Annotated in this window: 43 protein-coding genes and 3 tRNA genes; 30 read left to right on the top strand and 16 right to left on the bottom strand. The window is 33.5% G+C overall.

Annotated features, from left to right (window positions below):
* Positions 1–161: 161 nt before the first annotated feature.
* The 4 genes from Z053_RS0125255 to Z053_RS0125270 form a co-directional block, all read right to left on the bottom strand.
* On the bottom strand, positions 162–4,616 hold the full coding sequence (locus Z053_RS0125255) for a PKD domain-containing protein (protein WP_025667745.1): 4,455 nt from the start codon (positions 4,614–4,616) through the stop codon (positions 162–164).
* A 196-nt stretch (positions 4,617–4,812) separates the two neighbouring features.
* On the bottom strand, positions 4,813–5,085 hold the full coding sequence (locus Z053_RS29330; RefSeq protein WP_025667746.1) for a hypothetical protein: 273 nt from the start codon (positions 5,083–5,085) through the stop codon (positions 4,813–4,815).
* Positions 5,086–5,859: 774 nt separating this feature from the next.
* Positions 5,860–6,846 carry a 6-phosphofructokinase gene (pfkA, locus tag Z053_RS0125265; RefSeq protein ID WP_025667747.1) on the bottom strand — a complete coding sequence of 329 codons (987 nt, stop codon included), beginning with the start codon at positions 6,844–6,846 and terminating at the stop codon, positions 5,860–5,862.
* A gap of 59 nt (positions 6,847–6,905) precedes the next feature.
* Positions 6,906–11,312 (bottom strand): translocation/assembly module TamB domain-containing protein, encoded by a 4,407-nt coding sequence (locus Z053_RS0125270; RefSeq protein ID WP_035096861.1) that lies wholly within the window; start codon positions 11,310–11,312, stop codon positions 6,906–6,908.
* A 105-nt stretch (positions 11,313–11,417) separates the two neighbouring features.
* On the opposite strand from Z053_RS0125270, the gene tsaD reads away from it, so the two are divergent.
* Both tsaD and Z053_RS0125280 read left to right on the top strand, forming a co-directional pair.
* Positions 11,418–12,440 (top strand): tRNA (adenosine(37)-N6)-threonylcarbamoyltransferase complex transferase subunit TsaD, encoded by a 1,023-nt coding sequence (gene tsaD, locus Z053_RS0125275; protein ID WP_025667749.1) that lies wholly within the window; start codon positions 11,418–11,420, stop codon positions 12,438–12,440.
* Between the two features lie 51 nt (positions 12,441–12,491).
* Positions 12,492–13,196, top strand: coding sequence for a 16S rRNA (uracil(1498)-N(3))-methyltransferase (locus Z053_RS0125280; protein ID WP_025667750.1), 705 nt, complete (start codon positions 12,492–12,494; stop codon positions 13,194–13,196).
* 64 nt (positions 13,197–13,260) lie between these two features.
* Here Z053_RS0125280 and Z053_RS0125285 read toward each other — a convergent pair whose 3' ends face one another.
* Positions 13,261–14,940: a T9SS type A sorting domain-containing protein gene (locus tag Z053_RS0125285; RefSeq protein WP_025667751.1), complete on the bottom strand. Its 1,680-nt coding sequence runs from the start codon at positions 14,938–14,940 to the stop codon at positions 13,261–13,263.
* A 331-nt stretch (positions 14,941–15,271) separates the two neighbouring features.
* Between Z053_RS0125285 and Z053_RS0125290 the strand changes: the two genes are divergently transcribed.
* Positions 15,272–16,438: an esterase-like activity of phytase family protein gene (locus tag Z053_RS0125290; protein WP_025667752.1), complete on the top strand. Its 1,167-nt coding sequence runs from the start codon at positions 15,272–15,274 to the stop codon at positions 16,436–16,438.
* Between the two features lie 17 nt (positions 16,439–16,455).
* On the opposite strand, the gene Z053_RS0125295 is transcribed toward Z053_RS0125290, so the two are convergent.
* The 8 genes from Z053_RS0125295 to Z053_RS0125330 form a co-directional block, all read right to left on the bottom strand.
* Positions 16,456–16,941 (bottom strand): DinB family protein, encoded by a 486-nt coding sequence (locus Z053_RS0125295; protein ID WP_025667753.1) that lies wholly within the window; start codon positions 16,939–16,941, stop codon positions 16,456–16,458.
* A gap of 18 nt (positions 16,942–16,959) precedes the next feature.
* Positions 16,960–17,331, bottom strand: a complete 372-nt coding sequence (locus tag Z053_RS29335) for a DUF1801 domain-containing protein (RefSeq protein ID WP_035096838.1) — start codon at positions 17,329–17,331, stop codon at positions 16,960–16,962.
* A gap of 13 nt (positions 17,332–17,344) precedes the next feature.
* Positions 17,345–17,824 carry a membrane protein gene (locus tag Z053_RS0125305; RefSeq protein WP_025667754.1) on the bottom strand — a complete coding sequence of 160 codons (480 nt, stop codon included), beginning with the start codon at positions 17,822–17,824 and terminating at the stop codon, positions 17,345–17,347.
* An 11-nt stretch (positions 17,825–17,835) separates the two neighbouring features.
* Positions 17,836–18,294: a DinB family protein gene (locus Z053_RS0125310; protein WP_051476144.1), complete on the bottom strand. Its 459-nt coding sequence runs from the start codon at positions 18,292–18,294 to the stop codon at positions 17,836–17,838.
* A gap of 112 nt (positions 18,295–18,406) precedes the next feature.
* A complete protein-coding gene (locus Z053_RS0125315) occupies positions 18,407–19,315 on the bottom strand; it encodes a sterol desaturase family protein (protein WP_025667756.1) in 909 nt (302 codons plus the stop codon).
* A 49-nt stretch (positions 19,316–19,364) separates the two neighbouring features.
* The gene (locus Z053_RS0125320) at positions 19,365–19,946 is read right to left on the bottom strand and encodes a sigma-70 family RNA polymerase sigma factor (protein WP_025667757.1); all 582 of its coding nucleotides are present in this window, start codon (positions 19,944–19,946) and stop codon (positions 19,365–19,367) included.
* 4 nt (positions 19,947–19,950) lie between these two features.
* The gene (locus Z053_RS0125325) at positions 19,951–20,445 is read right to left on the bottom strand and encodes a DinB family protein (RefSeq protein WP_025667758.1); all 495 of its coding nucleotides are present in this window, start codon (positions 20,443–20,445) and stop codon (positions 19,951–19,953) included.
* Between the two features lie 127 nt (positions 20,446–20,572).
* The gene (locus Z053_RS0125330) at positions 20,573–21,298 is read right to left on the bottom strand and encodes a DUF1223 domain-containing protein (RefSeq protein WP_035096840.1); all 726 of its coding nucleotides are present in this window, start codon (positions 21,296–21,298) and stop codon (positions 20,573–20,575) included.
* A 44-nt stretch (positions 21,299–21,342) separates the two neighbouring features.
* Between Z053_RS0125330 and Z053_RS0125335 the strand changes: the two genes are divergently transcribed.
* From Z053_RS0125335 to Z053_RS0125350, 4 genes are all read left to right on the top strand, one after another.
* A complete protein-coding gene (locus Z053_RS0125335; protein WP_035096842.1) occupies positions 21,343–21,987 on the top strand; it encodes a DUF4159 domain-containing protein in 645 nt (214 codons plus the stop codon).
* Positions 21,987–22,508 (top strand): TrmH family RNA methyltransferase, encoded by a 522-nt coding sequence (locus tag Z053_RS0125340; RefSeq protein WP_025667761.1) that lies wholly within the window; start codon positions 21,987–21,989, stop codon positions 22,506–22,508. The genes Z053_RS0125335 and Z053_RS0125340 overlap by 1 nt, the downstream gene beginning before the upstream one ends.
* Before the next feature lie 69 nt (positions 22,509–22,577).
* Positions 22,578–23,666, top strand: a complete 1,089-nt coding sequence (locus tag Z053_RS0125345; RefSeq protein WP_025667762.1) for an AI-2E family transporter — start codon at positions 22,578–22,580, stop codon at positions 23,664–23,666.
* The gene (locus tag Z053_RS0125350) at positions 23,667–24,854 is read left to right on the top strand and encodes a THUMP-like domain-containing protein (protein ID WP_025667763.1); all 1,188 of its coding nucleotides are present in this window, start codon (positions 23,667–23,669) and stop codon (positions 24,852–24,854) included.
* Between the two features lie 17 nt (positions 24,855–24,871).
* Here Z053_RS0125350 and Z053_RS0125355 read toward each other — a convergent pair whose 3' ends face one another.
* Positions 24,872–25,342 carry a hypothetical protein gene (locus Z053_RS0125355; protein ID WP_025667764.1) on the bottom strand — a complete coding sequence of 157 codons (471 nt, stop codon included), beginning with the start codon at positions 25,340–25,342 and terminating at the stop codon, positions 24,872–24,874.
* A gap of 30 nt (positions 25,343–25,372) precedes the next feature.
* On the bottom strand, positions 25,373–26,971 hold the full coding sequence (locus tag Z053_RS0125360) for a hypothetical protein (protein WP_035096844.1): 1,599 nt from the start codon (positions 26,969–26,971) through the stop codon (positions 25,373–25,375).
* A 269-nt stretch (positions 26,972–27,240) separates the two neighbouring features.
* Between Z053_RS0125360 and Z053_RS0125365 the strand changes: the two genes are divergently transcribed.
* The 6 genes from Z053_RS0125365 to Z053_RS0125390 all read left to right on the top strand — a co-directional run bounded on the left by Z053_RS0125365 (position 27,241) and on the right by Z053_RS0125390 (position 29,254).
* Positions 27,241–27,324 (top strand) — tRNA-Ser (locus Z053_RS0125365).
* A 16-nt stretch (positions 27,325–27,340) separates the two neighbouring features.
* Positions 27,341–27,415: transfer RNA gene (locus Z053_RS0125370), tRNA-Pro, on the top strand.
* 23 nt (positions 27,416–27,438) lie between these two features.
* Positions 27,439–27,512 (top strand) — tRNA-Arg (locus Z053_RS0125375).
* 51 nt (positions 27,513–27,563) lie between these two features.
* The gene (locus Z053_RS0125380; protein ID WP_025667766.1) at positions 27,564–27,812 is read left to right on the top strand and encodes a GIY-YIG nuclease family protein; all 249 of its coding nucleotides are present in this window, start codon (positions 27,564–27,566) and stop codon (positions 27,810–27,812) included.
* Positions 27,813–28,042: 230 nt separating this feature from the next.
* Positions 28,043–28,669, top strand: a complete 627-nt coding sequence (locus Z053_RS0125385; protein ID WP_051476145.1) for an ATP-binding protein — start codon at positions 28,043–28,045, stop codon at positions 28,667–28,669.
* A gap of 60 nt (positions 28,670–28,729) precedes the next feature.
* Entirely contained in the window at positions 28,730–29,254 is a 525-nt protein-coding gene (locus Z053_RS0125390) for an NUDIX hydrolase (protein WP_025667768.1), read from the top strand.
* A gap of 150 nt (positions 29,255–29,404) precedes the next feature.
* Here Z053_RS0125390 and Z053_RS29340 read toward each other — a convergent pair whose 3' ends face one another.
* A complete protein-coding gene (locus tag Z053_RS29340) occupies positions 29,405–29,602 on the bottom strand; it encodes a hypothetical protein (protein WP_035096846.1) in 198 nt (65 codons plus the stop codon).
* 470 nt (positions 29,603–30,072) lie between these two features.
* Between Z053_RS29340 and Z053_RS0125400 the strand changes: the two genes are divergently transcribed.
* From Z053_RS0125400 to Z053_RS0125475, 17 genes are all read left to right on the top strand, one after another.
* Complete coding sequence (locus Z053_RS0125400) at positions 30,073–32,259, top strand: tetratricopeptide repeat protein (protein WP_025667769.1); 2,187 nt, start codon at positions 30,073–30,075, stop codon at positions 32,257–32,259.
* A 209-nt stretch (positions 32,260–32,468) separates the two neighbouring features.
* Entirely contained in the window at positions 32,469–32,678 is a 210-nt protein-coding gene (locus tag Z053_RS0125405) for a hypothetical protein (RefSeq protein ID WP_025667770.1), read from the top strand.
* A 50-nt stretch (positions 32,679–32,728) separates the two neighbouring features.
* Positions 32,729–33,298, top strand: coding sequence for a hypothetical protein (locus Z053_RS0125410; protein WP_025667771.1), 570 nt, complete (start codon positions 32,729–32,731; stop codon positions 33,296–33,298).
* Between the two features lie 33 nt (positions 33,299–33,331).
* Positions 33,332–34,768, top strand: a complete 1,437-nt coding sequence (locus Z053_RS0125415) for a DUF1566 domain-containing protein (protein WP_025667772.1) — start codon at positions 33,332–33,334, stop codon at positions 34,766–34,768.
* 182 nt (positions 34,769–34,950) lie between these two features.
* Entirely contained in the window at positions 34,951–36,156 is a 1,206-nt protein-coding gene (locus Z053_RS0125420) for a type III secretion system chaperone family protein (RefSeq protein ID WP_025667773.1), read from the top strand.
* A gap of 3 nt (positions 36,157–36,159) precedes the next feature.
* Complete coding sequence (locus Z053_RS0125425; protein WP_025667774.1) at positions 36,160–37,233, top strand: trypsin-like peptidase domain-containing protein; 1,074 nt, start codon at positions 36,160–36,162, stop codon at positions 37,231–37,233.
* A gap of 26 nt (positions 37,234–37,259) precedes the next feature.
* Positions 37,260–37,586 (top strand): hypothetical protein, encoded by a 327-nt coding sequence (locus Z053_RS0125430; protein WP_025667775.1) that lies wholly within the window; start codon positions 37,260–37,262, stop codon positions 37,584–37,586.
* A 5-nt stretch (positions 37,587–37,591) separates the two neighbouring features.
* Complete coding sequence (locus Z053_RS0125435; protein WP_025667776.1) at positions 37,592–38,101, top strand: hypothetical protein; 510 nt, start codon at positions 37,592–37,594, stop codon at positions 38,099–38,101.
* A 117-nt stretch (positions 38,102–38,218) separates the two neighbouring features.
* A complete protein-coding gene (locus Z053_RS0125440; protein ID WP_025667777.1) occupies positions 38,219–38,785 on the top strand; it encodes a LemA family protein in 567 nt (188 codons plus the stop codon).
* 20 nt (positions 38,786–38,805) lie between these two features.
* Positions 38,806–39,612 (top strand): DUF1266 domain-containing protein, encoded by an 807-nt coding sequence (locus tag Z053_RS0125445; RefSeq protein ID WP_160170148.1) that lies wholly within the window; start codon positions 38,806–38,808, stop codon positions 39,610–39,612.
* 3 nt (positions 39,613–39,615) lie between these two features.
* Complete coding sequence (locus tag Z053_RS0125450) at positions 39,616–40,695, top strand: DUF3137 domain-containing protein (protein ID WP_025667779.1); 1,080 nt, start codon at positions 39,616–39,618, stop codon at positions 40,693–40,695.
* A 186-nt stretch (positions 40,696–40,881) separates the two neighbouring features.
* Positions 40,882–41,013, top strand: coding sequence for a hypothetical protein (locus Z053_RS32095; RefSeq protein WP_255518911.1), 132 nt, complete (start codon positions 40,882–40,884; stop codon positions 41,011–41,013).
* Positions 41,014–41,109: 96 nt separating this feature from the next.
* Positions 41,110–41,298: a hypothetical protein gene (locus Z053_RS0125455; RefSeq protein WP_025667780.1), complete on the top strand. Its 189-nt coding sequence runs from the start codon at positions 41,110–41,112 to the stop codon at positions 41,296–41,298.
* Between the two features lie 437 nt (positions 41,299–41,735).
* On the top strand, positions 41,736–42,770 hold the full coding sequence (locus Z053_RS0125460; RefSeq protein ID WP_035096856.1) for a T9SS type B sorting domain-containing protein: 1,035 nt from the start codon (positions 41,736–41,738) through the stop codon (positions 42,768–42,770).
* A gap of 335 nt (positions 42,771–43,105) precedes the next feature.
* Positions 43,106–47,332 (top strand): Ig-like domain-containing protein, encoded by a 4,227-nt coding sequence (locus Z053_RS30525; RefSeq protein WP_051476146.1) that lies wholly within the window; start codon positions 43,106–43,108, stop codon positions 47,330–47,332.
* A gap of 94 nt (positions 47,333–47,426) precedes the next feature.
* Positions 47,427–50,441 (top strand): Ig-like domain-containing protein, encoded by a 3,015-nt coding sequence (locus Z053_RS0125470; protein WP_025667783.1) that lies wholly within the window; start codon positions 47,427–47,429, stop codon positions 50,439–50,441.
* Between the two features lie 4 nt (positions 50,442–50,445).
* The coding region (locus tag Z053_RS0125475; RefSeq protein WP_152538396.1) for a fibronectin type III domain-containing protein at positions 50,446–51,042 on the top strand (597 nt) is incomplete at its 3' end.

The raw sequence follows: 51,042 nt of genomic DNA on the forward strand, positions 1-51,042 counted from the left end.
ATTAGAGCAGTTTACATTCTCCATTTCTGCAATGGTCATTGCGGTTTGAGGAACTATCGTATGTACATAGTTCTTATCGGATAATACTACCTGGGCCTGAAGATTCAATCCCATTAGTATTAATAGTATATATATAATTTGTTTTTTCATGTCTTTCTTTTTTATTGTCTCCCTGGTCCATCTCCGTCACCACCACTACCAGAAGAGTGATTTACTACAACTTGAACTGATAATGGTATTTTTTGTCCGGTACGGCTATCGGTAACAGTAATACCAAATTCATAATTCCCATTGTCTTCAACTCCATGAGTATAAAAAGTGTGACTAGCTGCATTAGTGTTTAAAGTATGGTAGGAGGAGACACTTCCTGTTCTAGTCACGTCCCAGTTTGACCGGGTGTATTGCCCTGACCCTCCTATTGCATTTACTGTAAAAGTAGCATCAGTATTAGAACTGGTAAGGTAAAAATCATTGCGAGGAGATATTGTTGCTGTCATAGGATTGTATGAATATATGGTAACACTTTTTTCTTTGAAATGCCCCGAAACTGTGTTGTCTATAACACGAAATTTAATGGTATATTCACCTGCAGTTGGGAAATTATTAGAGTAACTAGTACCCGTAGCACTTTGTTTTACGTTGTTCAAATACCACTCGTATCTTCGAGAACCCGAGCCTCCTCCAATACCATGAGCACTAAAAGATATATTTGCGCCTTTTACAATATAGATTTTACTAGCATTTACTGAAGGAATATTTAAAGGATTATAGACATATAGTGGCTTTGCTTGACTATTTACAGATTTACCACTTCTGTTATCAATCACCTTACAATATACATTTTGTGTCCCTGACGTAGGACTAGTATAGGTAAATGTAGTTCCTGTACTGCCTTGTTTTACATTGTTTACATACCACTCATAACGCAAATCTCCTGTCCCGCCTCCTATACCTGAGGAAGTAAAACTTACATTGGTACCTGTAATTACATGTGCATGATTTGCACTTACTGTAGGTACATTGATCGGAGGATAGGCTACTACCACACTCATTGTCTTACTTACACTATGTTTGGTTTGCGTATTATACACTATTACAGATACAGTGTATGTGCCTTCACTGGTAAAGGTTTTGGTAAAACTTGTCGTGCTATCACATTGTTCTTGTATACCATCAACAGACCAGGTATAGAGATCGGCACCGCCACTTCCTGAGGTATTGGCGGTAAAAGTAACGGCCTGATTGGGTTGTATGGCACTTAAGCTTGGATTAATGGTTACATCACCCAAAGTAGCCGTTTGTTCTCCCTGGTAATTATAACGTACTTGTTGTGCAACATGCTGATCATTATCTAATCCATACATGAGTCTATTAAATTCATCATATCTATAATAGGTGGTATAACCTTTAGCATCGGTCATACTTGTTATCCCAACCAGAGGGTCATAAGTATAGCCTGTTATTTGAGCATCTGCAAAATAGGTATGTTCTCTAAGATCTTTAAACAAATTACGCATGGTTTCCTCTTCTGCAGCTGTATCTTCTGTATTCGATGCGGTTTGTAATTGGGTAATTATTGCTGTAGCCGTAGCAGGAATTCCTGTATAACTGGCATTAGCAATTTTTACAATAGGCTTAGTGTTTTTATATCCCCAGATATACATGATCCGACTTCCATCAGCCTGTGAAACTTCTAATGGATTTCCCCGAACATCATATTTATGATATATGATTCTATTTTCCAGTTGATTCGTGATGGCATTGTATGTCCCTTTTAAGGCCTGTATCTCTATTGGTAAAACAATTCCATTTCCCCAATCTTTATAGTTGGTTCGCTTTGTACTTAATAAAATGCCATCTTTGGCACTTTCTACTTGTATAGGTGGCATGATGCGATGTTGCTCCTTTAATTTATCTATCGATGATTTTTCTATAGGTGTTAAATCATCATTCCCTAAATCATTGGTATTGCTCACATCATTTGGGTAATAGGTCTTAGTACTTACAATTTCACCTTTACTGTTAGTTGTTTCTACTTTTGTGGTCTGTAAATGATTTATCCCATCATAATAATATTTTGTAGAAGTACTAAAAACAGCAGGGAAATATTCCTTGGATTCTGTCGCTATTAATTTTACCGTTTCTCCCATTGTAGGGTAGCTTCTATAATCTAATTTGAATGCTGAAAGATCCTCAGTATTTCCATAATTAGGGTTAAAAACATATAAACCGTTTAAACTGGTACTATTGTAATATTTGTAGGTGTTTTTCTCCTCTTTTATTAATGTTTTTTGATCTGCCCTATTTTGATAGTATTTTTTTTCTAGTAAATTACCTCTTCTCCAGTCTAATGATGTTGAGGGTTTAAAAGGAAAAGTTCGACTAATATTATCATCATAAAAAGAAAATAGATACTCGGTTGTTCCATTTGTATTTTTATCCAAAATGTATTCAGTTACTTTTTTATACCCTACATAACCCCCACCAATGCTTGACAATGAAGTAAAACTATTTGATTTACGAGTATATACCGGAACGGTCTCAAAATAAGTAGATGGTGGATTAGAACCGAAATGACATGAATATTGAGCTTGTCTAAGATTAGTATATACCGGTAGATTTAATGCTTCTCCATCTTCATACTCATAGTTCTTAACAATAGTACCGGTTGCATTATCATGAAGCTGTATCTGTTTTACCCTCTGGCTTCCTACAGTTACGATTTGATTTTGAGGGACGTCAACAGTATTAGCCATTAAAACCTGGGCAAAACCATAAGGGATATTCATTCCTTCTCCCGGAGGTCTGTATAGTTCAAGTTCTAATGTATGTTCTCCAGGACTTAATTCTATACAGGTAGCCTCTGGGCGATCTGTAGGCAAAATAGTTCCGTCTAATCTAAGGACATATAAACAATCATTTCGATCAACACAAGTATACTCGGATTTTATATAAATAGAAGGAAGGTTAATTGATAGATTACATGAATTTTCTTCTACTGTAAATTTCTTCTCGATTATCCAGGTATTAGGATCATCAACATTTAATTCACTACTTGATAATGTAGCCAGAATATTAGGCCGTATATTAGGTTTCTCATAATCGTTAAACCCAAACCTATCTGCATTATTGGCTATATTGTTTTCATATACATACTCGGTATACCCTCCTGTTGGATATACGATTTTATTGAGAATTCCTGCTTTTGATTTAACGATATCCACACGACGGTTTGCTCCACTCAAAGTAAGATAATCAGCTGCTCCCGGATTAGGCGCCCATACATTTTTTATATGTACTTCGGGAATAAGTGAATTATTCTGAGCTCCATTATAATATCCCCAATAATCCTGGGAAAAAGAAGTTCTCGCCGGAAGCTTTATTGGATTATAATAGAATTGATGTGGTGGGATTTTATGTGCTCCTTTTTGTTGCTGTACAGAGCTCAGAAAAAGTCGTTTACCTACTTCATTAGGATCTTGAGGGTTGATACAAGGAGATGGATATAACCTTGAACCCTGCAGATTAAAAGAATAGTAATAATTAAATACATAAGATGTAATTAATGTATTAGTAAGAGTATTATAAACCTCTATTTTGTGTAATGCTTTATCTTTTTCAAAATCTTCTCTGGTACTTGTTTCTGGCACAAAAACTATTTTGGTATCTATAGCATTAATTTCTTTGATTTTTGCATACAAGACATTATTGTTACTATATGAAGTAACCTTAGAAAAATTAGTGATAGGAAAATTGCAAGGAGCATTTTGACTGGCAATTCCATAACTATCTTGCTGCCCTCCCAGAGTGCAGACATCTTTTTCATACTGATCATAACTAAATTCTACGATGTTTCCATTGATGTCTTTTATACTTGAAATATACCAGGCTGTTTTATGAGAAGAAGTTGTACTTAATCCTCCTCTGCCTCCTTTGTCACTAAAATTTTGATTCAGTAAGCTAAAATCGTAAGCCTTGTTTTCACCAAAATGACATTGGATTCCGTTTGGTAATATAATTTTCCATTCCTTTATGTCTTTATATGCCGCCGGATCTTGGTAAATAGGAGCGATTTTGATATCGTCCTTACTGAAGAAAACGACATCCTTGGTTTCCTGATCAAAAATAAATTTCCCAGAATACCCCAGTATATTAAATTGAAAAATATCGGCCTCATAATCCAGATTTCCATCAGATGCCAATTGTAATAAATCTCTCCTTCTTTCTTGTGAAGCATTAGAAAAAGCCTTTACTTTTCTATCTCCGGTAACAGTTAAATAGCCTCCTGAGATATCATCGGGTAAACCTCTGGTAGATCTAAAAACGGCCCCTCCATAATTTAAACTCCAACCCGTACCTACCCAGGAAGCAATTTCGCTAACTTTGATACCAGCAGAATGGTAGGATATATTGATTGGTAATTTTATCCCTTTTTGTTGTAACTCCCATATCGGAATACTAATTTGAGGAATTCCTGTATAAGTTGCTGCAGGAATTTCTGTGTATTTCCCTAGAGAGGATGCCTCTGGGGATACAGGGATGATTTTTGGGAGTTCTTGAGCAAAAGAATTAATCCCAACTAATAGCGAAGCTATTAGTAGTATTTTTCGTATCATAATCGATTTGTTTTATAAAAGTAATGAGTGACTGCTTTTTATTTTTTAATCATATTCCCGATGCAATATTAAACTATCCCAGTTTCGTTTTTCGGGACTGAGAAAAAAAAAGTGAAAGTTTTTTTAGAAATAAATTTGAAGGGGGTTTTTGGTTACAGATTTTGGGTCTTGGATTTCGGGTTAACTACTCCCTTAATTACCCTATAAAAGGGTTGATTATATTCGTTTTTCTATCTTTTGTGTAGAACCCAAAAGTAAAATCAACAGGCTCGGCATACACAAAACTCTGTATCGTGATATCGTACTCGATAGGAGCATTTAAACTTTTCATTGTATTAATAATGCGATACAGTTTGGTTTTTGAAATTCCTAATTTAGAAGTCAGTTCATCTGGTGCTCCTGTTGCTTGCAATCGAATAAGTTGATCAATACGTTCTATAAGTTCGATTTGTTTGATAATACTATTCATGATGAGTTGCAGATTAAACCCAGATAGTGCACTAGAACTTTAATATAAGTGCTAAAAATGTAAGGAAAGATGTTTTCTAAACATCGACATAAACACAATATGCTATCTCTAAAAGCATACTGAAATGTCTATTTTGCTATACGCTTAACACAGCATACATTTCCTAATGCATTATCTAAGGTAAAGTAATGAGAATATTAGTCATTGTTTAATGCAATTATGGGGTAGTTTACATTAGGTACGTAATGGGCTAAAAAAGGTATTTTGTTATATACATTCTTTTAGAATATTCGCTATAATTTTGTTTCTTTTGGTATCCTTTGTATTGGGTCATCTTACTATTTTTTTGTTCCCTCAAATGTACGGTTACAACGTAATCAAAAACAAGAAAAGTAAGTCGGTATTTATCAAATACGACTTACTTCGATACATATAAAACACTAGTTTTAAACTACTTAAACACAACCCTTATCCAAAAACTAATATTGCAGAAAAAACAAAAATCTGAAAGGTTTTTGCAATAAAATGAGAAAAAAATGATGCTAATGCATCAATTTTTTAAAGTCTCATGTTACAATCTTAATTGTAGTCTTGATAAAATTTACATTTTGAAGTGAAGGATAAATTTTTAAGCAAAAACCTTGTCATCCTGAGCTTCGTCGAAGGATCGATACAATTTTTCTCCACGTCACCTCGAGCACAGTCGAGAGGTCACTACGAAAAATCACTCAATTTGACGGTTTCCTTAAACTAAATTCTTACATCGAATTCAAGTTAAGTAGAAAGGATATCAGAAATGCGAAGTAATTCTTTATTAATTTCGTGACCCTCTTTTAGGCCAACATCAAAACTGGTTGCTGTAATTTCATTATTAATAATACCTACCATTACATTTTTCTCTCCGTCTAGAAGTAATTCTACTGCTTTAACACATAATCGACTAGCCAGTGTTCTATCAAAACATGATGGGGAGCCACCGCGTTGCATATGTCCTAAGACAGTGACTCTTACTTCATAATCTGGTAAGTTTTCGGTTACATAGTCTGCCAATTCATATACATTTTTCCCTGTTTTATCACCTTCACTTACTACGACTATGCTCGACGATTTACCCGATCGTTTACTACGTTTTAGTGATTCTAATAATCGGTCAAGCCCTAGGTCTTCTTCGGGAATCAGAATTTCTTCTGCTCCTGCGCCTACTCCACTATTTAGAGCAATAAATCCGGCATCACGGCCCATTACCTCTACAAAAAACAATCGATTATGTGAGCTGGCCGTATCTCGTATTTTATCTATCGCATTGATCACTGTATTTAAGGCAGTATCATAACCAATCGTATAGTTTGTCCCTGCAATATCATTATCTATAGTACCCGGGACACCAATAACAGGAATATCATATTCTTCGCTAAAAATCTGTCCTCCTCTAAATGTCCCATCACCACCAATAAGAACCATAGCATCTACTCCTATTTTTTTAAGCTGATCTGCTGCTTTTTTTCTTCCCTCGGGAGTTTTAAAATCTACAGATCGGGCAGATTTAAGTATTGTTCCTCCTCTACTAATGATATTTCGAACACTTCTGGCATTCATTACGGTATGATCTCCTTCTATCATCCCTTGGTATCCCCGATAAAACCCTATGCATTTTACATTATAATAAGCACATGCTCTCGCTACAGCACGTATTGCTGCATTCATTCCAGGAGCATCTCCTCCCGAAGTCATAACACCAATGGTTCTTATCTCTTTTGCCATAATTAAATATTTAGTAGATGAATTGATCTGCCATTGAAATAAAATCTTTGCTTAACAGATTAGTTGTTCTTTTCGGTAAAGTTAATAAAATTCGGAGTTTCAATTTTGGTCGTATCCTTGGGTTTTGCAATAGAATCTTTTGCTTTTTTATTTTTGAAAATCTTAGTCCATAATTCATTAAAATTATCAAAATCAACTGAGTATGAAAGTCCAATCCCTTGTTCATATCCCTGATTTCCTGCACCTACAAATTGAATTGTATTTTCCCGGTTAAAAATCTTTCCTCTCAGGGATCCATCTTCATTAAAAAGGTATTCTACCTCAACATCTCCAACGACACTAGATTCGTTAACTCCTCCAATAGGAACTCCTACTCTCCCGTTAATCAGAATTCTGTTACTAATCTGGGTAGAAAGGGTTAACCCAAACTGATCTGCATCTTCCTGATCCAAGCTTTTAACACCCTGAACATAATTTAACCCTACCTGAAACTTATCATCTTTATCAGAGAAAACATTATTAAAAAGGTTGGATGCTCTTTCTGCCACCAAACCACCAGTAAGCGCGTTGGCATCAAGGGTTCCGTTATAAAACTGCCCAGAAGAGACCAAAGAGAGTGCTTGTAATTCTTTATTAGACTGATCGCTTAGTTTATAATCCAACTCACTTTTTATCACAGAGCTTAAGTTGGGAAATTCTATATTAAAATTAACATTAGGTTGAATTAATTCTCCCTGAAGGTCTATTACTACTTCTACTGGGATTTTACGGTTTATAGAAGAGTTTTCTAACAATATTGCAGGATTTGCTTCTGTTTTGTATACTGCACTAAGGTCCAAAAGTGCTCTTGTAGGGCTTCCATCCCAATTAATTGTCCCTCCTTCTCTAACAGTAAACAGTTTTTCTACAAAGGCTCCATATCTAAAATTATACGTTCCCTCATACGCTACAAAATCACCCCACATATTAAATTTACCATTGGTATTAATCTCAATAAGTAATGTCCCGGCTCCACGTCCTTTTAACGAACTTCCTGTACTTTTATCTACGACAACCTCTACTTCGGCATTATCATTTACATCAAGTTCAAAATTAAGTTCTAGTCCTTTTATATCATCTAGTACAATTTCTTTTCCTTCTAGTCGGGCTCGTTTCTCATCGGGGCTTAAAAAGTGGATATATGAATTATCTCCTATAGATTCTGTTTCGTTTAACGGAATTTTAAAAATAGTGCCTCTTTCTGTTTTTGCATTAACATCGATAACCAATTCATCGGTTGGCCCTTTGATAGTTGCATCGCCACTTATAAAGCCGGTACCATAATACAGGGATTCTTCGTCTTCTTCGGTATCCAGAACCAGGAGTCTTTCATTAGCCAATACTTCTAATCCAAGTTCCCATTTAGAAAACCTTCGATGTGCAATGTATCCTCTCAGAATACCTTTGGTTTTATATTTTGTATCTGTAATATCAACATTATCAAAGTTAAAACGTTGTTGCTTTAAAATAACTTTTGAGTTATCGCCTAAATCGAGGTCAATATTAAGGTAGGGTACTGTAAGACCAGCCTGATCTAATGTCAATACTCCATCCATAGAGGGGTTTTTATAACTACCCGATATTTTTGCTTCTCCCGAAACAAACCCTCGTATATTGGTAAGTACGATTCCCCCGAGTGCACTAAATTCTGAAATATCGAAATCATCTAATTCTAGATCTACATCTATTGATGGGTTTGTTTTTGAAACATTAATTCCTCCTATGGCAGATAATGTTTTTTGTTTTTGGTTATTAATCAACCGTGTATTCACATTATATTGTGTAAGATCTTCGTTTCCGGAAACATTAAATCTTAATTCTCCCAGCAGTGTCTTATTAACTTCTAAATCCCGAATCACTACAGTAGAAGTCGGAAGGTAACTACCACTTTCCTGAAGAACCGATAATTCTCCATCTACTCTCCCTTTAAAATTTAAACTATCAATCCTGGGTGTTATTTTATTAAGATCTACATTTTCAAAGGTTGCTTTTAGATCCTTATAATCTTTACCTCTTGTAACTCCATTAAGCTTGATCTCTTCATCCAGATAACTAAAGATTACCGATCGTATATCTATATTTTTAAAATCATTATCAAAAATAATCTTATTGTTTGCTTTACTCTTTTCTCTATTGGCATACCAGGTATGGCCTTTATATGTGAAATCAGATTTTTTTATCCCTACTACAGAATTATTATCTTCGTTTATCGTATGATAGAACTCCAAGTTAAAATTGTCTTTATTGTTTTCTCCTCCCTTAAATTCTGAGTGCATAAATAAGGTATCTTTTAAGGTAACATTAATCAAACTAAACTCAGAAACATCATAATATTTTGAATCGATACTATCAATAGCGATATAGGTATTAAATAATGGGTTTTTATTATCTATCTGGATATCGACATCCTCCATAAAATTATCAAAAGCCTGAATCGATGGTGATTTAAACGTAAGTTTAAACTCTGATTCATTACTCTCTACTTTTCCTTTAATACTGGTGTTTGGTGCAAATTGGACTTCTGGAAAGAATACATCAACTATTTTATTATAAATATTGAAATTAAACTCCATAAACTCATCATCGGTAATTTCGGTGGCTTCAAAATTGGTATACAGACTTCCAATAGAATTTCTAAACAGGTCATAAACATTTTCGAATCTAAAAATTCCCTTTACATTACCTTCTACAATATCTGGGCTATTGATTGTAATGGTGCGTATATTTTTATCATCAAAACTTGATCTGATCTCAAAATCTTCGAAATAAAATCCTGCATCCTGATTGGTATACAGGGTTTTTTCAAAAGCAATTGTACCAAAAGCATCATTGATCCCCGTTCCTTTCATATTCATGTATACATCGCCATTAAAAACAGAAATACTGTCTCGGGTAAATAAGTTTAGCTTATTAAGATCCATATGATCTACATAAGCCTTAAAATTGTAATTATGTATTTCTTGTGATAAATCTGCTACTCCATTAAAACTAAACCTTATGTTAGGATCTTTAGAATTAAGATTACCATCAAACACACGGTCTTTAAGGTTTCCCTGTGCTTTTAAACCTGTATAGGTATACCCATTAAAATCAAGTTTGCTAATATCTCCTTCTATCTTGGTATTCAGGCTTTTTAAAGTAAAACCTGTTCCGTCTACATGAATATCAAAAACAGAATTTCCTATTGATTTTCTACCTAATAGCTGTCCTACATTAAAATTATTAGAAATAATATTTCCGTTATAGGATGCACGTTCTATATCATTAAGGTTTTCTAACAAAACAAAGGCATTAATCTTCCCTAGTTGTGAAAACAGATCCATATCTATATCTACAGCTTTTGTAGTTACAATAGCATTACCAACGGCACGCACACTACCAAATTGATATAATTGCCGTGGTAAAGAGGTGCCTAGCACATCTGGTAATAAATTCACCAGATCATAATAATTGCTGGTTAAGTTTTTAAAATCTCCTTCGAGCTCAAATTTTGAGGCATCGCTAACTGCATTTTTAATTCTTATATTTCCTTGTATTATGGATCTATCTAATCCCGATATGTTAGCATTAACTATTTTAAAATCATTAAGCACTCCTCTAACCGAGGTATTTTGCATCCTAAGCATTTGGTTTTTTCCGAATTCACGGTAAAAAGGAATCAAATCATTGGTAGAAATAGCTGCATTATCAAAATCTGCAGTAATATTTACCTTATTTTCAAAATCGTCTAACCCTCCAACATCATAAGAGAATAGAATTTCACCTTCGATCTTAGAGTCGTTGGTTTCTATAACCAATTCCTGAAACTTCATATCTGTAGAAGTTATCGTAAAACAAGTTTGAAGTTTGGAAACATCTAATCCTCTAAAATCTTTAAACGATAAGGCATCTATAGTAATATATACATCATCGCCATCTACCAAAAGGCTTTCTGCATCAAGAACGATATCGGTATACTCTACAGCTTTCGGGTTTCTTAAATTCTCATTAGTAAAACTATATTTTCCTCGCTGCAGGTCGATATTTTTTGTTGAAAGGATAAATTTTTCTCCAGAAGGTGGTTTTTTCCCTGTATTGAATTTTCTAACAAACGTCATCAGGTTATCACTACTTTCATCTTTATATATTTTCATATCAAAGATCAGGTCTTCTATAGCAACTTGTCCTAACTCGGGTCTGCCTTTGGTCACTTGTGTAATACTTCCTATAGAAGTTTTTATACTCCCGGCATATATTAATGTATCCTGATGATGGTCTCTGACTAAGATTTCCTCGAGATATACATTACCTGCATAGGTTAATCCTATTCGGTCAATATGGATATCAACACCATAGGTTTCATTAAGATAATTGGTAACTTTTTCTGCAAAATAAGTTTGAACCGCAGGAATAGAAAACAGCACTACCAAAAATGCAAATAGCGACAAAAGGACAAGAAATGTCCTTAACAATATTTTCCTAAATTTCCTGATACGTTTTATTGTTTTAACTTTGTTGACAATATTAACAATTTCTATGCCTTTTTCCTCATAATGAATCCACAAAAAATATACATCCTCGGTATTGAGTCTTCATGCGATGATACTTCTGCAGCTGTATTATGTAATGGACAGGTTTTATCCAATGTTGTTGCATCGCAAAAAATACATGAGTTATATGGTGGCGTTGTGCCCGAATTAGCCTCTAGAGCACATCAGCAAAATATTGTTCCAGTAATCGATCAGGCAATTAAACAAGCAAATATAAAGAAAGAAGATTTACATGCCATTGCTTTTACCCGAGGCCCCGGGTTAATGGGATCTCTATTAGTGGGCACTTCATTTGCCAAGTCATTAGCCCTGGCTCTGGATATCCCTTTAATAGATGTTAATCATATGCAAGCGCATATTTTGGCTCATTTTATTGAAGAAGATGAGTTTGATATCCCAGAATTTCCTTTTTTGGCAATGACAATAAGTGGTGGACATACACAGATTGTTAAAGTTAATGCGCATTTTGATATGGAAATTATTGGTGAGACTATCGATGATGCTGTTGGAGAAGCTTTTGACAAAAGCGCAAAGATATTTGGATTGCCATATCCTGGAGGACCATTAATTGATAAATATGCACAGATGGGAAATCCAAAAGCGTTTCCTTTTCCTAAGCCAAAAGTTGGTGATCTCAATTTTAGTTTTAGCGGGCTTAAGACTTCTGTTCTCTATTTCGTTCAGAAAAAAGTAAAAGAGAACCCTGATTTTGTAGCCGAAAATCTTAATGATATATGTGCATCTCTACAATATACAATTATTAATATCCTAATCGATAAACTTAAAAAAGCTTCTAAACAAACCGGTATTAAAAGTATCGCAATTGGTGGTGGTGTTTCTGCAAATTCGGGAATTAGAAAAGCACTAAAAGAAGGAGAACAAAAGTATGGATGGAAAACTTTTGTTCCCAAATTCGAGTATACTACAGATAATGCTGCAATGATCGGAATTGTAGGCTATTTAAAATACCTGAAGAAAGATTTTACGGATATGAGTGTCGTAGCCAAAGCCCGAATACAATTCTAATCTATAGTGTTTTATAAATGTATAACCTGATTTTTGACTATAAAATATAAAATGCAATTATTCTATAACCATACTTTAACAACATCTAGTAGTGAAATAAAATTTTCGAGAGAAGAAAGCAAACATATTGCCAAAGTATTACGAAAAAAGGAAGGAGATCAATTGCATATTACCAATGGTTATGGTTTTTTATTTATTGCTCGCATTATATTTTCTAACCCATCCCAATGTATTGCCAAAATTGAAAGCTATGACCAGCAACAGCATAGAAAGTATAAAGTACATCTAGCTGTAGCTCCTACTAAAATGAATGATCGATTTGAATGGTTTTTGGAAAAAGCTACTGAAATTGGTATCGATGAAATTACTCCTATTATTTGTGATCACAGTGAACGAAAAATCATCAAGGCAGAACGATTCGAACGTATCCTTCAAAGTGCGATGAAACAATCGCTGCAATGTTATTTACCAAAGCTAAACCCAGCTATTACATTTTCTGAGTTTATAAAACAGGAAAATGAAGATCAATTATTAATCGCACATTGCGAAGAAACCAAAAAGCAATCTTTAAAAAGTGTTCTTCTGCCAGAAGTAAATACTACCATTCTTATCGGTCCCGAGGGGGATTTTTCGACAAAAGAAATTGATATAGCGTTAAGCTCGGGGTATACACCAGTTACATTGGGAGAAACCCGATTACGTACCGAGACTGCAGCAATCGTTGCGGTACATAGTATAGCTTTTATAAATAATTAAATGAGCTACCTCAACACAATAGAAGCAGCTCATTTTTAATTATTTAATTACAGTACTAATAGTTTTATTTTTTAAGGAATTTCATCATACGAGTTTGTCCGTTTTGAGTTCGTAGCTTAACGATATACATTCCTGGTTGCAGGCCTTCTGTGGCTAGTACTATTTTGCCTTTTTGACCTGATTCTGCATTTTGAATAACCATCTTACCATGCACATCAAAAACCTCAACTTTGGATACTGCAAATGTTTTTTCAACATCTAATGTAAGGAGATTATTAACGGGATTAGGGAATAGGACTACATCTGTTTCTAATGGCTTAGCCTCTTCTGTTGTAAGGCCAACTTTACTTTTTTTGCACAGGTCTTCTTTGTATTCTACTCTAATCACAGGATGCTCTATTCTTCTATACTCATCTACAAAGATTTGTTGCGCACTTTTAGCAATACAAGGTTCGTGCTTTATTTCTTTTAGATCTATTTCTTTTTCACAAATTGTACCTGTCTTGCCTGTATCTGTGGTTTCTACCAGGTAAATTTCTGTAGCTCCGGCTCCAAAAGAAGTTGTATATCCTGTAAAGGCAAATCCTTTATCATAAGTATCGGTTACCATTTCCATTCCTCCTTCTTGTTTATCATAACCATACTCACGTGCCCATTGTAAAGTACCCCCAGCGTCTGTTTGAAACAGCATAGCTTTACGTGATGAAATAACCTGTTGACCAACTACTGTAAACCGCTGGTTTCCTGCTCCGTCAAAAGTTTCTTCTAAACTAAATCCTAGCTCTGTTCTCTCTGTTCCATATGTTTTCATCCCCATGAAGTTACCTCCTCCATCCAGGTATAATAAAAATGCATCATAAGAATTATTAATCCCAAAACTATTGGTATATCCGGTAAGAACATAATTACCATTTCTATCTTGTTTTACACAAGTAGCTACATTTCTATATCCCATTGTAGGATCTAGCTCATTAGGATACCCCAATATTCTGTTCCATTCTATGGTAAGATCAGGTTTTAGTTTTATCACAAAAAGATCTGTAGGTGGGTTGGCCAACGTAGTACTAACACCACACCAGTAATTTGTAGTCGATCCTGCAATGATGTACCCTCCATCTCTTGTTTGTTCTATCCACATACCTCGTTGGTCTCCTCTACCTCCTATTACTGTAGCTCTTATTAGGTTTCCTTGCAAATCTGTTTTAACAACATATACATTGGCTCCCGGAAATGCTGTATAGCTTCTAGTTTCACCAACAAGAATATAGCCCGGTTTTCCTGTTACTTCCCTATTATTTTGCACACAGTGAGCAGCATCATATTGTTGCCCCCCATATACTGCAGAAAAAACAAGAGCACCATTAGTATCTGCTCCCATAAGATATGCGTCTCCGCCTCCAAAACCAAAACTACGAGTAACTCCTGCAGCCACATAAGCTGTTCTGTTGTTGGGGCTAAAAAAGGTGGATTGTCTTACTGAATTAAAATATTCGTAATCTTGTCCTCCGTATACTCTAGACCATATTTGATTACCATTAAGATCTGTTTTGACCAAGGTTGCTTCAAGACTACCAATAAAGTTTTTTGAAGTATATCCTGCTATCAAATACCCCTTTTCAACTTGCTGTAGCTGAGTAAGAGATCTACCCATCTCTGATTTTTCTGTTCCGAACGTGTGTTGAAATTGTGAAAAGCCCATACTTGTAATAAAGCAAAAGGCTACACTACATAAAATTGTTTTCATGATGATTTATATTTAAATTGGTTAAAAACATATTCTCCTATGCAATTGCATAGCTATGGGTTTAAACAACCTGCGTCCTTTGTCTATTGATTTTTTAACGTATCTCATAACGAGAAATCAAAGACCTGTCTCTGTGTTTTTCTACATTAACCCATCACTACTAATTTACAAAACAACACAATGACTATCAAGTGGTTACACCCCATAAATACAGGGGTAAAAGCCTGTTTTATTTTATATATTTACTAGTAGATTACAAGACAGTATTTATACGTTTATAACAGTATTTTTCATTACAAATTGATATCTTTATCGCTCAATCCAGTTCATTATGGTACAGGTAATAAAAAAAGTATTTTTGATTGTTTTGGTATGTTGGTGTTGTTCTTCGAGTACAAGTGATACGGCACCAGTTACAGGCGATGAGCCTACACCAATACTTCCTGTAAATGAACAAAATACAATTAGTGCTCTTGAGTATATCGATGAATCTGTACTTGCAGACCAGGAAATTGATGGTGTCCCTATAGGGGGCTTTTCGGGAATTGATTATCAAAATGGTAAGTGGTACATCATCTGCGATACTTCTACACCCCCTATACGATATTATGAGGCAGATATAACTTATACCAAAGATGGTTTTACTTCGGTTGGGATTACCACTATGGTAGAAATTAAAGATGAGGCAGGTGCTCCTTTGGCGCAGGGAGCTGTTGATCCCGAAGCTATACGCTTTGATACCCGTACAGGTACGATTGTGTATACTAGTGAGGGTTCTATTACTAATGGTGTGGATCCGGCTTTGATCGAAATAGCTCCCGAAGGAAATCAAATCAAACGTTTTACATTGCCTGATAATTTTAAGGCCAATACAGTGGATACTTCTTCTGGACCAAGGCATAACGGAGTTTTAGAAGGTCTTTCATTGGGTTTTGAGAATAAAGGATACTGGATCTCTTTTGAGTTACCTCTTATTGAAGATGGTCCAGAACCCACCACTACAGACACACAATCTCCTGTAAGAGTCACCTATATAAACAAAACATCAGGAATTGCCGAACGACAATTTGCTTATGAGCTTGATCCTGTAGCACGTGAAGCCACACTAGGTACTACATTTGAAGTGAATGGTTTGGTAGAAATTCTGGAATACGACACTAACAAATTTCTGGCACTAGAACGTTCTTTCTCTTCTGGATATATAGACGGAGGAAATACAGTAAAAATATATAAGGTAGACGCTACAAATGCTACAGATACGTTGTCTACAGAAACATTAGCAACTACCTCCTATACTGCAGTAACAAAAACTTTACTTTTTACTTTTGATAGTATTCGAAGTCAACTTACTAATAATACTGTAGATAACCTTGAAGGTTTTTCGTTTGGGCCAAAATTAAAAGATGGTAGTCGAACGATCGTTGTAATTTCTGACAATAACTTTAATTCCTTTTTTCCACAACTTAATCAATTTATTGTTTTAAAAGTGGTACCATAGCGATACTCTATATAATACTAAGTATTTAGTTTTATTAAAAACCTTTCGATTTGCCTTCTGTGTCTTAAAATATGTACAATAGCATGTTCTAATAACTGCTCTATATTATACCGTTGTCCCCATGTTACTACTATTTTTTTATCAGGATCTTTTTCTTCAAGATGTAAATCAGGGTAATCTTCAAAAAATTGTTCATTGTATATAAACATTTCTTGTAAACCTGTTTGATATTCTTTTACACTATTCAATGGTTTACGTTCTACAAAATCAATCTGCTCGCCTAATGATTTTCTTATTTCAATAACATAACAATATCCAGCTCTTATCACATGGGTCAAAATAGTTTGTATTGATCTACAATCAGGGTCTTTGGTCTTATCATCTACAATAGTGGTCAATTTTTGGTCACTAACATCAGACAAAACGGTGATAACTTCTGTTACTGCTTTTTCATACTCATCTAATAATGCTCCTACCGCTCCTTGATCTCGATACTGCTTCATCTATTTTGATTTTTGACGCTACTTCTTAGCAATTATAATGGTACCGTTTCTATATAAATCTAATGCCAGATTTAAAATTAACTTGATTGTCGTTACGGGTAGATCTTTGTTTGGGTCTATCCTAAAAATTTTCATTCTTGCGCGATCACCCGTTTCTAATTGAGGATGGTCAAGATATTTTCCTTCTACCATGAGAAAATAGGGTTCGTCGGTTTTTTTATCAACCCATAAGTAACAGAACATTTTCCCTTTATAACAAAAACACGGCATCCCATATTTACGTGTTTCGATAATATCTTCATCTTGATTAAGAATAATACTACGCATGGTCAACAAACAGCTTTTGTTGGGTTCATGCTTATCGAAATAAAATTGATCGTTAGTATTCATTATTTCTCATTGATTATTTCAAGAAAAACCATCCATGACTACCTGCCACTGCTCCTGCTGTAGTAATCAAACTTAATACCAGCAAAATCCAATGCATACGATGCATAAATCTGAACGTTTTTGCGGGATTATCCTCTGCATACTTTTTAAACAATTTATGCAATACGAGTGGTTCTAAAACATACAGAATTAGTGAGAATAATATCCAAACCAGTGTCATTGCATGGATCCACCAAAATCTATAATCAAAATATCTATCCCACGCATCCAGTACATACAACATATAAAACCCTGTTATACCAGTTATTAAAGTTGTAATTTTGGCTTGCAAGGCAAAATTACCTTCTATCTGTTCGAAGGTTTTTATCTGATCTTCCTTCGATTTTAATTTTTTAACAGCGGGGATAATTACAGTTGTTACCATAGCCACTCCACCTATCCATAAAATCACAGCTAGAACGTGTAGTACTCGTGCCAATGTGAAGTATTCCATTTTTTATTTTATTAGTTGTGTAATTTTTCTATTTGATCTAAATGATGTTGCATATGATTTACATAGTCTACAATTAAAAACTTAAAATCAGATTTTTCTCCTTCATTAATTTCAATTTGATATGCTAAAGTATACTCATCTTGCAATTCGATCACTTTTTTAATTCGCTCATTAATAGCTAACCAAAAACTTATTATTTCATCTGTATTAGCTCCGTTATAATGATTGGCATTAACGAGTTCATTTTGGTTATATTTTCGAATTTTGTAGGGTTTGGTTTCAAATTGGATTTCTGTAAACCTTTGCAAGTTATTTATTCCAGAATCTATCAGGTGGCCTAAAATTTCTTTTTTCGACCATTTATTTGGAGAAGGTTTGGATTTAAGTTCGTTTTCACTGCTATCATGTATTAGCTTTGCTCCCTTTTCTAATAGATGACTAAGTTTCTGTGTTATTTCAGATATTTGCATTTTTGACTATTGTATATGATCAGACTGTTGTATCAAAGTTACAAAAGGCAATTGTACTTATCTACATTTACAAATGTATATATTGCAATCATTTTTGAATTGAATAATAGAGTCACTTTACTTGACAACATTCCTTAAAAACTCGTTTAAATGGAAATAATAGCTGTTGGAGGTAGTTTTTCTGTTTTGGATATAACATATGGTTTTCTATGACTCCTACATCATCGACTTCTCCTTTACGATTATAATAAGTTCCAAAAACCAAATCCCAATAGGGTAGAATATTCCCATAATTTTTAGCTTCATGCAGTAGTTTACTATGATGAAAATGATGTAGTCGTGGTGTAACGATCAAATAATCCAAAAAGCCTGTTTTGGTTTTGATATTAGCATGAGAAATATATGCTATCACCACATGTGTTACTCCTACCAGAAAGATCATATCTTTATTAAACCCTAAAAGCAAAAGAGGTACCATTTTAAATACAGTATTTAAGAAGATATTAATTGGATGTATCCAATTTGTCTTAAACCAATTTAACGAAGTTGGTAAATGATGAATCGAGTGTATTTTCCATAGCAATAAACTTAGGATAGAATTAAGGTTTCCGATATGGCTAATTCTATGGTAGAAATAAGGTAGAAATTCTCCTATTATATTTGCGACCACAAATATTAGTACGAGAGGAACATCGTCCCATATTTCTGATGCTATAAAGAAATTTTGTTGAAGATATAGTACAAAAGAAAGTGATACTGTTTTGCCTAATGCATCAAATAATGCTGTCGAAAATATAAAGTGTTTTATATCTGTAAAAAGGTTATTTCGTTTGGTTTTCCAATCTATTTTTAAGGGAATAATTTGTTCGAATATTAAAATATAAATTGCCGTAAAAAGAAAGATAGCGTAAGACGATATTTCAAAACTCCAACGCTTACTAATCGTTAAGGATGCAATTATGCCGGTTATTAACAGTAGAGCGGGAACGGTTAAAACGGATAAAATTTTATGTTGCTTCATTATTCTATTTTAACCTATAGTCGTACCAATAGAACAAAAAGATGCAGCTTTATATCGTTAAATTTAATTTATCTATCTGGGTTATCAGTTCTGGTGGTAATTCGCAATCATCTTTAAGTAGAAACCCAGTTATCTGCCCTTTATTATTGTATGATATCTCTATACAATCGGTCACTAATTCCTTTAGCTTTTTTCGCCCTCTTTGTATTCTGGATTTGGTAGCTGTTAAGCTTAGGTCTAAAATTTTTGCAATCTCTTTTTGAGGCTTTTGTTCGATATCACTTAGATAAAGTGCATCTGCATATTGCTTTGGAAGGTAATTTTGGATAACAAATCCCGATAAATCACATACACAAGTACCAGACATTGATGTTTCGGCAATCTCTGGTTGATCTTTTATAATAGTAGTCGGTATTTTATTTTTTCTATAATAGTCTGCAATCGTATTTCTTGCTACTTGAAAAAGCCAGGATTTGTAATTATTGATTTCTTGATTTTTGTATAAGGCAGTATGTAGTTTTATACCCACATCTTGTACTATATCCTCGCCAATATTGTTATCATCAACTCTTGTCTTAATGAAGTTTAATAACGGTTTTTTATGTTCTTCCCAGATATTTTCGAATTTCATATAGTTACCTTTTTTGTATTACTTCTTCTGAGGTTAATCCAAATATAGGTGGAGTCTTTATCTCTAATAGTGCCAGATACGTGTATAGTACTCCTCTATGGTGGATTTCATGTTCTACCATAGCTCGTAGTAATTTCCATATTGTTATTTTGTGGCCTCCTGGTGTTTCACATTTTTCAAGTAAATCTTCGGACTTAAGCTGCGAAAGAATTGCTACCGATTCAAGATGTAGTTCATTATACAGATTAATTGTCTTTTGATATCCATTTGCATAGCTTTCTCCACAACCAGTATATAAACTAGGTTTTAGCCGAACATTTTCGACATACATAAACCTCTCTGTAAGTGCCAGATGACGTATGATATCACCAATAGTAAATTTTCCCTTACTAGTGGTCCATTCTATTTTTTCTGTTGGAATATGTTCAAATAATCTTCTGGTACGATCTTTTATCCTGGTGTAATACCTAAGAAAACTATGTATATCCTTTATTTCCATAACTTCATTGATCTAGGTATAATCTTTACTAAAAGTTAAGATTAAAACGCATTCATCCAAAGTTACTATAATGATTTTGAATAATATTAAACTTATAAGAAGTTCTAAATATACTATACCCAAACAATCACCTAAGAACTGCCAATTTTGTAGCTCCTGTTGTTTTTAAAGTATCATCTTGTGTATATGCAATTACAGATAGTTCATCATTTTCTGAAACCCAATCAGGAATGGTCATCGAGATATTCCCCGATTCTTCTTGTTTAACCATTCGATTCGCTACAATATTGGTGTTTTTTAATGTTCTATTTCTGTTTTCTCCTCTCGATATATTAGTAATACGCTCAGAAACTACCAAAGCTAGTGTAATCGTATTAAATGGGGCTCCATCTACCTTATAATTAAAAACAATCTGAGAAGGCTCTTGTCGCATATCCTTTATCAAAATAGTAGAATTAACCCTAGTTTTTGAATACTTTTTTAAAGCTATATTTGCCTTATATCGATCTGATCCGGTAAAATGTTCGCTTCCGTTGACTACTAATTGTGGAGTATAAATAGATCTGCTGTTAAATTGTTGTGCATACGCTCTTTGATAGTCACTAAATCTTGCCGAACTAAATGGGTCTTTCCACCCCAATCTATTCCAGTAATCTACATGATATGATAGCACAACTACATTTTGATCTTGGTGTTTTTTCTTAATATCCTCGAGTAATTCATCTGCCGACGGACAGCTACTACACCCTTGTGAGGTAAATAATTCTAATACTATTGCTGATTCATTGCTTTTCTGAGCATTTATAGGTATCAAAACAATAAGCGTTAATAGCATCATAAGCTTCTGTAACATCTGCATAATTTTAGTACTTTTAGGCTTTATTTTAGACGAGCATGATGATAAAACTTACTAGATATATCTTCTTTTTTTTGGTAACCATATCAATTTATGGGCAAGATATTGCCATTTTACAATATAAAGGAGGTGGTGATTGGTATAGTAATCCTACGGCTCTTCCTAATCTTATTACATTTTGTAATCAAAATATTAATACTGCAATAAGTGCCAAGCCAAAAACAGTTAAGCCAGAAAGTGTTGATATATTTCAGTACCCATACATTCATATGACAGGGCACGGTAATGTTTTTTTTACAGATGTAGATGCCCAAAACTTAAGAGATTACCTCTTAAGCGGTGGTTTTTTACATATTGATGATAACTATGGTATGGAACCATACATTCGAAAAGAACTCGTTAAGGTTTTTCCTGATAAAGAACTGGTAGAATTACCTGTAACACATCCTATCTTTTCATCAAAATATAATTTCCCGCAAGGATTACCTAAAATCCATGAACATGATGGAAAACGACCACAAGCACTGGGGATTATTCATGAAAATCGCCTGATATTACTCTTTACTTTTGAAAGTGACCTTGGTGATGGTTGGGAAAACCCAGAGGTCCATAATGACCCACAAGAAGTAAGATCCAAAGCACTAAAAATGGGAGCTAATATTATTAAATACGCTTTTGAGAATTAATGTCAGAGCAATTACATCATCATCATAACCGGTTTGTAAAAAATCAATTTCGGATAACGCTTATCTGTGATCGGGTGAATTCGCCCGCAAATATTGGAAGTATATTTAGAATCGCAGATAGTTTTGGTATAGAGCAAATCTATTTTTGCGGAGAAGATATTACCGTGATTAGTAAACGTATGCAACGTACAGCAAGAGCTACACACGAGATCATACCTTATCATCAAGCTGATGATATTATACATACCGTACAGCAATTTAAATCTGATGGGTATACCATTCTGGCATTAGAAATTACCGATACAAGTATTCCTGTTGCTGATTATAAACCATCTCCCCAGGAAAAAATAGCACTTGTGATCGGTGAAGAAAATTTTGGAGTATCTAATGAAGTTTTGGCTTTAACAAAAAACAGTGTACACATCAATATGTATGGCAATAATAGTAGTATGAATGTTGCAACAGCAACGGGAATTGCTCTATATGAGATTACAAAACAAATATTGAACAGTAGAAAATAATACTCCATAAGGATAGCAATAAAGGACAAATCAAAACTTTGTAACTTTGAATCTTCGAAATTTTAAAATATGAATTCAAAAACAATTGCATACGGAATCTTAAGAGCAGTAGCTATTATTATCGGTGTCTTAGGATTACTCTGGTTTCTCTATAAAATACAGTCTGTTCTTATATACATTGCCTTTGCTTCTGTAATTTCTCTAATGGGTAGACCCTTGGTCCTATTTCTTAAAAAGAAACTGAAATTTAAAAATTCGTTGGCAGTGGTCACCACACTACTAATTGTTATTGGGTTATTTCTAAGTATTTTTATGCTGTTTGTTCCTATTATTAGTGAACAAGGGCAATTAATTGGTGAAATTGATATCAATAAATTAGGGGATGATATCAATAGATTTAATCAGGAGGTTAGTGCTTATTTTAAAATAGAAAAACTAAATTTTGTAGAACTGATGAAGCAAACCGATCTAATGCAATTTTTTGATTTAAAAGCTATCCCCAATGCCATAAACTCGTTTTTAAGTGGTTTTGGAGCAGTTTTAATTGGGTTATTCTCGGTTTTATTTATTTCTTTCTTTTTATTGAAAGATAGTCTCCTTCTCGAAAATAGCTTATTAGTACTTGCAAAAAAAGAAGATGAGAACAGATTTATGAGAGCATTTACCAAAATTAAAGATTTACTCTCACGCTACTTTGTTGGGCTACTATTACAGGTAATTATTCTCTTTATCTTATACACCATACTCTTATTGATATTTGGAGTTCATAATGCCATTGCAGTCGCTTTAATTGCAGCAATTTGTAACCTAATTCCATACGTAGGCCCATTATTTGGGGGAGTATTTGTGATTATACTAGCAATCACCAGTAACTTAGGATTTGATTTTCAGACTGTGATTTTGCCAAAACTAACTTACATTCTAATTGGTTATCTGATCATTCAATTGATTGATAATTTCTTAAACCAACCCTTGATTTTTGGAAACAGCGTAAAATCTCATCCGCTAGAGATCTTTTTGGCTATTCTTATTTTCGGATTACTTTTTGGGATCGGCGGGCTTATCGTTGCAGTACCTTTTTATACTGCGATTAAAGTAATTGCTAAAGAATTTCTTTCTGAATATAAAATTGTAAAAACACTTACCAAAGATCTCTAATTGAATCCTCTACTGCTACATAAAGAAGTTCAGGAGTTTATTGCTGAAAAATCTGAGAGTACACTCGATATAAGTACCCTGATTTTAAGCAAAAGCCCTTTTGAAAGGATCTCTAGCAAAGAGTTAGCGCAACAAATCCAGGGAAAGCGTAAAGTAAAAAGAAAATTACCCACCTGGTATGCTAAAAACAAAATCTACTACCCGCCAACACTTAACCTGGAGCAAACCTCTTCTGAAATAACAGCATTGTATAAAAGTAAGCTTGTTTCGGGAGCATCTTTAATCGACCTAACAGGTGGTTTCGGAATTGATGATTATTTTTTTGCCAAACATATCACAACAGTAATTCATTGTGAATTAAATGCATCATTAAGCGAAATTGCTTCACATAATTTTGAAATACTCGAGCAGAAAAATATCCAAACTATTATCGGAGATGGGTTAGACATTTTGAAAAATCACAATACTCTGGATTGGATTTACATCGACCCCTCTAGAAGACATGATAGCAAAGGAAAAGTATTCTTTCTAGAAGACTGTTTACCCGATGTGCCTTCTAATTTAGATTTACTTTTTAAGAAAAGTAAAAATATCTTAATCAAAACTTCTCCATTATTAGATATTCAAATGGGGAGCAAAACATTGCAAAACATAAAAGAAATTCATGTTGTTGCTGTAGAAAATGAAGTTAAAGAATTGATATGGATTCTTGATAAAACCTATACTGGAGATATCAAAATTGTGACTGTCAACATTCAAAAAACGGTACATCAGGAGTTTTCTTTTTTCCTAAAAGATGAAGCCAGGCAATCTGCAAGTATGGGGTTACCTATGACCTACCTTTATGAACCCAATGCCGCAATCCTAAAAAGTGGAAGTTTTCAAAGTATTGCTACTGCTTTTAAGCTAACAAAACTTCATATTAATTCGCATTTATATACTTCTGATCATAAAATTGATTTCCCCGGAAGAAAGTTTGAAATCATAACAGTATATCCTTATCAAAAAAAGGTACTGTCCAAAATAGGGATCACCAAAGCCAATATTACAATACGTAACTTTCAGGAATCGGTTGCTACTCTAAGAAAAAAGTTTAAAATTAAAGAAGGAGGCGATGGTTATCTCTTTTTCACAACGGGTTATGACAACAAAAAAGTAATAATCCATTGTAAAAAACTTAGTTCTTAAAACAATGAGGCATTTAATTAATCAGAAAAAATAGAAGACTGTGCTATAAAATTTTCTATATATAGCTTTAGCTCTTTATCATCAACCTTATCAATATTATCAAATATATAATCTTTATCTTCTTCTAAATTTTTATAATAATCCGCTATTTTAGGAGTATTGGCTTGAATACTTAGTCTGATCATCCTCAACTCTATATTATTTGGTTCAGACAATATGGCTTCCTCTATCATCTTCTTTGCTTTGTTGAAATACGATATTTTACTAAATGGGTTCCAGGAAAATGAAGCTTTTAATGCGAGTGCTGCACCGTGATATGCTCGATAAATTGCTCCTTTATTTTGCAACCCTTTTTGTGTAAGCTCATAGAACTGTTCTGTTTTTTCTTTAGACTCATTACACGTCTTATAGGCATTTCGTATATCTTCAATACGAACAGTATCACCTACTAAGAAAAAAAAAGTTACTATGATTAATAAAACCTTCATTACTTTTTTATCGCAAAAAAAGCCGATTTATTATTTGGCCAATGATATTTTAAGCAACAAGTTATTCTTTTTACCATCATAAGCTTCCATAATCATACTTTTATTAGGTAACATTGCAGCTTTAGTAAGTTCTAAAACATCTAAACGTGCATTCCTGATGTCACTTCCGGTAAGAATAGCTTCTTTGGTAACCTCTCCTGTAGCATTATCAATAACATAGGATGTAAGGTATATGAACTCTTTTTTACCATCAAAATATCTTGTAGGAGTCTCGTCAAATGATCGTTTAAGATTAGTAAAGTCATCCATATAGAATAAATATAATTTACCATCATTTTCAAAATTAAGATAAGACATACTTCGTTTACTTTTTGTTCCCATCTGATACTTTGGGAGTTTATGCATCCATATCATAGTATTATCTGATCCTAATTTTAAAACAAAAATATCCCTGTAATAATACTTATATGTTGTTCTGGATCCCGAAGAACTAGAGGTAGTAAATGATTCTACAAAACGTTGCTCTGCCAGAAAGGTTGTACTACCATCACTATTAAATATGACATCATTTATTTTAAGTCTTTCTAGGTCTTTTAGATCGTTTTCTTTTTGTGTTCCTTCATTAACCCGTTCTTCTCTTTTTAGAGCAAGACTTTGTAATGTTTCTAAAGGAATATCACTTTTTATTGTAGAGCTTACTATACCACTATCAGACAAGGTAGTAGAAAAGACTCCTGAGACCTCTTCTTTATTGTTTGAATTAGCATAAAAACCAGATACTTTTACTTTTCCTGCTCCGTCAACTTCAATCACAGCATCGGTAATTGATCTGCCAGAGATATCAATCTTACTTTTTATAATTTCACTGCCACTTTCTTCGGTAATTTTAAAAACTTCAGTGTGGTATGTATTTTCTAATTTATTTTTGTCCTTTGATTCTGAATTAAAAATAGACGCTGTCATATAAAAATGACCATCATTACCAATCGCAAAATCTTCATTCTGAATTCTGTCGGACGAATATGGTAATGTCACTTTTCTTTTCCATAGAAGGCTTAGATCATCGTTATACACTGCGATCCCTATTTTATCTCCTTTTCCCGAACTTGTCTCTATGCGATATAAAATCAATAGCTTTTTTTGATCTGCAGATTTTTTAAATACAAATTTGTTAATTCTTCCTCCTGCATCAAATCCATAAGTACTCTTAAAACCAAAATCTCTATTCACATTTTCTCTATCATTAACAAGCTGAATAGGTTTTTGTACCACTATACCCGTAAGAGATACTTTTTGTGCGTATGCTTTATCTTTTATAGAATAAAACACCACTGCTTTTCCTCCTAGTTTCATGACAGTTTCAAAATTTCCTTTATCATCTACAACTTGTCGTTTCTTTACATCTTCTTTAAGGTCATCTAGAGAATACCGCTGTATAGTCATAGAATTGCGGCCTTTCTTAATAGAAACAAGTCGATTTCCTGAAGCTACCTGATACGTATTTATATTTCGTATTCGTTTATATTTTTCTCCTATTTTAAAAGAAAAATCTTCAAGTAAGATAGGTTTCTGTGCAAATGTATAGCTAGAGATAAGTAAGGCAAAAACTAAAAGGTATCTACTATTCATTTTTTTATTGTTTTTATAAATCTTCATAACATACTATAATAGGTCAATAGTATACAAATATATAAAAGAAGTATTTAAGGTTTCTGTAGCATATTGGTCAAAATTCAGACCAATTTATGTGTAAAGAAAAAACTGATTTTCAAGTTTTTAAAAAGAAGGTTGCGTTAAATAAAAAATAATGGTAAAAAAATGTTGCATCATAGACTCATAAAACCTACATTTGCATCCGCATTTGAAATACTAATGCGATGTTCATAACAGAATGTACAGGAGAGGTGCCAGAGTGGTAATGGAGCAGATTGCTAATCTGTCAACGCGCAAGTGTTGCCTGGGTTCGAATCCCAGTCTCTCCGCTTTATTTTTATGATTCGGGGTGTAGCGTAGCCCGGTTATCGCGCCGCGTTTGGGACGCGGAGGTCGCAGGTTCGAATCCTGCCACCCCGACAATAAAAATAAATTACAATACTGGTCGCGTAGCTCAGCTGGATAGAGCATCTGCCTTCTAAGCAGACGGTCACAGGTTCGAATCCTGTCGCGATCACAAAAAGCCTTACTTTTGTAAGGCTTTTTTGTTTTACAATTCTTTATAAATATGTTTATCGTTTATATTCTTTTTAGTGAATCTATTGATATGTATTACGTAGGGCATACAGCAAACATCAAAGACAGATTAGTAAGGCATAATCAAGGAAGAAGTAAATCTACTAAAAGAGGGGCACCCTGGAGGTTAATGTATTCAGAAAGATTTAAAACAAAATCTGAAGCATATCAACGGGAAATGGAAATCAAAAAAAAGAAATCCAGAAAGTATATCGAAAATTTAATCAACTCTAGCAGATAGAGCATCCCGATTTTCTAATCGGGACCATCACAGGTTCGAATCTTGTCGCGATCACAAAATTGTAAATATTTACCAAAGCCAGACAATTATTGTCTGGCTTTTTTATAGGTTATTGTTACTTTTATATTTTGAAAATGAAGGATATGTATCCTTTATCTCAATGTTGTAGGTTATGAAGAATAAAAAAGAAACCATGAAAATTAAATCTATCATATTCTCTATAATTAAAAATGAATCAACCAATCATTTGTTTTGAAGGTCCAAGTGGAATAGGAAAAACAACAATGTGTAATTTACTTTTAAATAAGTACAACATAATCCCTGAAGTAAATTTTCTATTTGAAAGAACTGATAATGAACCAAAACTCTGGTATTATGAAAGACAGCTAGACAGGTATCGATTTTGTGAAAATTCAAATAAAAAATCAATCTTGGATGGAGACATCTTCCAGCCAATATGGTACAATTGGGTTTGTAATTACCCTTCAAGTTTTGCATCCAAAAAAGAAACTCATGAATTCTATAGAACTAAATTATCGGAAGGTAAAATTGCTTTTCCTGATTTATACATAATATTTTATTGCGATGAAAAATTGCTGCATGTTCGAAAAGAAAAGGACAAAACAAGGAAACGAAGAAATTTCGAAAAACATTTAGAAATTATTGAGCCATTAAAAGAATATTATAGATTCTTGGAAAAAGAAACTGATATAGAACTGAAGTTTGTTGAATATGAGAATATAGAAATAGTAAAAAGGAAGGTATTGAATTACATTAATGGTTCCCATAGAAAGAAAATTCAGCAATTGAAAACATTTGAACAGATAGAGAATTGGATAGACACAAAGAAAAAATAATACAGCTTACAACGACATATATGACGTTCGTTGTGTATAAACCAGAAAATAGTATCTTAAATGGAGAAATGGGATATTTATGATAAAAATAGAATCAAAACGAATAAAGTAGTAAAACGAGATGCATCTTTCAGTTTTAATGAATTTCATTTGGTTATACACGTTTGTATAATAAATTCGAACAATCAGCTGCTAATCCAACAAAGACAATCTTTCAAAAAAGGATGGTCAAATATGTGGGATTTAACAGTTGGAGGAAGTGTTCACTCTGGTGAAAATAGTTATAATGCGGCAGAAAGAGAAGTGTTCGAAGAAATTGGATATACGGTTGATTTAAGCTTTGTTAGACCAACTTTTACGATTAATTTCGAAAGAGGGTTTGATGACTATTATATTATAATAGCAGACATAGACATAAGTAAACTGAAATTACAAAAATCAGAAGTAAAAAATGTTAAATGGGCTGGCAAAGATGAGATAATTCGAATGATTCGAAATAAAGAATTTATTCCATATCATATTAGTTTAATTGAAATGATTTTCGATATGAAAAATGGATACAGTGTTCATTCAAATAATTTCTAGATATCGGTCATTATACAACATGGTGTATAGGCAATAAAGCGAAAGAAATAAAAATGCTAACCAGGTTGTATGCTGGTTAGCACTTTTAATAAGTTGTATCTAATAAAGAGGAAAAGTAAACACAAGTTTTCCTAATTATATAAAACTAGATTATCTAGCTGTAACCATACAAACGCAATGCCCTAATTCATCACTAAATACTCCTACCCCATTTATACAATGCTCTGGGTTATCGCCCCAATCTGAACCTTCTATATGGCAAGGAACACGTTTATTTGTCCTCCCCATGATTTTCTTTTGTTCTGCTTTGTTTAAAACGGTACATAAATTTGAAATTGATTTTAACATGATTAATTAATTTTAGTTTCCCTACTCTATTCTTATATGCTTTTCAGGTTCCGCATTTAAAAATTTTGAAAAGAAATGTTAATCCTTTTCTGGCTGTAGCTAGAAAAGAAGAACATAGATGATTTGCGTGTGATAATAGATTGTTGAGAACAACTCATTTTCTGATTAATACTACTTTTATTTAGGTAAAATTAGCTTCCTTTAATTAAAACTAAAGGTATATGCAGTAAGCGAAATAAGAAATAGGTAATCTATTTCCGAGGTCTTAGAATAAATAAGTGTGACTTTAGGTTAAATATTCGTGGCGTAGGATTTTAGTAGACATAAATAGTTTGTGTGAATACAGAAATAATACGGTTTTTAAGAACTGTTTTAGTAAAAGATAAAACTAGGTAAGTGAACTTCATTCAAATAAATTAGTAGATTTAACAATTGATATTTATTACTATAAGAAACTGTAAATTCGTTTTATGAATTCTATTAAATACATTTTCATAACAGTTGTTTTTTTTCTTTTTTCAAAAGACATAGAAGCTCAAAATAAAAAGATTGATAGTCTAAAAATTGAATTAGAAAAACATAAAACAAATGATACAATTCGAGTAAATTTATTATATGATATAGCGTTTTCTTCTTTTCAAAAAGATATGAATTCTACCGAATTATACCTGGAGAAAGCAGAGGAATTAAGTAACATGCTAAACTATACAAAAGGAAAAGCAAAAGTATTATACCTAAAAGGGATACTGGAAAATATAAAATCAAATTATGCAAAAAGCTTAATTTTTTTTAATCGCTCACTAAAGCATTATGAATCTATTAAAGACCAAAAAGGAATTGCAAATATTTATACTGCATTTGGGATAACTCATTTTGACCAATCACAATACAACGAATCCCTCAAAGCATATAAAAAAGCATTAGAAACCTATGAAGGTTTAGGTTATAAAAGAGAACTTATTACTATCTTAATAAACATTGCAAATGTATATTCTGAAACAGGAGAATATAACAAAGCAATTTCAAATTATAAAAGAGCTTTAAAACTAAGTAAAGCGATTAATGATGAAGATGGTGCTGCGTATGTACACCTTAATTTGGGTGTTGTTTATACAGTGCAAGGTAACTACCCATTAGCAATAGATCATTATAATAAAGCTTTAGATTATTATCAAAAAGTCGATAATACTTTGAGTATAACGAATACACTTAATAATTTAGGAAACGTTTATAATTCCTTAAAAAAATACAATAAGGCTTTAGAGTACTATAAACAATCTTTAAGCTTTTCATTAAAAATAGAAAACAAGAATCAAATAGCCATAAATAATAGCAGTATCGGTGATATATATTTACGTAAAAAAGAGTATTTAACCTCTCTCCAATATTATCGTATGTCTTTAGAAACAAGTCAAGAAATTAACAATTTAAAACAGACTTCTATATGTTTTCATCGTATTGGAAGAGTTAATTTATCACTTAACAAACCTTTAATAGCGCGAGAAAATTTTGTGAAAGCTAAAAATATTAGTGAGAAAACAAATAACCAATATATCTTATCTGAATGCCTTTTAGGAATTGGAGAAACTTATTCATTTGAAAAACAATATCAAAAAGCACTTCCTTTCATTGAAAAAGGTAAGGAAATAGCAGAAGAACTAGAATTACTAGAAGCTCAAAAAAAAGCATCTGAACTTCTCTTCAAAATTTATAAAAATACTAGGCAATATAAAAAGGCATTTGAAAATCATCAGCAATATAAAATATTCAATGATAGTATTTTTAATAAAGAAAATATAGAAAAAATTGTACAATTAGAATACGAATATAAATACAAAAACGAGTTAGAATCTGCAGAAAAAAGAGAATTAACATTAACAAAAACCGTAAAAACAACTTCTCAAAATCTAGCAAAGTCACAACGTGATTTATTGTTGGGTGTAATTGCTTTTTTAATAACAACGTTACTTTTGGCGGCCATCATTTTCTTTTTAAAATTGAGAAACGAAAAATCCAAAACTCAAAACATTGTGATCGAACAAAAACTGTTACGCTCACAAATGACCCCCCATTTTATATTCAATTCACTCTCTGTTTTACAAGGAATGATATTAAATAAAGAAGAAAAAAAGTCGGTTTCATATCTCTCCAAATTTTCAAAACTACTTCGTATTATATTAGAAAATTCCAGAGATAAAACCGTTTTACTATCTCAAGAATTAAAAGCAGTGAGAAATTATCTAGCACTTCAAACTTTAGAGAGTAAATCCTGCAAATACACTGTTACTGTAGAAGATATAATAGATGAAGCCTTATTTAAAATATCACCTATGCTTATTCAACCCTTTGCCGAAAATGCCATAGAACATGCCTTTACCGATCAACAAGAAGAGAAAATCATCGATATACATTTATCATATCTGAATAATGATTTAATTTGTAAGATCTCAGACAATGGCATTGGCATTGATGCTGTGAAGAAAAATAAAAACCAAGATAAAAAATCATTATCTACTACTATAACTTCAGAGCGATTAGAAATGTTATCAAAAGATTTTAAAATGAGAGGTTCGGTTATGGTTGAAGATCGAAAAAAATATAACGAAAAAGGGACAGTAGTCACTTTGATAATCCCCTACATTTTACAAAAACCCTAATACCGTACCCCAAAAAAACAGTACTCATAGAAAATAAAGGGTATATCAGAAAAGGGGTACTTAACGTATTATAATTAATAAATGTTCTATCCTTTGCGAATATTTTTTTAAGTATCGCGTTTATTTGTTCTAAAGCTTCAGAAATAGATTACCTATTTCTTTCTCCGCTCCTACCATATACTTTTATCACAAATAATCGATAAAAGCATATGGAAAACATTAAAACAAAATTAAGTCAAGGTGGATTATTACTCGCAGCAATGGGCATCATATCTATCCTGCTCTCCATTTTCAATTACAACATCAAGTTACTCTCCTGGGTAGATCTATGGGGAAATACCATGGGTTGGATTATTAGGTTTCTTCTCATACTTGTAGGAGCTGCATTGTTTATTCTTTTTGGAAGAAATGAAGAATAAATCAATGAAAATCTATACCCCACTTCTCAAGAACAATACAAATAAAACATATGAAAACAATACAATGTATAGCAATAGTTGCGGTTGCAGTAGCAACTCTAATATCCTGCGGAGGAAGCATAAGCAACCAACCCGCTAATGCAGATGGTTTTTCTGCTATCGCAAAAGAAATAGAAAACAAATTTGGTGAACATGCGCATTTTACAAACATAACTATAATGCACAACAAATCTATAGGGAACACAATTTCATTAACCGTTACTGAAGCCCCAGAATCCTTAAAAATGGGACAATGGAATTTTGTAAATGCCTCTTGGGAACAAAACTCAGAGATTACTGTTGAAATTCCTGAAGGTACAAAAGCTGCTGATTTTATGTTTCAGTTAAATGAGAAAATAAACCTTAAAAAATTAGGTGAGTTAACCGAACAATCCTGTAAACGATTAACCACCGAAAAAGATATCAAAAACCCTACGTTAAAAATGGCTTTTGTAAAGTTTCCTAAAAACGGAGATAACTCAAAAACTGAATATGTAGTTACGCTTGAACCAGAGAATGGAGGAACCAGCTTCACATTTTACTACAAGCTAAACGGCGATTTTATAAACATGAACTACTAAAAATAAAAACTAAAAGAATAAAAGTAAAAAAACATGAAAAGAGCATTAAAAACAACATCCTTATTAATAGCAATATTGTTACTTAATTTTAGCTGTAGTAAAGACGATGAAGTTCTGGCAATTAATCTTAAAGATGTAAAAGTAACTATCGATGAAAATCCTGCAAATGGACAGGTTCTTGGTAAAGTTGAAAGCGATAACAGCAGTTCATTAACTTTTAGTATAACAACGCAAACACCAGCAGGAGCGCTGAGTATAAATAAAAACACAGGGGAACTAACCGTTGCCGATGCGACATTGTTCGATTTTGAAACAAACCCTACAATTACGGCTACTGTTTCTGCGAATGGAGCTTTAAACAAAGCTACTGTAACAATTAGTATAAATAACATTAATGAGTTAAATATTCTGGATTTTACAGCTACCATAGATGAAAACCCAACCAATGGGCAATCCCTAGGTACAGTACAAGCCACAGGAGATGCGACATTAAGTTACAGTATCACTTCTCAAACACCAACGGGAGCATTAAGCATAAATACAAGTACAGGAGAGTTAACCGTTGCAGATGCTACCTTGTTTGATTTTGAAACAAATCCAACAATTACAGCAACTGTTGCTGTTGATAATGCTGGAAATATCCAGAATACAAATGCGACAATCAACCTTAATAATGTAAATGAATTAAGTATCCAGCAATTCAATACAACTACTGATGAAAACCCAACCAATGGACAATCGCTGGGTACCGTTCAGGCCAATGGTACTGGTGTCTTAAGTTTTAGTATTGCCTCACAAACACCAGCTGGGGCTTTAAGTATAAATGCCAGTACTGGAGAATTAACAATAGCCGATGCTACCTTGTTCGATTTTGAGACCAACCCTACGATTACAGCAAATATCTCTGTAAATAACTCCGAAAGTACCGAAACAGCTACAGCTACAGTTAATCTAAATGATATAAATGAAATTGGTGAGTTCAAGTTTGGAGGCATCATTTTTTGGTTAAACCCATCTGATAGTAACCACGGTTTGGTCTGTGCAGTTAGTGACGATCCAACTACTCCAATAATTCCGGGTTGGGGTTGTCAAGGCACAAATATAGCTGGAGCTATTGCAACACAGATAGGGCAAGGTCAAACCAATACAACTGCAATTTTAGCTGGGTGCTCTACAGCTGGTATAGCAGCAAATCTTGCATCAAACAGTACTTCTGGAGGTTATACGGATTGGTTTTTACCAAGTAAAGATGCATTACAGGAAATACATACCCACAGAGCAACAATAAATAGTACTGCAACTTTAAATGGAGGATCAAATTTAGCTTCTGGTGTTTTTTATTGGACTTCATCACAAAATGATAGTAATACGGCTTGGTCAATTTATTTCGACAACAATGGAGCGGCATTTTTCCTAAATAAAGGAACAACAGGGAGCAACATAAAAATGCGAGCAGTAAGAGCTTTCTAAAATTTTTGATTCAAAAAAGCAAATCACTTTTAAAACAAGGTGGTTTGCTTATCACTAAAAGGTACCTATTAGTATTACATCCTTCCAAAGACCAAACATTGAAGTCAGGCTTGATACCGGATTAGGTTCTTTATTTAAAAAAACATCATAAGACAGTTCATCCACTACTAAATCTAAATAAAATGAATAAAAACAATACCTATTTCCCGCCAATACATGCAAAAAAAGCAGCTACACGGCAAGACGAAAAGTGGGATAAAGCAATAGCTTTGTTTAACAGCAAACAATACAATAAGGTTTTACCTACAATATTGGATTATGTTGGCAGTCATTTACAAAGCAAAAAAAATGGTAATACCTATGAAATAGCGCATGGATCTGTGGTCATCACGATTACGCAAACAGCAGAAGAACTGTTGATAAAATGTCCTTTCCTGAACATCGAAAATGCTAAAAAAGTACCATTGATGCGTAAGTTGGCAGAAATACGTATGCATCCGCTTAACCTTACCAATGTTACGTTAGAGAATGATCTGGTTTATTTTTCTTTTTCTTGTCCCATAAATTTATGTGAACCCTATAAAATTTACGGTGTACTTAGAGAAATTTGTTACTATGCAGACAGTTATGATGATGAGTTTATAGAAAAGTTTGATGCAACACATCTTCAAGAACCAAACATAACACCTTTACCAGGCAACGTAAAGGAAGAAGCATATTCTAATTATCAAAAAATTATAGAAGAAGGTATACTGCGCTTTGATCATTATATGGAAAATCGCCACGAAAACAATGCCTGGTACACACTAAACATTACTTTAAAAAGAATAGAATTTTATGCAGAACCACAAGGTTATTTACGTACTGTAATTGAAAAAGCCATAGATGGCATTTTTGACAGAAATACTCCTTTTCAGAATCGATTGCTAAATGGTAAGGCAAGTTTAGAAAAGTTACAAAGCTATTCAATCGATAAATTTTCAGAAGATTTATATCAGGTAGAGACATTCATTCCTCATAAGTATAGCGGTAAAAAGGAGAATATCAGAGAAAATTGGGAAGACAGTTATATAGATGCTCGGGAAATGATAGCTAATGCCAGGTTTGAAGATGCTACAAATTTGTTGCAATCCTGCTTCTATGGTCTGTTCTACTATAATCTGGTTGATGAAAGCATCAGTAAACCCATTACCGACGCTTTGGCCCAAGCCAATGAACTGGATTGGAACCAGGCAGCGCATATTTTATTGAAAGGAATGGAAGCCGTTATGGAAGATAATTTCTTGGATAATGATTATGGAATGGATTTATCAAAAATAATGGGAGAACAAATGCAACAATCCATGGCGGCAATGCAGCAAATGATGAAAAACTTTAAAGTAAACTAAACAATGAATATCGTAAATAACATAGAAAATTCAGTTTATAGAATTAATACTTCCAATGGTTCCGGAACAGGCTTTTATAGCCTACAAGATAATATTATTGTAACCAATTATCACGTAGTATCTGGCTGCTTAACGGTAAGTATAGAAGGGCAAGATAAGAATAGATATTTGGCAAGGGTTGTGTATATAAATCAAGGAAAAGACATTGCCTTTTTACAAGCAGAAGATTTACCAAAACCTGCCGAGACCATACTTACAGACCACGATAGTGAAACTACCTCTAGAGATAAAGTGCTGGTGTTGGGGTATCCGTATGGCATGCCCTTTACGGTTACAGAAGGTATTGTGTCTAATCCCAGGCAGATCATAGGAGGTAGTAATTTTATACAAACGGATGCCGCTATCAATCCAGGAAATAGTGGTGGTCCCGTAATTAATGAAAAAGGTGAATTAGTAGGTATCGCAACATCCAAATTTTCGGATGCAGATAATATGGGCTTTGCAATCCCAATAGAAACGCTGCGCGAAGAGCTGGAAATTGTTAATGAATTATCTGGTGAGTATACTATAGGTTGTCCTAGTTGCAATAGTCTAATTGAAGAAAAAACGGATTATTGTCCTAATTGCGGAAATGACATTGATGAAAAACTATTTGAAGAAAATCCGCTTTCAGATTTTAGTTTAAAAGTAGAAGAAGCCATTACTAAATTAGATTTAGATCCGGTTTTGGCAAGATCTGGTAGAGAACGTTGGTATTTTCATCAAGGTAGTGCAGAAATACGAATGTTTGTATATGATAACAATTACTTATTTGCCACCTCTCCACTAAACGATTTACCACGTAAAAATTTAGCTGAAGTATATAAATATATTTTAACCACCGATATAGGGAAGCATAGATTATCCATTTCTAACAATCAAATATTTCTCTCCTATCGCATACATATAAGTGATTTGTATTCAGAAAACAAAGAAGAATTTCTTGAAGACATCGCACAATTGGCTTTAAAGGCAGATGATTTAGACGATATGTTCGTAAATGACTTTGGTGCAAAAATGACACATTATAGTAAATAATTTTATAACCCCAAAACTAAAAATCAATGTGGTTTATATTTCCAACAATTATACTATTGATAGGCTCATTAGGGCTTTATCTTAATATAAAATCCTATAAAAAAGGAGAAACTATTAGTTTCAAAAAACTCATAGTTACAGTAATGCTCATTTTCTTAGGTGGTGGTGTTTTTCTACAAAAAATGGGAGTAGTTGACAATGAACATTTAAAACAATTATTACTTGCTTTTGATAAGGAAGCTAGAGAAGAAATAGAAAAGGAAAGAGAAAAAAAGAAAAAAGAAGCAGAAAAAAAGAGAACAGAAATGTTTAAAAGAATAGGTGAAGATGCTAAGAAATTAAATAAAAATTAAAACTTATGAAAATTAACAAAACCCTACAATACATAGGAGGATTTATTGCAGTGGCATTATTTTTTCTGTTTCAAAACGGAGGAGGTCTGTTTCAAGGATCAGGGGAAAAGGGAGAAATTATAACTATTGAAACCTATAAAGAGTTAAGAAAGCATATTTCAAGTGACGGTAAACGTATTGCATTTATAGGTCGGGCATCTGTTTCAAATGCTAATATTACCAGAAGAATTGGGGCTCCCCTCAACTTAATGTTTCTTACTCCTAACGGTACTTATATAGAGCACCTCCCCTTTCCTTTCGGAAAAGAAGATAAAAACTCTTGTTATTTACCAAATTCTTTTACTCCAGAAGATTTAGTCCTATATGACAATGAAGGTAAGCTACATAAATATGATGAAAATGTTATGATATCATTCACATTAGAGCGCATAACAAATGCCATACCTGAAAAAGATCCTAAGACCAATGAGTATGCCTGGAGGTATAATCAGTTAAGAATTGATCCAGTAGAATAACAAGATTGAAAAATGAAGTTTCCTTCTACCATCATTCTATTATTTGTGACCATATCATCTGGTAAAACGCAAAGAAACCTCAAATAGAAAGAGTATAACCATTAAAAAACAAAAATTATGGGAATAGCGATAATAGTAGCAATAGCAGTTGTATTACTAATTCTTATAGTGGGAGTTATAATTAACAACCAAATAATTGCTAAAAAAAACCAAGTGGCACAAGCCTATGGTAGTATAGAAATTTACCTTAAAAAACGGTTCGATTTAATTCCGAACCTGGTGGCAACCCTCAATAAATACCTAGCACATGAAAAAGAGATCCTTCTAAAAGTTACAGAACTTCGGGGTCAAATAGAAAAGGCAATCGAGCCTAAAGCTAAGATCGAAGCCTCTAATGAATTGACAAAAGTTATGAGTAGTTTGAACATTAATGTAGAGAACTACCCAGATTTAAAAGCCGACACACAATTTATAAACCTTCAGTTTGAACTGTCGGATATAGAAGACCAGATTTCTGCAGCCCGTAGAGCATTTAATGCTGCGGTAACAAGTTATAATAACAAGATACAAATGTTTCCGGCAAGCATTATAGCAGGTATTAGAAAAGATAAAGCAGAAACGCTGCTAGAAATCCCAAAAGCAGAACAAAAAGAAGTAAATATCAACCAATTACTAAACAATTAAAATCGAATATAAATATGCAAATGTTACAAAATTTACCATGGTATGGCTATGTAATACTGGCAATAGGAATTATTTCTTATGCTTATAAATATTTTAAAACAGCCAAAGAAGGTCATGATGAAGCCGATTTAAAAAAAGTTAAATTTAAAACATCAGAAGGCAGCACTCTAACCAGAGAACAACAGTTTGCCATTGCGCTATACACACCCATAGCAGAATGGTGGGGTGCAGATACAAATGCTCTAACATTTCTTAACCCAAAATCTGCAAATCGATACTTAAAAAGATGGCGTATAGATACTAAAGAAGGTTATTGGGACTTAACGGAGTATTTTATGAAAGATGGCAGACGCTGGTACTATAACTTCATTTATAATATGATGAACACTCTACCTGAAGAAGACTGGGAGAAAGTAATGAAGGATTATTTTGGTGATAATGAAAGAGCCTTCAATTATCTAAAAGTGTTAACATCTAATAAAGCACTAAACGAACTCAAACAAAACGGACTTCTTACCTTTGATAATGAAATGGATTTGGGTATTGCCGGGTATGATGCAGCAATTCTGGTAGGACATGCCAGAAAAGCCTATACTACAGGCGTAATTACAGAAGAAGAAGCTTTTAAAGTTATCAAATTTGCAAGAGAACTTGCAATACATCATTTCTCTTCTTGGGAAGAATTTGGGAAAAGTTTTGTTCTCGGCTTTGCTTTTGATCAACAACACCGTGAGCGTTCTTATAGAGAAGAAATATACCATCTCTACAAACAAGTATTAAAAAATCCTGTGAGTCCTTGGAATACTATTAATTGGCCCAATAGTTAAACTATGGAACGTTTAATACAAAAGGTATATGCCGAGGTAAGTAATGAGCTTTCTATTATTTACCAAAAAAGAAAACGTGTCTTGTTCTTTCAAAAAATAATGTGGCTTATCACAGGGGCATATTTTATTTTAATACTATTGAATATAGCAGTCAATTATTTTCCAAATTCAAAAAATAGTTTTTTAAACTTTTTCGAACAGTTTAGGGCCACACCTAATAATCCGTATGTAAATATATATCCCATTATAGGATTGGTAATTTTATTATATCCCACCACATATGGATTTGCAAGGGCATTTCAAAAATTCAAAATAAAGGAAATGCAAATCATAGCCAAAATGGTAAAAATGTTATTTCCAAAGGTAAGTTTTGCCCAAAATACAGCTGTTCCCGCCAACGAAATAGCCAAAAGCAAACTCTTTTCCTGGATAAAAGTAAACTCGTTGATGTATAGTTATGGACAACTACGAAGTTCAACAAATGATAATGTCATCAACATTGCCGATATAGGTATTGTCGAAGAAAATATTTCGAACAAAACCAAGGGTACTTTAATGCATATTCCAATATTAAATATAGTTCTAATAATATACCAGTACGCACTCAAGAATATATTCTCTAACAAATCGGCAGATAATGTCTATTATACGTTTAGAGGAATGTTTTGCTGGTTAAAGTTGAAGAAATCTCTTAATGGACATACGGTAATTTTAACAAATAATCAACGTTCTAAATTAGATCGGTTTTTTAGTACCCATTTTAAGGAAGAACAAAAAATACACTTGGAAGACCCCAGGTTTACCGATCAGTTTATAGTGTATGGGACCGATCAGATCGAAGCGCGTTATGTATTATCTACAGCACTTATGGAACGAATAGTTGCTTTAAAAGAAAAATTTAACCAGCCTATACTCTTATCTTTCCAAAATCAACAAATGTACCTGGCTATAAAAAACGAAAACGGTTTGTTTTCTTTTCCATCTGGAAAATTAGCCAGTATAAAGATTATAGAAGAATTAGCTAATGATATAGAAACGGCTTTACAAATAAGTACTGAATTAAAATTAAACTACAAGCTTTAAAGATACCATCGGGATAGGAAACAAAAAACCTTTCCTATTAAAGCTATAAAACTCAACCTGGTTTTTACGGATGAATTTTTTTTAAGTATCACATTTTTTGGTTCTAAAATCCTGGAAATAAATTTCCTGTTTCTTAAGCCTTAACTAGTCTCTATATTTACTATTGGTGAACAACCTATTATGAAAATGAAACCATTTCGAGAAATAAACCAAAGTGAAGTTGCCAAAAAGAAGTTGAGATCTCTCGCAAAATCATCAAACTTCAATGTTGAGTTGGTGACATTACTGCAAATTATTCTTGGGATTACTATCCTATAGATGGAGAACCAATGGGTTGGGTTCGAGAAGAACAAATGGATACAAAACAACTTTTGAAAGATAGAGAACTGATATTTGATTATCTGGGACTCAAAAATGTTGAGCCTATTTCATAACCCAAACGAAGATGAAGGTTTAAGATATAATGCTAGTGTAATCATTGATAATAATACAGATAAAAATACCTTAATGATATTTTATAAGAGCTTTATAGATAATGCTGACCCACATTTTGCAGAGAAATCAAAACAACGGGTTAAAGAGATTACAGAAAGAGTAAAATAAACGAACAAGAATAAACATATACTAAAAAGAGAAATTCTTTAAAAACCATCTTATTCTTATTTGTAAAACTACTTTAAAACAAGAATAGCATAAAACTATATTAAAAAACTACACCTTTTTCTTTATCAAAACTCTTTTACTAAGAATGAGCATACTTTAAGAGAAACCTGATTTCATTGCAAAAATTAAAAAAAACAGTTAATTCATGGGGTAAAACATCGATTTTACGAACATATAGCAATATGACTATACTCAGAATGTGATTACATTTAAAATCCTTTTTAACCAGTATCACTCAAATTTAAACAATAGTGTATAACATAAGAAAACACAAACAATCATGCACCTTACGGAGGTACAATAAAGTATTTTAAAAAATTAAAGTTTCCCCCTGGATTTTTATAGAATAGAATTGTATTAATGTAAACTAAAATATAATGAAATTTATTTTTCGAAGTGGCATCATATTAATGACACTACATCTTACTATGTTATCTGTTTTTGAGAATAACACAGCATCAAATAAAATACCATATCTTGATTTACTTACAGTAAATACTATTTTTGATTATGGTCAAACACATCATAAAACTTCAAGCAATTTTTCTAAACCTATTCTCTGGTGCTATAACTCTGATATATTGGTTCCTAATGTACTTGATGCTGAGTCTGATGTTACTACCACATGCGGTGAATTTCCTGTTACCATAGAAGGAGGTTTTCCAGGGGCTATTACTTATACATGGGCAAGAGCAGATATTGGTACGACTAATTTTATAGACATTCCTGATCTTCAAAATATATTTCCTCTTTTAGATGCTAATTCAGAAGGAATTTATCAATTAAGAGGATATGATAATACAGGTGTAGAAGTTTCGGGATCTCCTTATGACTTAGTAGTGTATGATGTTTCTAATGCTATTATCTCTGTCGGATATGATATTGAGGAAGAATCTTTTTCGGGTAGATACACTATTACTTCAGAAATAGTTGCTTCTACAACTATTGAAACTATAGGATTTGATACTATTGAATATAGGCTAAACAGGGTTTTAAATAATCAAATAATAGAAGAATATAAACCGTTTCAATTTTCGCCAGTTTTTTCAGATATTCCTCCTGGCGATTATTACATTACAGCCAGATATACAGATTGTCCAGATAGTGAAATTATATCTAATCTTATTATGATTTTAGGATATCCTAAATATTTCACACCAAATGGAGATGGCTTTCATGATACCTGGAGTCTTATTAATATCGAGAATCAACCCTCTGCTTTAATCTATATATTTGACAGATATGGTAAATTATTAATTCAATTAAGAGCTGGTGGCCCTGGTTGGGATGGTACTTATAATGGAAAAAACATGCCTTCTTCTGATTACTGGTTTAAAGTAGAGTTTAATGAACCCAGAGATCCAAATATGCGTAATAGAGTCTTTGCTGGTAACTTTTCATTAGTACGATAATATTTTTATAAAAAATTAAACTAAACTGCGTAATAACGTACAGAGTGTATTTGCCTTCTAAACTAATCCTTTGTAAAAATCAAAAAAAACACTTAATTCATTGGTTAAAATACATTTATTCTACCCATTTGGCAATATATATATAATCAGGTTGTAACTAAATTTGTTATCCTTTTATTAACCAATAATGTATAAACTTAGATAATAATATATATAAGAAAAGCACAAAGCCAATAGATACTTTACATATATATAATTAAGATATTTTAAAAAACTAAAGTTTCCCCCTGGATTTTTATAGAATAGAATTGTATTAATGTAAACTAAAATTATAAATGAAATTTATTTTTCGATGTGTCATTCTACTATTGACACTATACCCTGATACATCACTTGCTCAAAGTAATCCTAGTGCTATACCATTTGATTATTATGTTGTAAAAGATAAAATGCAATATTTTGATTTATCTGCACTAAGTGATCTTTTTGATTTTAAGCAACTCACTGGAGGTAATAAAAACTCATATATTCGTGAAATTCCTGCTCGTGATAGAGGATATCGTCGTAACACGACTGCAGGAATATCTGCTTTTAAAAGTTGGGTGTTTGAAAACTTACCTGCTAATGGAAGAATCTACCAGGATGGAGTAGAAATTACTGCTCCCTCTGCCCTGAATAGGTCAACAGGCTTTATTTATATTCCAAATCCTGGTTTTGAAGGAGTTGACAAAATTAGTTATCACGCTGTAGACATTAGAAACAGGACATCATCTAGTGCAGAAATTATGTTTCATGTCAATGCCGCCGGTAGTTATAAAATGCCTCTTGGATTTCCTAAAAATCAGTGGGGACTATTTATAGATCCACCTGCAGATCCTCCAGAATGGCCTAGCAGAGAATCTGCAAAAGACTGGTATATTGATTCTAAGTGTAATCCTTGTGCTACCTCTGGTAAAGGATATCCTGATCGACCACGTAAGACTCTTCCTGGCAACAGAACAAATTTTGCTCCAGGAGCTAAAGTCGTTTTGGTAGCTAACGGAATTTCTGATCCTTATTATTTGCCTGACGCAGGAGAAACTATTTATAATATTAATGGCACAGCTACAGCACCTGTTTTCTTTGTTGGAGCAGATAACTCCCATATACAACCTGTTATCGCAACCGTACCCAGTAGAAGAAGCACGAGTCGGTTTACTATAATAGGTTCTTATTTTGTATTGAGTGGAATTACCTTTGAAAATGCCACAATACAAGGTAAGGGACGAGAGAATATGCATCATGGAGTTTTGCGTCACTCTGAAGTAAGATATGCCGAAGTAAATAGAGGCTCTGCTGTAAACCTTAATTCTGGTCGAGGAACTTCTGATGAAATGTCAATTTTTGCTACTTCGATACATAATAATGGGCATCGTGATTTTCCTGCAGAAACTTTTGTACATGCGATGGGATGGTATAATTGTGATGATTGCATGATTCTAGATGTATTATCGAGTGGTAATGGTGCTGATTCATTTCAAGCTCTTCAACATAACAGTAATGGTTTAATCAGAATAGGAAGACTTAAAGGACATAGTGAAGGAGAAAATTGTATAGACATTAAAGCCCATAAAGAAGGGGTTTGGGTGGTAGATAGTGATTGCTGGGATATACGAGCTACTTTTAAAAGTAATGGACAATTAATGTATCAAAATGATGATGATGCACCGGAGCAGCATCCTGACAGTAAAATTATCTTTCTTAACAATAGAGGTTGGGGTACCAATGGTACTGCAGGTATAGAATCCGCAATACAGGGAGGTACACATATTATAGCTGGTAATCGATTATTCGGATTGCAAGGAGGAAGAGGTTTTAATATAGAAAACGGAGCAAGAGGTAAAACATATATTCATTTTAACACTGTATCAAATGCAAAGACCGGAATAACAATAATACGTCCTAATGGAGCTTTAACACAAGTGTCAGGTAATGTATTTGATATCAAAAAAGGAAATATCAATGCCAAGATAGTTAGACGAACAGGGGTTGATTTATTTGATTATAATTATTACACAGGAGACCCCAGCTCATTAGAATTTTTATGCTGTGGTAATCGTACACCAGCTAGACGTGTTGGTATAAACGCTTGGAGAGGAACATATGGGCATGACACTAATTCTGTTGCAGGGGCCATTGCTGATTTTAATTTAACTACTCCAGATGATTTTTCATTACAACCTACTTCAGAGTTTATTGATGTATTTACACAAGATCAGGTAGATCAATTTATGCCCGGCATAAGCATTATGCTATCTACAATGGGAATTACCTTTAAGGACTGGAAAAGTGTTGATAGACCTTTCAATACAAAGTATGATGTTGGTGCTGCAGAGTTTGGTACACCTACTCCTCCTGATGCTTTCCCAATAGCACAAAATGATATTATTGATATTGCTCCTGGAAGTGGTACTGTACAAATCATGGTATTACTAGATAATAGCAATGGTCCAGATAGTTTTGGAGCAGATGGCCCCAATACAGGTAGTATTGTTTTTGGTTCAACTGCACCAACAAATGGTACTGCAACCATTAATGATAATGGTACTCCTAATGATCCTACAGATGACTTTATTACTTATACCCCAAATCCAGGGTTTAGTGGTATTGATACATTCACCTACATTATTACTGATGCCGATGGGGATATTAGTGAAGCTACTGTCGTTGTAAAAATAACAGATGACAATCCTATTGCACAAAATGATGAAGTGAACATTCCTCAAGATAGCCCAGTTACAGCTATTTATGTGTTAAACGATAATGGTAATGGTCCTGACGATTTTGGAAAAAATGGACCTGGTTCAACACCTATTACCCTAGGAGCTATTACTCCTACCAATGGAACAGTAATTCTAAATGAAAATGGAACTTTAAATGATCCTTCAGACGATTTTTTTGAATATATCCCAAATGCTGGATATAGTGGTTCCGATCGTTTTAATTATACTATTGCAGATAGCGATGGAGATACCAGTACTGCAGAAGTAATTATAAATGTTATTCCAACCATCACTGTATTGGATGCTGTTGATGACGTCTTTATTGTAGACGAAGACAACCCCGGGATTCTGCTAAATGTATTAGCCAATGATGATTTTGGAAGCAATGGTCCTAATACAGGTAGTATTCTGATAATGACACCACCTACAAACGGTATAGCTACTGTAAACAATGGAGGCACTCCTAATGATCCTACAGATGATCAGATCGATTATGCTCCTGATCCTGATTTTAATGGTACAGATAGTTTCATCTATCAAATTGAGGATGCTTTGGGTAATACAGATATAGCAACCGTATCAATCACGATTATTTCAGTAAATGACTTACCAGATGCTGTAGATGATAGTATTACTATAGACGAAAACACTACGGCAAATCCTATTAGTGTATTAACCAATGATAGTTTTGGAGGCGATGGAGCTGGTACTGTTCCAATTACCATTATAATTGCACCAACAAATGGGGTCGCTACTGTAAATAATAATGGAACTTTCAATGATCCTACAGATGACTTTATCATTTATACTCCTCTTTCAGACTTTGCGGGTACAGATACATTTACCTATCAAATCACTGATGCTAATGGAGATACTGATATTGCAACAGTAACTATTATAGTTAATCCTGTCAATGATCTCCCTAATGCGGTAGATGATACTATTTCTATAGATAAAAACAGCGAAGCAACTACAATAAATGTATTAATCAATGACAGCTTTGGAGGTGATGGAGCTGGTACTGTTCCAATTACTATTATAACTGCACCGACAAATGGCACAGTTACCATAAATGATAATGGCACCCCCAATGATCCTACAGATGGTAGTATTATTTATACCCCTCTTCCAAACTTTGCGGGTACAGATAGTTTTACATATCAAATCACAGATATCGATGGAGATACTGATAATGCAAGAGTGATTATAAATATTATCCAAACGAATAGTAATCCTATTGCACAAAATGATGTTATAACTTTCGAAATGGATAGTGGCCCTCAAATGATTTATGTACTACATGATAATGGTTATGGTAAAGATAGTTTTGGAAATGTTGGTCCGGGTAACAAAGCAATTACCCTGGGAAATACACTTCCGCTTAAAGGGATTGCAACTCTTAATACCAATAATACCGATACACCATTAGATGACTTTGTTATGTATACTTCATTTCCCGAAGCTTATGGTGATGACATTTTTGACTATACCATTACAAATGCTATGGGAGAGATTGATAAAGCGGTAGTTTATATAAATATTACTAAAGAAACTTCTTTTCCTGTTGCAGTCATTACACCAAACCCTACTTCTGGCTTAGCCTATATAGATTTTAGGGTAGAGCGATCAGGAAATTTTAGAGTTATAGATGCAAAAGGAGCTAAAATTTACAATTCTAAGATATTTAAAAACCAACAACTATTAGAAATCGACCTTAGTGTATTGGCCAACGGTGTCTACTATATCAAACTCCAGTTAGATTCGGGATCAACACCTACTTTTAAAGTGGTCAAAGAATAATTATTTAGACATGTAAAGTAAGAAAATAACCTTTTACAATTCTCTAAACACACTGTTGTAAGCACTTACTCTAAAACGTAAAAAACCCTCAATTATGAATATACAATTTTTAAAAACCTTATGTATTCCATTGCTCATTGGGATGATAAGTGTCTTTACTATAAACGACTCTGTTAATAAGCCGCTAGAAGCGAGCAATCAAGATAATATCTGTGAAACAATTACGGATGATACCTGCCCAAAAAACGTAATCACATTAAGTCGAAGCAGTATAAGAGCCGATAGAGAACTACCAATAGGTATCCCCACACCTACTTTTGGATGGAATTTTGACTCTAATGTCTCCCCAACCATTTATGTAGACAATACAAATCCAAATTGTAGCAATAGTGATGGCTCTGCTGCTCGACCTTTGTGTGACTTATTTAAAGGAGGAAGGACAGCTACTTTCAACGCAGGAGACATAGTCGAAATTTCTGGAGGACCATATAACATCCCAAACAATGCGGTTATTAATCTTAACGGAACTGCCAACAACCCTGTAATAATAAAAGGAATAGGACAGATTTTGTATGATGGTAGAGGTAACCGAAGAGAGATTACCTGGCGAGGGCAATATGCTATTGTTGAAAACTTGAAGTTTTTTCATAAATCCCGTCATGTCATACAAGCAGATTATATTGCATTCAGAAATATCGAAGTATCCAATCCGGTAAATGCATTTATCGATTTTAACCCTGTCGTCTCTATCTTTGGGCATGATGTACTTATACAGGACAGCAAAGTATATAATAATATCCGAAACAATGATAAAGATTCTCATGCATTTCAAGCTAGTTCTGGATCACATCATGTATGGATATTATATAATGAAACCTACAATAATAATGGTGATTCATTTCAGGCATGTCACAAGTGCAATACCAATCCTCCTCATCATGTATACATAGGAGGAAACAAAATGCACAATGATCGTGAAAACGCTGTAGATCTGAAATCGGTTAGGGATGTGGTTGTTTCACAAAATATTTTCTATGGCTATCAATCTTCAACTACATCAAATGGTGATGCCTGCGTTGTTGGTAGTACCGGTTTTAATGATGTCACCAATGAAGGGCCCAGAAACATCTATTTTTTGTATAATGAATTTCGTGATAGTACTACAGGTCTTCGTTGTGAAGGGACACAAGATGTATGGTTAATAGGCAATATTTTTAAGGATCTGGATGTGGGAGTACAAATTGATGCCAAAGAACATCGTATCATTTCTATAACCAGCAATACGTTTACAAGAATAGATAATGTAGGGATCAGAGCCTGGGGGTGTCAACCCGATGACCTTATTGTCACCAACAATCTGTTTAAAGATGTAGGAGGGCGACAAGTTGACCTTACCGGTTGCGGTCCTTCTATTTTAAGCGTAAATAATAATTTCGTAGAAGGAAATTTTTCTATGCGCTTTGATGGTACACGATATGATAGTGCCAATGAGTTAAATCAAGAGCCATTTGCGAAAGACAACCTAGAAGGTGATGCCAAACTTAATGTAAATCTAATGCCTCTAGATGGTTCTCCTGTAATCGATGCAGGGGCTCTCTTAGCAAATATCTATGATAAGTTTCGAGCAGATTTTGGAGAAAATATCGCAAAAGATTTTGTAGGCACTTCTCGACCTAGTGGAGCGGCAGAAGATATAGGTGCTTTCGAATTTAATGACGGTACACCACCTAATGGATCTCCTATCGCACGAAATGACACCTCAACGGTAGATCAAGATAGTAGAGACAACATCATTAATGTATTAAGAAATGATGACTTTGGTTCTGATGGACCAAGTTCTGGAGCCATAACTTTGGTAAGCAATCCAAGTAATGGTACTGCAACTGTTGACACCAATGGTACTTCTGGCCCTACAGACGATATTATAAAATATACACCCCGTGCAGGCTATAGTGGTTCCGACTCTTTTTCCTATGAGATTACTGATAGTAGCGGAGATAAAAGTTCTGCCACTGTAACCATTACCATAGACGCAACTCCTGTAAATGATATGCCCATTGCACAAGATGATAATTTTACTATACAAAAAGATAGTAATGATAATATTCTTAATGTAGTATCCAACGATAACTTTGGTGCTAATGGAGCAAAACCTGGAGCAATCGTCATTATAAACACCCCCAGTAATGGTACTGCAACAGTCGACACCAAAGGCACTACCAACCCTGAAGACGATACCATAAAATATACTCCTAATACAGGCTATATCGGTACAGACAACCTAACCTATGAGATCACAGATAAAGATGGTGATAAAGATCAGGCAAATGTAACCATAGAAGTGAGTGTAAACCCACAACCCAATATCGAAACAAGTGATCTAAAAATAAAAATAAAAAACGCCACCTGTCCCAATGTTGCCAATGGTAGTTTTGAAATGACTATCGATCAAAACATTTCTTATAACTTTAACCTAACTATTAACGGGAGTTCATTAAGCACACCAATTCGTACAATAATAAATAAGAACACTCCTTTCTTGTTAGAAAAATTAGCAAAAGGTTATTATCAAGTATGTTTAACCATAGATAGTTTTCCTGATTACAAACAATGCTATGAGATAGCTATTGTTGCTTATGAAGATCTTGTTGTAAAAACACAAGGAATAAAAAACGAAGATAAAACAGCATCCTATCAGGTGGCAGGAAGTACATTTTATGAAGTAAAGGTAAACGAGGAATTATATTCTTTTGAGTATGAAACTACAACGCCTGTCAGCATACAAATTCCTTTAAAAAGTGGTCCCAACAAAATACAGATTGTTGGCAAATCAGATTGTCAGGGCGTTTTTAAAGATACTATTATTTTTAATCCTATTAAGGTCTATCCTACCCTTGTAACGAATCAAATGTATCTTGAAGGATTATCTCGTACCGAACCCGTAGCAATAAAAGTGTTTAATCTGGCAGGTGTATTGGCAAAAGAAGTTAATCTCCTAACCAATAATGGTAAGGTAGAACTCAATTTTGAAAATCTTTCTAATGGACTGTATTTTATTTCTCTAAAAACGAATCATCAAACCTTTAATGTTAAAGCAATTAAAAAATAAGAAAATGAAATATCTAAATACATTAATAGCAGTAATAGTTGTTTTGGCTTTGTGTTCATGCTCTAATGATGATGCTCTACCACCAGTAGAACCTTCTGCAGTAGATTTACTATTTCCAGATAATAATCAAATTTGTCAGGAAGGTGAAATTATAAACTCTGATGTGATTACTATCCCTTTTGAGTGGTCTACAGGTGAAAAAGTCACTAGTTATGGGCTAGAAATTATTTCAATAACTTCTCCAAAAATGAGAAAACTGATTCCGACCACGGATACAAAAGCTACTGTTGAATTATCTCCAGGTACTCAATACAAATGGAAAGTGTTTTCTATCAACGGTTCTGAAACAGCAGTTAGTGAAACCTGGAATTTTTATACCCAGGGAGAAGTGATTACAAATCACGTTCCTTTCCCTGCCGAAATAACTGTAACAGATAATAATAATGGCACTATTGATTTGTCCTGGAAAACTGCAGATATAGATGGAGATATTTCACATTACAACATCTATCTATTAGACAAAAATCCTCCTGCTTTATATAAAGAAAAAGTAACAGCAACCAGTATTAAGGCTATACCTCTTATTTCTGGTAAACGTTAC

The organism is Aquimarina megaterium XH134, assembly GCF_000520975.1.
Taxonomy (GTDB): Bacteria; Bacteroidota; Bacteroidia; order Flavobacteriales; family Flavobacteriaceae; genus Aquimarina; species Aquimarina megaterium.

What these genes read in the sequence shown, in the direction of transcription:
- Z053_RS0125445 (WP_160170148.1), top strand. Translation starts at nt 38,806, where the DNA reads ATGTTACAAAATTTACCATGGTATGGCTATGTAATACTGGCAATAGGA.
- Z053_RS0125410 (WP_025667771.1), top strand. Translation starts at nt 32,729, where the DNA reads ATGAAAACAATACAATGTATAGCAATAGTTGCGGTTGCAGTAGCAACT.
- Z053_RS0125310 (WP_051476144.1), bottom strand. Translation starts at nt 18,294, where the DNA reads ATGCAAATATCTGAAATAACACAGAAACTTAGTCATCTATTAGAAAAG.
- Z053_RS0125405 (WP_025667770.1), top strand. Translation starts at nt 32,469, where the DNA reads ATGGAAAACATTAAAACAAAATTAAGTCAAGGTGGATTATTACTCGCA.
- tsaD (WP_025667749.1), top strand. Translation starts at nt 11,418, where the DNA reads ATGAATCCACAAAAAATATACATCCTCGGTATTGAGTCTTCATGCGAT.
- Z053_RS0125335 (WP_035096842.1), top strand. Translation starts at nt 21,343, where the DNA reads ATGATAAAACTTACTAGATATATCTTCTTTTTTTTGGTAACCATATCA.
- Z053_RS29340 (WP_035096846.1), bottom strand. Translation starts at nt 29,602, where the DNA reads ATGTTAAAATCAATTTCAAATTTATGTACCGTTTTAAACAAAGCAGAA.
- Z053_RS0125415 (WP_025667772.1), top strand. Translation starts at nt 33,332, where the DNA reads ATGAAAAGAGCATTAAAAACAACATCCTTATTAATAGCAATATTGTTA.
- Z053_RS0125345 (WP_025667762.1), top strand. Translation starts at nt 22,578, where the DNA reads ATGAATTCAAAAACAATTGCATACGGAATCTTAAGAGCAGTAGCTATT.
- Z053_RS0125430 (WP_025667775.1), top strand. Translation starts at nt 37,260, where the DNA reads ATGTGGTTTATATTTCCAACAATTATACTATTGATAGGCTCATTAGGG.
- Z053_RS29335 (WP_035096838.1), bottom strand. Translation starts at nt 17,331, where the DNA reads ATGAATACTAACGATCAATTTTATTTCGATAAGCATGAACCCAACAAA.
- Z053_RS0125280 (WP_025667750.1), top strand. Translation starts at nt 12,492, where the DNA reads ATGCAATTATTCTATAACCATACTTTAACAACATCTAGTAGTGAAATA.
- pfkA (WP_025667747.1), bottom strand. Translation starts at nt 6,846, where the DNA reads ATGGCAAAAGAGATAAGAACCATTGGTGTTATGACTTCGGGAGGAGAT.
- Z053_RS0125455 (WP_025667780.1), top strand. Translation starts at nt 41,110, where the DNA reads ATGTTGAGCCTATTTCATAACCCAAACGAAGATGAAGGTTTAAGATAT.
- Z053_RS29330 (WP_025667746.1), bottom strand. Translation starts at nt 5,085, where the DNA reads ATGAATAGTATTATCAAACAAATCGAACTTATAGAACGTATTGATCAA.
- Z053_RS0125360 (WP_035096844.1), bottom strand. Translation starts at nt 26,971, where the DNA reads ATGAATAGTAGATACCTTTTAGTTTTTGCCTTACTTATCTCTAGCTAT.
- Z053_RS0125340 (WP_025667761.1), top strand. Translation starts at nt 21,987, where the DNA reads ATGTCAGAGCAATTACATCATCATCATAACCGGTTTGTAAAAAATCAA.
- Z053_RS0125315 (WP_025667756.1), bottom strand. Translation starts at nt 19,315, where the DNA reads ATGAAGCAACATAAAATTTTATCCGTTTTAACCGTTCCCGCTCTACTG.
- Z053_RS0125355 (WP_025667764.1), bottom strand. Translation starts at nt 25,342, where the DNA reads ATGAAGGTTTTATTAATCATAGTAACTTTTTTTTTCTTAGTAGGTGAT.
- Z053_RS0125425 (WP_025667774.1), top strand. Translation starts at nt 36,160, where the DNA reads ATGAATATCGTAAATAACATAGAAAATTCAGTTTATAGAATTAATACT.
- Z053_RS0125385 (WP_051476145.1), top strand. Translation starts at nt 28,043, where the DNA reads ATGAATCAACCAATCATTTGTTTTGAAGGTCCAAGTGGAATAGGAAAA.
- Z053_RS0125450 (WP_025667779.1), top strand. Translation starts at nt 39,616, where the DNA reads ATGGAACGTTTAATACAAAAGGTATATGCCGAGGTAAGTAATGAGCTT.
- Z053_RS0125295 (WP_025667753.1), bottom strand. Translation starts at nt 16,941, where the DNA reads ATGAAGCAGTATCGAGATCAAGGAGCGGTAGGAGCATTATTAGATGAG.
- Z053_RS0125460 (WP_035096856.1), top strand. Translation starts at nt 41,736, where the DNA reads ATGAAATTTATTTTTCGAAGTGGCATCATATTAATGACACTACATCTT.
- Z053_RS0125400 (WP_025667769.1), top strand. Translation starts at nt 30,073, where the DNA reads ATGAATTCTATTAAATACATTTTCATAACAGTTGTTTTTTTTCTTTTT.
- Z053_RS0125255 (WP_025667745.1), bottom strand. Translation starts at nt 4,616, where the DNA reads ATGATACGAAAAATACTACTAATAGCTTCGCTATTAGTTGGGATTAAT.
- Z053_RS0125320 (WP_025667757.1), bottom strand. Translation starts at nt 19,946, where the DNA reads ATGAAATTCGAAAATATCTGGGAAGAACATAAAAAACCGTTATTAAAC.
- Z053_RS30525 (WP_051476146.1), top strand. Translation starts at nt 43,106, where the DNA reads ATGAAATTTATTTTTCGATGTGTCATTCTACTATTGACACTATACCCT.
- Z053_RS0125285 (WP_025667751.1), bottom strand. Translation starts at nt 14,940, where the DNA reads ATGAAAACAATTTTATGTAGTGTAGCCTTTTGCTTTATTACAAGTATG.
- Z053_RS0125325 (WP_025667758.1), bottom strand. Translation starts at nt 20,445, where the DNA reads ATGGAAATAAAGGATATACATAGTTTTCTTAGGTATTACACCAGGATA.
- Z053_RS0125420 (WP_025667773.1), top strand. Translation starts at nt 34,951, where the DNA reads ATGAATAAAAACAATACCTATTTCCCGCCAATACATGCAAAAAAAGCA.
- Z053_RS0125440 (WP_025667777.1), top strand. Translation starts at nt 38,219, where the DNA reads ATGGGAATAGCGATAATAGTAGCAATAGCAGTTGTATTACTAATTCTT.
- Z053_RS0125305 (WP_025667754.1), bottom strand. Translation starts at nt 17,824, where the DNA reads ATGGAATACTTCACATTGGCACGAGTACTACACGTTCTAGCTGTGATT.
- Z053_RS0125390 (WP_025667768.1), top strand. Translation starts at nt 28,730, where the DNA reads ATGGAGAAATGGGATATTTATGATAAAAATAGAATCAAAACGAATAAA.
- Z053_RS0125435 (WP_025667776.1), top strand. Translation starts at nt 37,592, where the DNA reads ATGAAAATTAACAAAACCCTACAATACATAGGAGGATTTATTGCAGTG.
- Z053_RS0125470 (WP_025667783.1), top strand. Translation starts at nt 47,427, where the DNA reads ATGAATATACAATTTTTAAAAACCTTATGTATTCCATTGCTCATTGGG.
- Z053_RS0125330 (WP_035096840.1), bottom strand. Translation starts at nt 21,298, where the DNA reads ATGTTACAGAAGCTTATGATGCTATTAACGCTTATTGTTTTGATACCT.
- Z053_RS0125380 (WP_025667766.1), top strand. Translation starts at nt 27,564, where the DNA reads ATGTTTATCGTTTATATTCTTTTTAGTGAATCTATTGATATGTATTAC.
- Z053_RS32095 (WP_255518911.1), top strand. Translation starts at nt 40,882, where the DNA reads ATGAAACCATTTCGAGAAATAAACCAAAGTGAAGTTGCCAAAAAGAAG.
- Z053_RS0125290 (WP_025667752.1), top strand. Translation starts at nt 15,272, where the DNA reads ATGGTACAGGTAATAAAAAAAGTATTTTTGATTGTTTTGGTATGTTGG.